Origin of the sequence: Rufibacter roseus, assembly GCF_001647285.1 — a bacterium.
In the GTDB taxonomy this organism is placed as follows: domain Bacteria; phylum Bacteroidota; class Bacteroidia; order Cytophagales; family Hymenobacteraceae; genus Nibribacter; species Nibribacter roseus.
Window position 1 is genome coordinate 57,672 of record NZ_LRML01000005.1, and the last position, 57,671, is coordinate 115,342.

51 protein-coding genes and 1 pseudogene (1 of these 52 only partly in view) are annotated in these 57,671 nt (G+C 45.7%); 24 read left to right on the forward strand and 28 right to left on the reverse strand.

All coding sequences use genetic code 11. The annotated features are described in order from the left end of the window. The first annotated feature begins 222 nt into the window (after nt 1–222). Nucleotides 223–822 (forward strand): RNA polymerase sigma factor, encoded by a 600-nt coding sequence (locus A8O23_RS08685; protein WP_066619700.1) that lies wholly within the window; start codon nt 223–225, stop codon nt 820–822. Beyond that, nucleotides 797–1,027, forward strand: coding sequence for a hypothetical protein (locus tag A8O23_RS08690; RefSeq protein ID WP_066619704.1), 231 nt, complete (start codon nt 797–799; stop codon nt 1,025–1,027). Before A8O23_RS08685 ends, A8O23_RS08690 begins: the two co-directional genes overlap by 26 nt. A 48-nt stretch (nt 1,028–1,075) precedes the next feature. Here A8O23_RS08690 and A8O23_RS08695 read toward each other — a convergent pair whose 3' ends face one another. Beyond that, nucleotides 1,076–1,630 (reverse strand): hypothetical protein, encoded by a 555-nt coding sequence (locus A8O23_RS08695; RefSeq protein WP_066619706.1) that lies wholly within the window; start codon nt 1,628–1,630, stop codon nt 1,076–1,078. Nucleotides 1,631–1,842: 212 nt separating this feature from the next. Between A8O23_RS08695 and nth the strand changes: the two genes are divergently transcribed. The 3 genes from nth (at nt 1,843) to A8O23_RS21875 (ending at nt 4,501) form a co-directional block, all read left to right on the forward strand. Then, nucleotides 1,843–2,517: an endonuclease III gene (nth, locus tag A8O23_RS08700; protein WP_066619710.1), complete on the forward strand. Its 675-nt coding sequence runs from the start codon at nt 1,843–1,845 to the stop codon at nt 2,515–2,517. Between the two features lie 124 nt (nt 2,518–2,641). After that, nucleotides 2,642–3,622: a formylglycine-generating enzyme family protein gene (locus A8O23_RS08705; protein ID WP_161486711.1), complete on the forward strand. Its 981-nt coding sequence runs from the start codon at nt 2,642–2,644 to the stop codon at nt 3,620–3,622. A gap of 105 nt (nt 3,623–3,727) precedes the next feature. Continuing rightward, on the forward strand, nt 3,728–4,501 hold the full coding sequence (locus A8O23_RS21875) for a LuxR C-terminal-related transcriptional regulator (RefSeq protein WP_066619718.1): 774 nt from the start codon (nt 3,728–3,730) through the stop codon (nt 4,499–4,501). Here A8O23_RS21875 and A8O23_RS08715 read toward each other — a convergent pair. The 3 genes from A8O23_RS08715 to gldB all read right to left on the reverse strand — a co-directional run bounded on the left by A8O23_RS08715 (nt 4,484) and on the right by gldB (nt 7,735). Then, a complete protein-coding gene (locus tag A8O23_RS08715) occupies nt 4,484–5,329 on the reverse strand; it encodes an alpha/beta fold hydrolase (RefSeq protein ID WP_066619720.1) in 846 nt (281 codons plus the stop codon). The two genes, A8O23_RS21875 and A8O23_RS08715, sit on opposite strands and share 18 nt — an antisense overlap. Before the next feature lie 77 nt (nt 5,330–5,406). Continuing rightward, complete coding sequence (locus tag A8O23_RS08720) at nt 5,407–6,609, reverse strand: glycosyltransferase family 4 protein (protein WP_066619722.1); 1,203 nt, start codon at nt 6,607–6,609, stop codon at nt 5,407–5,409. Between the two features lie 133 nt (nt 6,610–6,742). After that, complete coding sequence (gene gldB, locus A8O23_RS08725; RefSeq protein WP_082882983.1) at nt 6,743–7,735, reverse strand: gliding motility lipoprotein GldB; 993 nt, start codon at nt 7,733–7,735, stop codon at nt 6,743–6,745. A gap of 61 nt (nt 7,736–7,796) precedes the next feature. On the opposite strand from gldB, the gene A8O23_RS08730 reads away from it, so the two are divergent. Then, nucleotides 7,797–8,471 carry a porin family protein gene (locus A8O23_RS08730; RefSeq protein WP_066619726.1) on the forward strand — a complete coding sequence of 225 codons (675 nt, stop codon included), beginning with the start codon at nt 7,797–7,799 and terminating at the stop codon, nt 8,469–8,471. 187 nt (nt 8,472–8,658) lie between these two features. Here A8O23_RS08730 and A8O23_RS08735 read toward each other — a convergent pair. The 3 genes and pseudogenes from A8O23_RS08735 to A8O23_RS08745 all read right to left on the reverse strand — a co-directional run bounded on the left by A8O23_RS08735 (nt 8,659) and on the right by A8O23_RS08745 (nt 11,789). Then, a pseudogene (locus A8O23_RS08735) lies at nt 8,659–10,259 on the reverse strand (Rne/Rng family ribonuclease). 269 nt (nt 10,260–10,528) lie between these two features. Beyond that, nucleotides 10,529–11,422 carry a tetratricopeptide repeat protein gene (locus tag A8O23_RS08740; RefSeq protein WP_066619728.1) on the reverse strand — a complete coding sequence of 298 codons (894 nt, stop codon included), beginning with the start codon at nt 11,420–11,422 and terminating at the stop codon, nt 10,529–10,531. A 61-nt stretch (nt 11,423–11,483) separates the two neighbouring features. Then, the gene (locus tag A8O23_RS08745) at nt 11,484–11,789 is read right to left on the reverse strand and encodes an HU family DNA-binding protein (protein WP_066619729.1); all 306 of its coding nucleotides are present in this window, start codon (nt 11,787–11,789) and stop codon (nt 11,484–11,486) included. A 189-nt stretch (nt 11,790–11,978) separates the two neighbouring features. Between A8O23_RS08745 and mutY the strand changes: the two genes are divergently transcribed. From mutY to recG, 7 genes are all read left to right on the forward strand, one after another. Next, nucleotides 11,979–13,055, forward strand: a complete 1,077-nt coding sequence (gene mutY, locus A8O23_RS08750) for an A/G-specific adenine glycosylase (protein WP_066619731.1) — start codon at nt 11,979–11,981, stop codon at nt 13,053–13,055. A gap of 99 nt (nt 13,056–13,154) precedes the next feature. Continuing rightward, entirely contained in the window at nt 13,155–13,658 is a 504-nt protein-coding gene (locus tag A8O23_RS08755; RefSeq protein WP_066619734.1) for a single-stranded DNA-binding protein, read from the forward strand. 113 nt (nt 13,659–13,771) lie between these two features. Further along, nucleotides 13,772–15,133: a transporter associated domain-containing protein gene (locus A8O23_RS08760; protein WP_066619736.1), complete on the forward strand. Its 1,362-nt coding sequence runs from the start codon at nt 13,772–13,774 to the stop codon at nt 15,131–15,133. Then, a complete protein-coding gene (gldD, locus tag A8O23_RS08765) occupies nt 15,120–15,719 on the forward strand; it encodes a gliding motility lipoprotein GldD (protein ID WP_066619738.1) in 600 nt (199 codons plus the stop codon). Before A8O23_RS08760 ends, gldD begins: the two co-directional genes overlap by 14 nt. A gap of 174 nt (nt 15,720–15,893) precedes the next feature. After that, the gene (locus tag A8O23_RS08770) at nt 15,894–16,607 is read left to right on the forward strand and encodes a Bax inhibitor-1/YccA family protein (RefSeq protein WP_066619740.1); all 714 of its coding nucleotides are present in this window, start codon (nt 15,894–15,896) and stop codon (nt 16,605–16,607) included. An 803-nt stretch (nt 16,608–17,410) separates the two neighbouring features. Further along, nucleotides 17,411–17,740: a zinc ribbon domain-containing protein YjdM gene (locus A8O23_RS08775; RefSeq protein WP_239693371.1), complete on the forward strand. Its 330-nt coding sequence runs from the start codon at nt 17,411–17,413 to the stop codon at nt 17,738–17,740. A gap of 276 nt (nt 17,741–18,016) precedes the next feature. Continuing rightward, a complete protein-coding gene (gene recG / locus A8O23_RS08780; RefSeq protein ID WP_066619744.1) occupies nt 18,017–20,113 on the forward strand; it encodes an ATP-dependent DNA helicase RecG in 2,097 nt (698 codons plus the stop codon). 40 nt (nt 20,114–20,153) lie between these two features. Here the strand turns inward: recG and A8O23_RS08785 are convergent, their stop codons facing one another. Next, nucleotides 20,154–20,387 (reverse strand): hypothetical protein, encoded by a 234-nt coding sequence (locus A8O23_RS08785; protein WP_153042131.1) that lies wholly within the window; start codon nt 20,385–20,387, stop codon nt 20,154–20,156. A gap of 438 nt (nt 20,388–20,825) precedes the next feature. Here A8O23_RS08785 and A8O23_RS08790 point away from each other — a divergent pair, with 438 nt between their 5' ends. Next, nucleotides 20,826–22,274 (forward strand): hypothetical protein, encoded by a 1,449-nt coding sequence (locus A8O23_RS08790; RefSeq protein WP_066619750.1) that lies wholly within the window; start codon nt 20,826–20,828, stop codon nt 22,272–22,274. Nucleotides 22,275–22,475: 201 nt separating this feature from the next. Here the strand turns inward: A8O23_RS08790 and A8O23_RS08795 are convergent, their stop codons facing one another. The 6 genes from A8O23_RS08795 to A8O23_RS08820 form a co-directional block, all read right to left on the reverse strand. Then, nucleotides 22,476–24,272, reverse strand: coding sequence for an acyl-CoA dehydrogenase family protein (locus A8O23_RS08795; RefSeq protein ID WP_066619754.1), 1,797 nt, complete (start codon nt 24,270–24,272; stop codon nt 22,476–22,478). 149 nt (nt 24,273–24,421) lie between these two features. Next, complete coding sequence (locus A8O23_RS08800; RefSeq protein WP_082882966.1) at nt 24,422–24,688, reverse strand: four helix bundle protein; 267 nt, start codon at nt 24,686–24,688, stop codon at nt 24,422–24,424. A gap of 44 nt (nt 24,689–24,732) precedes the next feature. Continuing rightward, nucleotides 24,733–25,911: an acetyl-CoA C-acyltransferase gene (locus A8O23_RS08805; RefSeq protein ID WP_066619757.1), complete on the reverse strand. Its 1,179-nt coding sequence runs from the start codon at nt 25,909–25,911 to the stop codon at nt 24,733–24,735. A gap of 146 nt (nt 25,912–26,057) precedes the next feature. Next, nucleotides 26,058–28,460, reverse strand: coding sequence for a 3-hydroxyacyl-CoA dehydrogenase/enoyl-CoA hydratase family protein (locus A8O23_RS08810; RefSeq protein WP_066619760.1), 2,403 nt, complete (start codon nt 28,458–28,460; stop codon nt 26,058–26,060). Between the two features lie 114 nt (nt 28,461–28,574). Continuing rightward, nucleotides 28,575–29,033, reverse strand: coding sequence for a MarR family winged helix-turn-helix transcriptional regulator (locus tag A8O23_RS08815; protein ID WP_066619768.1), 459 nt, complete (start codon nt 29,031–29,033; stop codon nt 28,575–28,577). A 177-nt stretch (nt 29,034–29,210) separates the two neighbouring features. Next, a complete protein-coding gene (locus A8O23_RS08820; RefSeq protein WP_066619772.1) occupies nt 29,211–30,977 on the reverse strand; it encodes an AMP-dependent synthetase/ligase in 1,767 nt (588 codons plus the stop codon). Nucleotides 30,978–31,126: 149 nt separating this feature from the next. Here A8O23_RS08820 and A8O23_RS08825 point away from each other — a divergent pair, with 149 nt between their 5' ends. The 6 genes from A8O23_RS08825 to A8O23_RS08850 all read left to right on the forward strand — a co-directional run bounded on the left by A8O23_RS08825 (nt 31,127) and on the right by A8O23_RS08850 (nt 35,465). Beyond that, the gene (locus A8O23_RS08825; RefSeq protein ID WP_066619775.1) at nt 31,127–32,275 is read left to right on the forward strand and encodes a formimidoylglutamase; all 1,149 of its coding nucleotides are present in this window, start codon (nt 31,127–31,129) and stop codon (nt 32,273–32,275) included. Nucleotides 32,276–32,372: 97 nt separating this feature from the next. Continuing rightward, nucleotides 32,373–32,750, forward strand: coding sequence for a four helix bundle protein (locus A8O23_RS08830; protein WP_066619778.1), 378 nt, complete (start codon nt 32,373–32,375; stop codon nt 32,748–32,750). 49 nt (nt 32,751–32,799) lie between these two features. Continuing rightward, the gene (locus A8O23_RS08835) at nt 32,800–33,033 is read left to right on the forward strand and encodes a cytochrome b5 domain-containing protein (protein ID WP_066619779.1); all 234 of its coding nucleotides are present in this window, start codon (nt 32,800–32,802) and stop codon (nt 33,031–33,033) included. 62 nt (nt 33,034–33,095) lie between these two features. Next, entirely contained in the window at nt 33,096–33,947 is an 852-nt protein-coding gene (locus tag A8O23_RS08840; protein ID WP_066619782.1) for a BadF/BadG/BcrA/BcrD ATPase family protein, read from the forward strand. Next, the gene (murQ, locus tag A8O23_RS08845; RefSeq protein WP_066619788.1) at nt 33,944–34,750 is read left to right on the forward strand and encodes an N-acetylmuramic acid 6-phosphate etherase; all 807 of its coding nucleotides are present in this window, start codon (nt 33,944–33,946) and stop codon (nt 34,748–34,750) included. Before A8O23_RS08840 ends, murQ begins: the two co-directional genes overlap by 4 nt. A 145-nt stretch (nt 34,751–34,895) precedes the next feature. Beyond that, nucleotides 34,896–35,465, forward strand: coding sequence for a hypothetical protein (locus A8O23_RS08850; protein WP_066619791.1), 570 nt, complete (start codon nt 34,896–34,898; stop codon nt 35,463–35,465). Nucleotides 35,466–35,530: 65 nt separating this feature from the next. On the opposite strand, the gene A8O23_RS08855 is transcribed toward A8O23_RS08850, so the two are convergent. The 5 genes from A8O23_RS08855 to era form a co-directional block, all read right to left on the reverse strand. Further along, nucleotides 35,531–35,713, reverse strand: a complete 183-nt coding sequence (locus A8O23_RS08855) for a hypothetical protein (RefSeq protein ID WP_066619794.1) — start codon at nt 35,711–35,713, stop codon at nt 35,531–35,533. Nucleotides 35,714–35,775: 62 nt separating this feature from the next. Further along, complete coding sequence (locus A8O23_RS08860) at nt 35,776–35,970, reverse strand: hypothetical protein (protein WP_153042132.1); 195 nt, start codon at nt 35,968–35,970, stop codon at nt 35,776–35,778. A gap of 237 nt (nt 35,971–36,207) precedes the next feature. Next, on the reverse strand, nt 36,208–36,405 hold the full coding sequence (locus tag A8O23_RS21430) for a hypothetical protein (protein ID WP_153042133.1): 198 nt from the start codon (nt 36,403–36,405) through the stop codon (nt 36,208–36,210). 113 nt (nt 36,406–36,518) lie between these two features. Further along, nucleotides 36,519–37,832 carry a ribosome biogenesis GTPase Der gene (der, locus tag A8O23_RS08865; RefSeq protein WP_066619800.1) on the reverse strand — a complete coding sequence of 438 codons (1,314 nt, stop codon included), beginning with the start codon at nt 37,830–37,832 and terminating at the stop codon, nt 36,519–36,521. 184 nt (nt 37,833–38,016) lie between these two features. Continuing rightward, complete coding sequence (gene era, locus A8O23_RS08870; protein ID WP_066619803.1) at nt 38,017–38,907, reverse strand: GTPase Era; 891 nt, start codon at nt 38,905–38,907, stop codon at nt 38,017–38,019. A gap of 243 nt (nt 38,908–39,150) precedes the next feature. Between era and hemH the strand changes: the two genes are divergently transcribed. Beyond that, nucleotides 39,151–40,179, forward strand: a complete 1,029-nt coding sequence (gene hemH, locus A8O23_RS08875) for a ferrochelatase (RefSeq protein ID WP_066620409.1) — start codon at nt 39,151–39,153, stop codon at nt 40,177–40,179. Nucleotides 40,180–40,316: 137 nt separating this feature from the next. On the opposite strand, the gene A8O23_RS08880 is transcribed toward hemH, so the two are convergent. Further along, a complete protein-coding gene (locus A8O23_RS08880) occupies nt 40,317–40,898 on the reverse strand; it encodes an LOG family protein (RefSeq protein WP_066619805.1) in 582 nt (193 codons plus the stop codon). A gap of 406 nt (nt 40,899–41,304) precedes the next feature. Continuing rightward, entirely contained in the window at nt 41,305–42,783 is a 1,479-nt protein-coding gene (gene proS, locus A8O23_RS08885) for a proline--tRNA ligase (protein ID WP_066619808.1), read from the reverse strand. Nucleotides 42,784–42,986: 203 nt separating this feature from the next. Between proS and A8O23_RS08890 the strand changes: the two genes are divergently transcribed. Further along, nucleotides 42,987–44,093, forward strand: coding sequence for a hypothetical protein (locus tag A8O23_RS08890; RefSeq protein ID WP_066619811.1), 1,107 nt, complete (start codon nt 42,987–42,989; stop codon nt 44,091–44,093). 23 nt (nt 44,094–44,116) lie between these two features. Next, a complete protein-coding gene (locus tag A8O23_RS08895; protein ID WP_066619817.1) occupies nt 44,117–45,601 on the forward strand; it encodes an OmpP1/FadL family transporter in 1,485 nt (494 codons plus the stop codon). A gap of 128 nt (nt 45,602–45,729) precedes the next feature. On the opposite strand, the gene A8O23_RS08900 is transcribed toward A8O23_RS08895, so the two are convergent. From A8O23_RS08900 to A8O23_RS08925, 6 genes are all read right to left on the reverse strand, one after another. Next, complete coding sequence (locus A8O23_RS08900) at nt 45,730–46,473, reverse strand: tetratricopeptide repeat protein (RefSeq protein ID WP_082882967.1); 744 nt, start codon at nt 46,471–46,473, stop codon at nt 45,730–45,732. 46 nt (nt 46,474–46,519) lie between these two features. After that, nucleotides 46,520–50,377 carry a DUF7619 domain-containing protein gene (locus A8O23_RS08905; protein WP_066619824.1) on the reverse strand — a complete coding sequence of 1,286 codons (3,858 nt, stop codon included), beginning with the start codon at nt 50,375–50,377 and terminating at the stop codon, nt 46,520–46,522. Between the two features lie 155 nt (nt 50,378–50,532). Continuing rightward, nucleotides 50,533–51,936 (reverse strand): dihydrolipoyl dehydrogenase, encoded by a 1,404-nt coding sequence (gene lpdA / locus A8O23_RS08910; protein WP_066619827.1) that lies wholly within the window; start codon nt 51,934–51,936, stop codon nt 50,533–50,535. 28 nt (nt 51,937–51,964) lie between these two features. Beyond that, a complete protein-coding gene (locus tag A8O23_RS08915) occupies nt 51,965–52,330 on the reverse strand; it encodes a four helix bundle protein (RefSeq protein ID WP_066619830.1) in 366 nt (121 codons plus the stop codon). A gap of 38 nt (nt 52,331–52,368) precedes the next feature. Further along, entirely contained in the window at nt 52,369–53,964 is a 1,596-nt protein-coding gene (gene odhB / locus A8O23_RS08920; protein ID WP_066619832.1) for a 2-oxoglutarate dehydrogenase complex dihydrolipoyllysine-residue succinyltransferase, read from the reverse strand. Between the two features lie 85 nt (nt 53,965–54,049). Beyond that, nucleotides 54,050–56,812, reverse strand: coding sequence for a 2-oxoglutarate dehydrogenase E1 component (locus A8O23_RS08925; protein WP_066619835.1), 2,763 nt, complete (start codon nt 56,810–56,812; stop codon nt 54,050–54,052). A 290-nt stretch (nt 56,813–57,102) separates the two neighbouring features. Between A8O23_RS08925 and A8O23_RS08930 the strand changes: the two genes are divergently transcribed. Beyond that, the gene (locus tag A8O23_RS08930) at nt 57,103–57,414 is read left to right on the forward strand and encodes a MazG-like family protein (protein WP_066619837.1); all 312 of its coding nucleotides are present in this window, start codon (nt 57,103–57,105) and stop codon (nt 57,412–57,414) included. A gap of 77 nt (nt 57,415–57,491) precedes the next feature. Here the strand turns inward: A8O23_RS08930 and A8O23_RS08935 are convergent, their stop codons facing one another. Then, on the reverse strand, nt 57,492–57,671 hold the final stretch of the coding sequence (locus A8O23_RS08935; RefSeq protein ID WP_066619840.1) for a hypothetical protein. Its footprint extends 1,437 nt past the window's final position; the window shows 180 of its 1,617 coding nt (coding positions 1,438–1,617); the start codon falls outside the window, past its right edge; it ends in the stop codon at nt 57,492–57,494.

The following is a 57,671-nucleotide window of genomic DNA, read 5'->3' on the forward strand; positions in this document are numbered from 1 at the left end:
TTGGTTCAGTTTTTGAGGCAAAAGCATAAGTATAGTTTTACTCTTCATCAGTCTGCGGGGCAGGCGTTTGAAAAAAGCTAAAAAAATATTTATACATAAACCTTTGCCCATTGCATTTAGGCGCAAGGTTTTTTATATTTGATACACTTAAAAAACTTATCTATTCACGTTAACCTTACAATATGGCTTAAACCTCTACGTTACCTTAATTGTAGATTTTAGATGAACATAGTACAGCTCAGCGATTCGGCACTAGTAACGTCATATATCGCAGGTAACGAGAGTGCGTTTGAGGAATTGGTTAACCGTCATAAAAGCAAGGTTTTTACCACCATTCTGCTTATAGTAAAAGATACCTACACTGCTGAGGACCTCTTGCAGGAAACCTTTGTGAAGGCTATCCATACTATGAAAAGCGGCCGTTACAACGAAGAAGGAAAATTTTCATCCTGGATCTGCCGTATCGCCCATAACTTGGCTATTGACTATTTCCGGCGGGAGAAGCGGAGCCCAATGATTACCCTGGAAGACGGCAGCAACGTGTTTAACACGCTGAGTTTCTCTGAGGAGTCAGTGGAATCCATCAGGATCAAAGAGGAAACCCATGCCCGGCTGCGTGAGCTAATTCAGCTTTTGCCACCGGCTCAGAAAGAGGTGCTGATCATGCGCCACTACGCTGACATGAGTTTTCAGGAGATTGCAGAGGCTACCGGAGTTAGCATTAACACGGCATTGGGCAGAATGAGATACGCATTAATCAATTTGCGGAAAAAAATGTCCAATGATATAGCAGCCTATGACAAAAACCTTTACTCAGAATGACCTGGTACAATATCTTTACAACGAGCTGCCCAGACGGCAGCGCCTTCAACTGGAACAGGCCTTAATGGTAGACCAGGAGTTGGCGGAAAGCTGTACCGACTTACTCCTGGCCCAACTTAGCCTGGACAATGCCTTCCGGCAGCCCAGCGATAAGGTAACCAACGCTATCATTAGTTATTCCAAAACTGTAAGTTTGCATCCGTAACCGGATGCTAGCAAAAGCACCAGTTAATAGCTGGTGCTTTTTTTGTGCTTAGTCTATTCTGGTGATGGATTTGCCGTTGGGGAACAATAACTGGATGACACCATGCTCTCTATTATAATACATGGTGGCTGTATCGCTTAAATATGGAGTGCCTGGTTTAAAAGCCCTTATAGAATAAACATCTTTATAGGTTATTCCATTTATTACTTTTGAAGATAATCTTGGTGAGAAAACTGCAGACCCAGATACAGTATAGTTATTGAACTGAATATTAAGCCCCCCAGCACCTGGATAAGAAATTACTTCTGCACCAAGCGCAACAAATAAATACCCAGCTCCAGAAAAAGTAACTCTGTATTTTTCCTGAAACGTGTTTGTTGGGCCCATCATACCATTAAACTCGTAAAAATATCTTTCGTATTCAGTTTGCTTATATATGCCAACAACATTGTTGGTGTCTATAAACTTAATACTTTGCCCCTCATGATAACTCACAAAATCCAGTTCTCCTTCTGTAAATTTATTATAATCAGCCGGAGGGGTAATGCAAGAGCATAAACCTAAGAGAACGAAAGCAATAATAACTTTGCAAACCTTTAACATGCCAGCTGTCTGTTTACTTTTTAAATAATCTCCTCTGATTCTATTTACAAAAAATTACCAAGAACAGCTATTTTAAAAGCCTTGCGGTCAGAAACAACATAAACCACCTTTGCATGAGAGGTTGCCAAAATTAAAATAGCAGATTAACATGTAAGTAAACTCAGTTCAACACTTTTACATAAGTTTGCTTATCTATTTATTATAATTTACGCATGCGCAAACCTGAACGCTATCTTCATTTAATCTCATATTTTACCCAAAACTTCCCTGAGCCTGAAACAGAACTGGCTTACCGCAATCCTTATGAGTTGCTGATTGCCGTAGTACTCAGCGCCCAATGCACCGATAAGCGGGTGAACCTAGTAACTCCTGCGCTCTTTGAAGCTTATCCTTCGGCAGAGATCTTAGCAACAGCCACATCTGAAGATATCTTTCCATTCATCAAGAGCATCTCGTACCCCAACAACAAAGCCAAGCATTTGGCAGGACTGGGCAAAATGCTGGTGGAACGGTTTGGTGGTGAAGTACCCAGTACCATAGAAGAATTACAGCAGTTGCCAGGAGTAGGAAGAAAAACGGCTAACGTAATTGCATCGGTTATCTTTAACATGCCCGCCATGGCCGTAGACACCCACGTGTTTAGAGTGTCAAAACGTTTGGGCTTAGTAAGCGCCAAAGCCAAAACACCGCTGGAGGTAGAAAAGGAGCTGATGAAGAATACCCCTTTAGAACTAGTGCCAAAGGCGCACCACTGGCTTATTTTACATGGCCGCTACATCTGCACTGCCAGGGTTCCGCAGTGCGAGAAATGCCCCCTCACCCACTTCTGCCACTATTATGAAAAGAACTGGCCCAATAAGCCTGATGACCCGCAGAATAAATTGTAGTACGTTTTAGAGCTAGTTTTAAGAAAAGAGGCTGAAAATGGCAATCTAGAACATCCATTTTCTGTAGATCCAATTTCAATGTAAGCCAGTCAATTCAGAAAAGACAACTATGTATTCTATGCAAATGCTTAACATAAAAGGTAGCTTTACATATTGGCTTTTCTTTGCGGCATTTCTTACTGGTTGCTCTGTTCTGGGGCGAGGGGAGGCGCAAAAGAAAGGCAAAACCATTTACGAGAAATTCTCTCCGCCTGGCACCGTTTACCTACGCGATAGTTTTTATGTGGATGAAACGGAGGTAGCGAACATACACTACTTAGAATATCTCTATCATATCAACAAAGACTCTAGCGCTGAGTTTTACCTGTCACAGCTTCCCGATTCTACTACCTGGAAAGTTAGTCTACAGCCCAATGATGATTTCATGCGCCACTACTTCAGGTATCCAGGCTATCGGTATTTCCCTGTCATAGGGGTTTCTTTTGAGCAGGCAGTGAACTACTGCAAGTGGAGAAGTGACATGGTTAACAAGCTCTTACAGGACAAGACTAGCAAAATAGGTCGTGCCCTGAAAGGCTATGATGCGGTAGTGGAGTATAGGTTACCTACCAAAGAAGAGTGGGAATACGCAGCGGCTGGAGGATTAGACATCAACAATCATCCGTACGGTATAGTAAGACCTGCCCATGGAAAAGCAAATACGCTAAAAATTGGTCGAGGCTCATTATCTGAATGCCTTGATACGCTTGGCATAACGTACGGCAAGGATGATATTCTGCATAAGATGGAATTTACTGTGCTAGAAAACTATTACCTCAGCATTGATAAACCTGGCTTCCGTTGTCCCTCACTAGAAACTCTGCGTCAAACCGCTAATTACATTGGGCCCGAATATTATTATTCAAACCCTCCAAACAACTTCCTGCTGTTCAACATGATAGGCAATGTGGCAGAAATAACCGCCACGGAGGGAGTAGCCAAAGGTGGCTCATTTAAACAAAGCCTTTCAGAAATCTCCATTCCCAAAAACTTCCATTATAATGAGCCAGAAGAATGGCTAGGGTTTAGGTGCGTGGCAGTAATGCGTTTGAAAAAGAAGAAATGAAATTAATTATTAAACATCCTTCAACTCTAAAATTTTAAACAATTATATTTTCTGCTCTATACCTATAAATAAGTATATTGAGTTACCCCATGTGTAAAGAGCAATATGTCAAAAAGTAATTCAGGCACCGAAAAGAACAGAAGTTTGTCGCCTTCTCAGGTCTTCACTTATTTCCAGAACCAGGATTTTGAGCAGTTAATTGACCAATATCAAGCCAGTCTTAGTCCTGAGGAAATGTTCTTCTTCATACCCATCATTGGCGAAGAATTTTATTATATCACCGATTTGGCTAAGGCCGAGATTATCTTTTTAAAAGGAAAAGTACAGGAAATCACGGGCATTGAACCAAGCAAATTACAGCTGAAGGATTTGTATGACATCATCCACCCTGAAGACAAGGAACCAATGCTGGCAGCGGTAAAGCTGGCTTTTGAGTTTCTTTTCGAACATCCTGATCTGCCTAGCTTTGAAAACACCTTTTATTTAGACTGCCGGATTCTGCTGCCAGACAACACCGTGAAGCGGATTTTAAGAAGAACCACTGTTTTTAAAAGAGACGAGAAGGGCAACATCACCCACACGCTCGGCATCTGGACAAACATCAGCGCCCACAAAGAAGCAGGTCCATTGCGCGTGTCTGCGACAGGTCCTCTGAGCCATTTGTTCACCGAGAAATTTCATAACTGGCAGGCCTCCTCATTGGTGCTTACTAAACGAGAGTCTGAGATTCTGCAACTTGTTTCTGCGGGTAAGACAAGCCAGGAAATTGCCCAGCAACTAAACCTGAGCGTGCACACGGTAAACACGCACAGAAAAAATATGCTAGAGAAAACAAAACTTAAGAATACGGTAGAACTGGTACTAAGCCATAAGAACTGATTCTTTCAGGCAAGCAACTACAAACTGATCTAACAATTGGTTAAACTCTTCAGGCTGCTCCAGCATAGGGCTGTGCGAGGCCTTTTCCAGCACCTGCACTTCTCCTTTGTACAGGTTTTTGAACTGAATGCTTTTGATATAGTCTTGTGACACCAACGGATCAGCTTTGCCATGAAGCACCATTACCGGCAAGTCTAGCTCCTCCACCACTTTTACTTCATTCTCAAGCTTACCAGCGGCAATAGAAGCGGCCATCTCTTCTCTGAAGGCAGCGTGAGTATTGGTAATGCTGGAGACTACCGTCTCAAAATAAGCAGAATCTTTTGGCAGAAAAGTAGCAGCCAACGTTTTCGTCTGTTCAGCAGACAAATCTTTCGTAAAAGCAAGGGCAACGTCAGGGTTCGGCAGAAATCCTTTTGCCACATCAGCGTTTGAGGACAACGGAGGCGTACCGCAGATGATAATGCCGAGCGCCTGCGGCAGGAACTCTAAAGCCTCCAGCAGCACATGCCCGCCTAAACTATGCCCAAAGAATACTGCTTTCTTTACCCCTAAGGCCTCTACCGTTTTTACCAAGATCTTCACCAAACCTGGTATGCTGTACACTTCGTCCTGCGGTTTAGCTGCCGGTGAAGCTCCATGCCCCGGAAAATCAAAAGCAATTAATCTGTACTTGTCTGCTAAAACAGAATCAAATTGCTCAACAAATACTTCTTTACTCAAAGAATTCCCATGGATCAAAACCAAAGGCGTACCCTCTCCTTTTGTTTTAACAGAGATGGTTTGGTGACCAACGGTTACCGTGAAGTTTTGTAAAGAGGCAGACATGTAGTTAAGATAAATGTTCAGTAGCGTAATGTACTAAAATGACCTACAACTTACGCTCTATGCCTTAGTAAGAGTTGTTAAGTTTTGCTTTTGATAACATCCAAAAAAATTTGCTCCAGTTCTGCCACCATCTGTACGCGGTCAAACTGTTCTTGCGCCACCTTACTGGCATTTTCTCGCATATTAGCTAACTCCGGCTCATTCTTTAGTTTTTGAACCAAAGAAGAAGCTAAGGCTGCTGCGTCCCCGGCGGGAGAGTACCATCCGCAATTCCGCTCCTCTACCAACTGCTTGGTCCAACCTGCATTAGTCACTACAACCGGAGTGCCTACCGCCATGCTGTCAAAGAACTTACCCGGTGAATTCGCTTTTAGCACGGGCAAATCAATAAATGAAACAATAGAGACCGTAGCTATGGAGAATAACTTGAACACTTCATGGCGGGGCTGCGGGGGTAGCAAAACAATATTTGACTGATCGGCTGCTGCCTTTTGCAGCAATGGTTCATCAAATCCTTGTCCGGTGAAGACAAAGCAGAGGGAGGTTTGATCTTGTAGAGACCGAGCGGCCTCAATGAGCATAGGAATATCGTTGGCTCGGCCGTAGGTACCGGCGTAGAGTACCACCTGCTTACCTGCCAAGCCTAACTCTGCCAAGAGCGCATTCTTCTCATTTTCCTCCAAAGGTGCTACTGGTATCTCGGTTCCATTTACCAGAGTAGTGATGTTAGCAGGAGAAATCCCTTTCTCTACTATATACTTCTCCATGTCCGGCGAGAGCGGAATGATGTGAGATGCCTGCCTGTACAATGATTTTTCCAGCCGGTACAGCTGGCGCTGCAGAGGTTTAAATGGAACAGCACCCATTTGAACTGGGAAAGCTGGCCACAAGTCCTGCACCTCAAATACAAAGGGCACACGGTGGTATTTTGCCACTTTTGCCGCCGCCCAAGCAGCTGTCAACGGTGTGGAAACTCCCCAAATTAAATCTGGCTTTTTGATACGCCGCCCCAAATGTACCGCTTGTAAAGCAAACCTGCTGAAAGCCTGCACCCGCTGCAGAATGCCCATTTTATTATGGTAAGGCACATCAATGGAAACTAACTCTACACCCGGCGGCACCCAGTCAAAAAAGTTTGTCAGCCGTTTGCTCTCCCAGGCATTAGAAGTAATCAATGTTATCTGGTGCCGCTTCGCCAGCTCCGCCATAAATGTGTAATGCCGACAGGTGGCCGGACAATCAGGATTATGGTGGTACTGGTGAATGAGAGCAATGTGCATTAGCCTGAGTATTGCGTTTTGGTGCTATTTTTTGAAAAACAGGTCTAAAATAGAGATCAACTGAAATAAGAATGAGCCGGAATCAAGGTCTCTCAACAAGCTCTCATGCCTTGCTACCTGATACCTGGTACCATTATCTTTTCTGAGGCTTGTACTTAGACTGTTCCAGTATTTTGCGGGCGTCCTTATCTTTCATTAACTCTTGCAACGTTACCTCCGGATTGTTTTCCATGTACTTGCGCACAATCTGCCAACCTACCCAGGCGCCTATGCGCCCGGGAGCACGAGCACTTATTTCAGGAACGTTTGGCCGCTCACCAATATACTTCCTAATGGTGAACTGGCTGGTTTCGTACACCAGCCCCTTCTCTAAAAAATGCGCCCACACTTTGGCCTCATTGTACTGTACATCTGCCAGCTGTTGGTGAGAAAACCCAATTATCAAAGAATCTGGGGTGCAGGGCATCATTTTCTTCACGAAGTAGAAAGACTTTCCATAGTCAATCATATCATCGAGCATGGTTTTGTTCACAAACTCTGTTGCATTGTACTTATTAGACAGAAGCAACATAGTAGCCGGCACCAGAAGCTCTTTTTCGTAACGGTTTAAGATGTACTGAGGAGCCTGCGGCCTGTAACTGGCGTCTTTCCCTATAAAGAAATCAAGCCCCAGTACAATAAGGCTATCTCCCACATATAAATCTCGGCTGAGGCCAGATATAAACGTTTTTACCTGGGGCACCTGAAAATCTGGATAATAAAATTTCACGTGTTTAAGAGCGTTCTCTAACTCTTGGGTAACATCAGCCAAGTCACCGAATTTCTCATCAGACTCGCGCACCAATTTGAAAATGCTTGTATCAGTAGCCAAGCGCAGGAGGCTCTGCACCAGTATATCTTGTGAAGGATAGCCCTTCTGCTGCAAATATTTATCGGCAAATAAGGGGTTCTTCTGCAGGAACTCCCGCATTTCCTCTTCGCTCTTTATCTTAAAGAACTGCTGCTCCAAACGCTCTACCTGCAGATTTACCGGAATTTTCTCCACCTCCTCTGCTATTTCACATTTCTCTTGCTGGCAACTCACTAGAAGCAAAAAAGTAAAAAGCAGCAATAAATAGCTTCGCATAGTTTTCTTCATTTATCTTTAGGCAAATTTAATGTAACTAATATTAATACTCACTTTTACTATGAAGTTGATTCGTATTTCGGCTGTACTACTTGTAACGGCCATTTCTTTCTTAGGCGCACAAAAGGCCTCTGCACAAGTTGAAATTGGAGTAAAAGTTAGCCCATCTATCACGTACCAGCGCACTCTTGCCCCCAAAGGTATTGATTTGAAGAGCGATGGTGCCTCAGTAGGTATCGGTTTTGGCGTGATCGCTGATTATTTTTTCGGCACTAACTACGCTTTTCACAGCGGTGTCATTTTTAATGTAAAAGGAGGAAGCTTCACTTCTCAATACACTGATGCATTTGGTAATAATATCAAGTTTGAAAGTGAGAATAGCCTGCATTACATTGAAATTCCTTTGGCAATCAAACTCTACACGAATGAGGTAGCACCTGACATAAGAGTCTATTTCAATGCTGGCGGTACATTGAACACTTTGGTTGGAGCTCGATTAGACGGTGAAAAAGCTGATGAGGAAGGAGAGAAATACACTAAACAATTTAACCTTTTTGAAGTAGGGGCAATTGTTGGCGCTGGTGCCGAATGGCAGCTAGGAGAAAGCACCAAATTCTTTGGCGGATTAACCTACCAACATGGTCTAACTAATGTAAATGATTCTCTTGGTGGCGAAGACTCTAAAATTGAGTTAAAAAACAGCCTTTTCTCTCTTGACTTTGGTATCAAGTTCTAGGAATCTGTTTTAGACTTGTTGTTCTGAAAACAGGCCTAAAACGAAGAAATATGAAACAGCGTCTTGGTCAACATATTGACTAGGTCGCTGTTTTTGTTTTAAGCTTGTTTTATGAAAAGTAAGCCCAAAACAGAAATCCCTGGCTGAGTAGTCAACCAGGGATTTCTGTTTTATATCTGAAATAGAATTAGGCTTCCACTTCGCGGTCTTGCAGACCGTTTACTTCGGTGTAAGCTGATTGCAACTCAATTTCATCGCCATGCTCATCCATCACTTTAAAGTCAGTGAGGGCAAGCGAGGTATCTTTCATGATATTCACCCACTTCATGTGTTTCAGGAACCATCTCCGTTGCTTAGAGAGCAGCCCTTTGGTGTAATATGCATGCAAGAACGGATGCACGTACAGCGTTAAATTCTTTTGGTTCTGGCGGGTGAGCAGATCCTCTATGGTTCTGTCTATCTCATCCGTTACCAGAATACTGGCAGAAATTGTTCCGCTGCCTCCGCAGGTAGGGCAAACTTCGCCGGTCACAATGTTTTGCTCAGGCCGTACGCGCTGGCGGGTAATTTGGCAAAGCCCGAATTTGGAAATAGGCAGTACCGTAAACTTAGAACGGTCTTTCTTCATTTCCTCCTTCACCACCTCAAATACTTTCTGCCGGTTTTCGGCAGATTTCATGTCAATGAAGTCTACTACAATGATCCCACCCAGGTCCCGTAGGCGCAACTGTCTTGCCACCTCTTTTGCCGCGGTTAGGTTCACATTCAGAGCGGTGGCTTCCTGATCCGTCTCGGAGTTGGATTTGTTTCCGCTGTTTACATCTATCACGTGCAGGGCCTCGGTGTGTTCTATCACCAGATATCCACCGCCCGGTATGCTAACCGTCTTCCCAAACAGGGATTTCAGCTGCTTCTCGATGTTAAAGTGTTCAAAGGTCTTAACCTTGCCTGTATAATGCTTTAGAATATTAAGCTTATCTGGGGCAATGGTCTCTATGTAAGTTTTAGTTTCATCGTAAAGACGTTCGTCGTCTACTACAATGTTGTCAAAACTCTCATTGAGAATGTCTCTCAATATGGAGGATGAGCGGCCTAGCTCCCCAATTACCTTGTCGCGCTCCTTAGCGGTACGCAGCGTGGCAATTCCTTCTTCCCAAGTGGCCAGCATCGAGCGTAAATCCTTGTCCAGTTCCGCCACTTCGCGCCTTCGGCCACTGTGCGAATGATGACGCCAAAATTCTCTGGTTTAATAGAGGTAATGAGGCGTTTCAGTCGGGTACGTTCCTCTTTGCTCACAATCTTCTTTGACACGCTTACCGTGTTAGAAAAAGGCACGAGCACTAGGTAACGGCCTGCCAGGGAAATCTCGCAAGAGAGCCGGGGCCCTTTGGTTGATATAGGCTCTTTTACAATCTGCACCAAGACCTGCTGCCCTTTTTTAAGGACGTCAGCCATCTTGCCCAGTTTGTCAATCTCGGGTTCAAACTTAATCGGGCCAAGCTTGGCAGGGGCATTCTTTTGGGTCTGCACCATTTTCACGTATTTGTTCAGAGTTTTTATGTTCTCTCCCAAATCGTGGTAGTGCAGGAACGCGTCTTTGGTATAGCCAATGTCTATGAACGCGGCGTTCAGACCTGGCATTACTTTTTTAACGGTACCTAAAAAAATATCTCCAACGCTGTAGTTGGTATCATTTTTAACTAAATGATACTCAACCAATCGCTTGTCCTGAAGAAGGGCTATTCGTTCTCCATCTTGAGTAGAATTAATAATTAATTCGTTACTCAAAATATTAGATGTTAGATGAAAGAATATACCAATCGCCTATTATTACCTATGGGTATAAACGGGCGTAGAGCAAGCTTTGACTTGACCACCTGTATTACAAACGGCTAAGCAAAACCTGCTCTAACAGAAAAGGTTAAAACCTATTTCTTCTTATGTCTATTCTTACGCAGACGCTTCTTTCTCTTGTGAGTAGCAATCTTATGTCTTTTTCTTTTTTTACCGCAAGGCATAGTGTTGATGTTTTATAGTGAAAAAAATTTTAACTCTACTTACTGTGCACTGTTCAGCCGCTGCAGGTAACTGTCTACTGACGCCTCCACTTCCGGATTGTTGGTCAGTTCCTTTACCCGCATAAATGCTTTTTGTGCTTCTTGTTTCTGGCCTGTTTCGGCCAAGGCTACTCCTAAATAAAAAGTACCTTCCACGTGCTTTGGATTCACAGCCAACAGCTCCTGAAAACGCCCTACCGCCCGGTCATACTGGGTAGACTGGATAGAAAGAACCCCCATGTTATAGAGGGCTTTTTCATTTTTAGGGTCTGCCGCTATCACCTCACGCAAAAGCGTAACTCCCTGCATAGGGTTCTCGCCGGCAATATAGGTCATGGCCAGATTGATCTTGGCGTCTTGGTTAGCAGGATTATTTTTCAGCACCTGCTGATAAAGCCCCTGCGCCTTTTTGCCAAACTGCTCGGTACGCTCCTGCGTTGCCGCAAACGTGGCCGCCTCAAAATACTGATCAGCCGCCTTTTGCAGGCTTCTCTCACCCGGCCGTAGCTGCGCTAATTGTTCAAAGTAATATCCGGCACTGTCATGTCTGGCAATGCTGGCGTATTTCTGACCCAACTCCTCCGCAAGCTTTGCTTTGGCTTGGGCACCACCCTCTCGGGTAAACTTATCTCGCAGATCAGCAATTTCTTTTAACTGAGCCGGAGAGGCTGTTATGTGCACATCAGCTGAGTTTGCCGCTCCCTCTGTTTCATGCGCATGGTCTTCATGCCCCGGATGGTTTGGATCATGCTCCTGCTGACTTGGTTTAGCGTTTTCGCCGGTGGCAGTTAAAGCACCGTCTTTTTCTTTGTTGATAATCACCTTCGGTAACAGAGCCATCAAAACAGCCAGCACTACAGCAGAAAGAACTAACGCTACCCGACCTTTAGACATACTCTTTTACTTCAGAAATAATTAAAAAACAAATAGTTAAGACCGCAAAGATACTAAATCCTTAGGAATTAACCGGCTCTTTGATTTTCTTGCTGTTTTTGATTTTAGCTACGAAAGTCTTAGACGGTTTGAAAGAAGGAATAAAGTGCTCATCAATGATGATAGAGGTGTTTTTGGAGATGTTACGAGCAACTTTCTTGGCGCGCTTCTTATTTACAAAGCTTCCAAAGCCACGTACATAAATGTTATTACCATCGGCCATAGAGTCTTTCACTACTTTAAAGAACGCCTCAACGGTGGCAGCAACATCAGATTTTTCAATCCCTGTCTTATCTGCAATTTCTGATATAACTTCTGCTTTAGTCACTTGTTTTAACTGTTTAGGTAATTGAGTAAAGTTGAATATGTTTGCCGACCAAACAACCGTGCTGTCACGGCCACTCGAAATCGGGGCACAAAGGTAACTGTGCTTTTCGATAAGTAAAACTATTTATTTAAAAATCTATTGGTGTTTTGGCAGCGTAACAGCAGCTAACCAATATGTTAAAGCCTTTGCATGGCCACATCCAATCCTATCTTCTTTAGTTCTACTTTAAAAAACTGGTACCACCGCCACCGCCGGCCACTGCCTTGGCGCGAAACCCGTGACCCCTATGCCATCTGGCTTTCAGAGGTCATTCTGCAGCAGACCCGCGTTCGGCAAGGCCTGCCGTACTACCTAAGCTTTATGGAGCGGTTCCCTACAGTACACGATTTAGCTAACGCCCCTGAAGACGAAGTATTGCGCCTATGGCAAGGTTTAGGGTATTACTCCAGAGCTAGAAACCTGCACTTTACCGCCAAACAAGTAGTTTCTGAGTTTGGCGGTCGGTTTCCTGAAGGTTACCATGGCTTGCTGCAATTGAAGGGTGTGGGCTCTTATACCGCTGCCGCCATTGCGTCTTTTGCCTACAAAGAGCAGGTGGCGGTGTTAGATGGAAATGTATACCGGGTATTGGCCAGGGTGTTTGGCCGGCACGAGAACATTGCCGCCCCAGCCAGTAAAAAAGTGTTTGAGAAATTAGCCAATGAACTGATTCCGGTTGATGAGCCAGACACTTACAACCAAGCTATCATGGAGTTTGGCGCTATACAATGTACGCCCGTGGCGCCTGATTGCCTTTTTTGCCCGCTGCAGCAAGTTTGTTTTGCTTTTCAGAATGGGCTGGTACAGACTCTGCCGGTAAAAGAGAAAGCAAAGAGCAGCCGCGCCCGTTTCTTTCATTATTTTGTCTTTCAGCTTGAAGGTCAGCTGTACCTGAAAAAGCGGCCTGGTAACGATATCTGGCAGGGTCTCTATGACTTTTTTTGTTTAGAAACTGACACGGCACACCCCTCCACAGACTATCTACAGCAACAGCTTAACCAAAGCTTAGGCATTGATATTTCTGCACCAACCCCTACTGGCAAAATCTATAAACACATACTGAGCCACCAGAAAATTTCTGCTCAATTTTATCTTATTCCCCTTGATTCACGTTTAAGGGAAAAAGAATCTAACAATATAGGCCTACAACTATACTCTCTCTCTCAAATTGAGGAGTTGCCAAAGCCTATCTTAATAGATTCTTTTTTGAAAGAACTCTTTTTTTAATTATTTTTAGAGTAAGTTTAAACCCCTTTTCGGCAAAAGAACAGGACCAAAACATTACCTTTAAAGCTAACAAACTACTGTACCCCCTTATATCACACTATGGCAAGTATCAACAAAGTTATTTTGATTGGCAACCTTGGTAAAGACCCAGAAGTGCGTCATTTAGAAGGAGGCGTGGCTGTTGCCCGTTTCCCGCTAGCCACCTCTGAAACGTTCAAAGACAAAAACGGCGAACGGCAAGAGCGTACAGAGTGGCATAATATTGTTTTATGGCGTGGTTTGGCTGAAGTTTCAGAAAAGTACCTCAGAAAAGGCCAGTCAGTGTACATTGAAGGCAAGATCAGATCTAACAACTACACTGATAAAGACGGCATACAGCGGTACAGCACAGAGATTGTTGCCGACAACATGACTATGTTGGGCGGTCGCTCAGAAGGCGGTCAAGGCGGTGAAAATGGCGGTGGTAATTATAGCAACTCCGGTAACAACGGCGGCGGCGGTTACAGCAATACTTCTAGCGGAGGCAACAGCTCTAACGCTCCTAAAAGCGGCGCATCAAAACCAGCCACTTTTGAAGACGAACCAGACGATCTGCCTTTCTAAACCTAAGAATTTAGCCTGCTTATGGAACACTCCACCACAATTTGTTGTAGAGCGTCTGTAAGCAGGCGCAAGGGCATATTCCTTGCACCTTTTGTTCAACCAACCCTACTACATTGGAAAGTATACCTCCTTTAGGGGAGCCCTCCAGTTGGGGCTCACTGCTCCTTTTAAACCTTTTTAACCAAGCTCAGACAACCCTTGTCTGGTCAATTACTTTGCTGCTGCTCTTCTTTTTGGGCAGCTTGGCCGTGACTGCCGCAATGGCTTCTTTTCAGTGCTTTTGGAACAATGCCCAGCATCATAACGGCAAAACCAAATACTCTACCTCGTTACAACAACTTATAGACGCACCCGAGCGGGTATTGGTAGCTGGTGCTTTTCTGAGCACTACTCTGCAACTGCTGCTGGCTTACAGTGCCTACCATTTACTTAATGATCTGGTTAGTGTACCAGATCAATACCGGTGGCTCACGTCTTTGGCCCTTGTTCTCCTTTTAGCAGTGATGTTACTACTGGGGAGGTTAGCCATGATCAGCTGGGCCAAAAAACAAGAAACGGATCAGCAGCCTGCTTTACTTCCAGTTATCAAGTTAGCAACTACCTTGGGAGCACCATTTGCAGCTGCTTTTCTGCCCATGCAGCGCCTGATGGAGCGAACACGCCAAGCCTTTGGGGCTCCTTCGGTGTCAGAGGAGCTTTCTAACTCCCTAGACCAAAGCAACCCCAATGAGCCTATGTCGCCGCAGGAAAAAGGCCTGCTGAAAGCTATTGTCAATTTCAGCTCTATCACGGTGCGCCAGATTATGAGGTCACGTGCCGACGTGGTGGGCTTTCAACGGCGCATGCCTTTTCCGGCCCTTCTAAAGCAAATTCAACAGCACGGCTACTCACGCGTACCTGTTTACACAGAGGGTCTGGACAAGATAAATGGCGTGCTGTATGTAAAAGATCTATTGCCCTACTTAAATGCGCCTGCAGATTTTGTCTGGCAGAACCTGATCAGAACACCTTATTTCGTACCAGAAAGCAAGCAAATTGACGACTTGCTGCGCGAGTTCCAAGAGCGGAGGGTGCACATGGCCATTGTGGTGAATGAGTACGGTGACACAACCGGCCTCCTGACATTAGAAGACGTGCTAGAGGAAATTGTAGGCGAAATTCATGATGAGCTAGACGAAGAAGAAGACCACTATTATACTCAACTAGACGAACACACGTTCTTGTTTGAAGGCCGCACTTCTTTACATGATTTCTGCAAAATTATAGATCCGCCGGCCGAACTCCTGCAGGATATCCGAAATGAAGTAGAGTCAGTGGCAGGGCTTATGCTACGTCTTTTCTCCCGCATTCCGCACACAGGCGAAGAGATTCAGCTAGGGCCTTATCAATTTAAAATAGAGGCCGCCGACAGCAAAAAAATAAAGAAAGTACGCGTGCAAGAAATTGTACCGCAATCAACCGATGAAGAAGAGTAAACTGCATTTCTTAGCCGCCCTTTTCTGCGGCCTTACTTTTTTGGCCGGCTGTGCCGAAGAGTATACACCCAAACCTAAAGGCTATAATCGCATAGACCTGCCTGAGCATGAGTATCAAAAACTGCAGGCGCAGCACCCCTATATTTTTGAACATTCAAAGCATGCTAAAATTTTAAAAGACTCTAGCCGTATAGCTGAACCGCATTGGATTGACATTTACTACCCTAAGTTCAACGCCAATATTCAGATCACCTACAAGAGCTTCAACCAAGACCCTAAGAAGTTTAACGACTTGGTGGAAGACGCTCGTAGACTTACTTCGCGGCACCAAATCAAGGCTTACGCCATTGAAGAAAGCCAGATTAAAACGCCTACTGGTATCACCGCCAGTATTTTTGAGCTAGAGGGCGAAGTACCCAGCCAGTTTCAGTTTTACCTGACTGATAGCACGAACCACTTCTTCCGGGGCGCCCTCTATTTCAGAACGGCCACCGCCAATGACTCACTAGCTCCAGTGATTGAATATATTAAGAGAGACGCGGTGCATTTGCTGAACACCCTGCATTGGAATGAACAGGTGAAGTAGCTGGCGTTTTAAGCCTGCTTTTGGAAAATTAGGTCTAAAACAGACTTATAAATTATTTTTGAAACCGGATAGTTTCTATATGAAGCTATCCGGTTTTTTAGATATTTACCACAATAATCCCCTAGCTATCAAACTATTGCAAATTAAAATATAGTACTCACACCATATACAGAGATGATCACAGAAGAACTAAGCCTGCCGCTCACTGATGAGCAGATTGCCATAGAGCAAGCAAATTTCATCTCTAAAGTATATGCCTGGATGGCAGCTTCATTAGTTGTAACTGGCTTGGTAGCTATTTTCACCTTTAGCGTGCCCCAGCTTGCGGAGCTGATATACCATAACAACATTATTTACTACGGGCTTCTACTTTGTGAGCTTGCGGTCTTGGTTTACCTCTCATTTGTTATTGATGACATATCTGCTCAGGAAGCTACTGCTCTGCTTCTGATATTTGCAGCTTTTAACGGCTTAACATTATCAGTCATTTTCCTGATTTACACCAGCGGCTCCATTGCAACTACTTTTTTTGTTACAGCTGGCACCTTTGCCGTCATGAGCGCCTATGGGTACTATACCAAACGTGACTTAACTACTGTCGGGAATATTGCCTTTATGGGGCTATTAGGAGTTATCATAGCGTCTGCCGTTAATTTTTTCCTTCAGAATGAGACCCTGCATTGGATCATGACCTATGTTGGCGTCCTTATTTTTACAGCTTTGATTGCCTATGACACCCAAAAAATAAAAGAGACCAATATACTTGGAAACAGCGGCACCGCAGAAGACAGGAAAGAAGCTATTATGGGAGCCTTGGAGCTTTACTTAAACTTCATCAACTTATTCCTACGCCTCTTGGATATTTTCGGGAAGAGGAAAGATGATTAACCCTTTATTGACGTTAGAATAAGAACCATCTTTTCAAATTCTATTTATTAATCTGCTTCTAACTTTGTGTGTTTAGCTTCTATAGTTTGAAGCAAACTTCTTGAGCATGTTTTTGACCTGTTTTTCTGAAAACAAGGCAAAAACGGTTTTCTTTTACCTGCTTAAACACTAAAAAATGAGCCTCGGCACCGCCGAGGCTCTCTTAAGGGCCACTTAATGGCTTAACGCTCTACCAGCGTGGAAACTGCTTACCATTAACTCGTAATAGCGTAGCGTAGATTTTTCCTCCTTTCTTTAGTGAGTAGATATAATTATATACGGTACGCTATATATTTTGGCCGTGTCTTTTGGCAACGATTCTCTATTTGGTCTCTTTGTTATCTATTTCACTCTAAACCAATCTATTTATATACTAAATCAGGAGCAGAAATTCTAACCCACTTACCATATTAGCCCCGCTCCTATCTTTTCATTAATTTTACAAAGCTGATTTGCTCCTGTTTTTGAGGTATTTTTCTAAAGTTAGGCCTAAAACAAAGTGATTTCACGCATACCTGCCTTCTGACTATTCTATACTAAGATCAAATTTCTTTAAGGGCGGTAGGTTGCAGCGAGTAAAGTTGGCACTTAAATTTTTCTCCTTTCATTTGAATAACTTGAATATCCAATAAGGAATAACCAGCTCAAATTGAAAAGCTTAAAATGCCAGCAAAAGGCCACCTTATTATTCCTAACTCAATTAGTGCGCATGACACAAAACCTTTATTTTCAACTATAAAATTAAAACCACCATGCCTGAAGAAATGAAACCCTGCCCAAACTGTAGTTCACCATACGGTTACGCAACGGGTAACGAAATTTACGCTTGCCCTGAATGCGGGAATGAGTGGAACGTAGCTGAAATAAGTGAAGAGCCAGGGTTGAAGGTAATTGATGCCAACGGAAACATACTGCAGGATGGAGATTCTGTTGTTGTCATTAAAGATCTACCTGTAAAGGGCGCTCCTAAATCTATAAAAGCTGGCACCAAAGTAAAAAACATAAGGCTAACAGATGGCGACCACAACATTGACTGCAAAATTGATGGATTTGGCTCAATGGCACTAAAATCTGAGTTTGTGAGAAAAGCTTAAGAGATATTGCAGCAATACCATATCGCTTTCTTCCGTATCATATTTTCATGAATTTAAATAGTTGGCTCCTAACTATAGAAAAGATAAACAGATTAGCCTTACACTACCACAGCACCACCTGTAATGCAACACTGAGCCGTTCTACTTGTGCCAACAAACCACCTTCCTCTCTAGCCCCGCTCACCTCTTTTCCCTAACTTTACACAACTGCTTCGCTTCTGTTTTCGGGCTACTTTCTGAAAAACAGACCAAAAACGGAAGCAGACTTCTCCATACGTGTCATCAGGTTTTTTCCATACCAAAATAGAGTTCCTTAAGGGCATTGGGCCGCAGCGGGCTACTTTGCTGCAGACTGAGCTGGGTATCTTCACGTACGGCGACCTTATCCAGCACTACCCCTTCCGGTACATGGACCGCACACAGTTCCACCAAATTGCGGAGCTAACCGAAGACATGCAGTACGTGCAGATAAAAGGCCGTATTCTAGAGAAAAACTTATTGGGTGAAGGACGGAAACAACGCCTTTCTGCCATTATCAGAGATGCCTCTGGAGAAATGGAACTAGTGTGGTTCAAAGGAGTGAAGTTCATGACAAGCCAACTGAAGGTGAACCATGAGTACATTGCCTTCGGGAAACCTACGCTGTTCAATGGCCGGTTCAACATGGCGCACCCAGAATTAGAGGAAACCTCAGAGGTAAAGCAGGAGCAGACCTATCTGCAGCCTGTTTACCACACCTCTGAAAAACTCAAGAACCACCGGGTAGACAGCAAGACCATCAGCCGTATGATGCAGGAGCTCTTGAAACAGGCACCTACGCACCTACCCGAAACACTCACCCCTGAACTGGTAGACCAGTACCGCATGGTGTCAAAGCGTGAGGCCATGCTGCAGATTCACTTCCCCAGGAACTGGGACACCTTGCAGGCCGCACGGTTCAGGTTAAAGTTTGAAGAGCTGTTCTACACCCAGCTTAAACTGCTGCGCACCGCCACTAAGCGACGTGCTGAGCTGGCCGGGCAAATCTTCAGCAAAACACCAACACTCACCGAGTTTTACAAAAACCACCTGCCCTTTGACCTTACCAACGCACAGAAACGGGTGGTACGCGAGATTTACCAAGACGTGACTAGCGGCAAGCAGATGAATCGCCTGTTGCAGGGCGATGTTGGCAGCGGCAAAACCATTGTGGCTTTTGTGACCATGCTCTTGGCCACCGACAATGGTGCCCAAGCCTGTATTATGGCCCCCACTGAAATTCTAGCTGACCAGCACTACCAGGGCCTGAAGCAATACGCTGAAAAGCTAGGCATAGTACTGGGCAAGCTCACCGGCTCCACCAAAAAAGCCGACCGCAGAGTGCTGCACGAGCAACTGCGAAGCGGCGAAATGCACATGATTGTGGGCACTCACGCCTTGCTGGAAGACGAAGTACAGTTCCATAACCTGGGACTCTGTATCGTGGATGAGCAGCACCGTTTCGGGGTAGCTCAAAGATCAAAACTCTGGCAGAAGAACCCACGCATCATTCCACACGTGCTGGTCATGACGGCCACGCCTATCCCACGCACGCTGGCGATGACCCTGTATGGAGACTTAGAAGTTTCTGTGATTGATGAGTTGCCTGCAGGTAGAAAAGAAATAATAACCGTGCACCGCTATGACGCGCACCGACTGCGGGTATTTGGTTTCATTAGAGAACAGCTGAAGCTGGGGCGCCAGGCCTACATTGTGTACCCACTCATTGAGGAGTCTGAAGGGCTGGAGTATAAAGACCTGATGGATGGCTACGAAAGCGTAACCCGAGCTTTTCCAGAATACCGCGCAAGTATGGTACACGGCAAAATGAAGCCGCAAGACAAAGACTTTGAGATGCAGCGGTTCCTGAAACATGAAACCCACATCATGGTTGCCACTACCGTGATTGAGGTAGGGGTAAATGTACCAAACGCCAGCATAATGGTAATTGAAAATGCTGAAAGATTTGGACTAGCCCAGCTGCACCAGCTAAGAGGCCGTGTAGGTAGAGGTGCCGAACAAAGCTATTGTGTTTTGATGACAGGCTACAAGCTTAGCAAAGAAGGTAAAACACGTATTGAGACCATGGTGCGCACAAACAACGGCTTTGAGATTGCAGACATTGATTTGAAATTGCGTGGCCCGGGAGATTTGATGGGAACCCAGCAGAGCGGAGTGCTAGACTTATTGATAGCCGACTTGGCCAAAGACGCAAAGATTTTGAAAGAGAGCCGTGCGGCAGCCCTGCAGATCATAGAAAAAGACCCGGACTTAAGTCTTCCGGAGCATGCTAACCTATTGCGGCACATCCGGTCACTGAGTCACAACACCGTAAACTGGAGCCGGATCAGCTAGACTTAAGTCTGGGTCTTTCTTTAGAGGAGGGTAAACTAAATTAGTTTAAGCTGTACGTAAAGGTTTCTTCAGTGATTGTTCCTTCTTTCATTACGGGTTCTAAAACATGGTTGGTTTGTTGTGTAAACGGAAGGGGGGCAATTGATTTCAGTGAATAAACGTCTTGGTTTACGCTGTTTTGCTCCTTCACAATACTGTTGGCATCATCTTCTTTTAAGAATTTACCAACCACAATCAACCCAACAAGCACAAACATCTTAAAAATAAATCTCATAGGGGGAAACTTAAAAATTCAATCATTAACTATAGTGTAAAGTACGCGTTATAACTTCAATCGGATTTTAACAAAAAGTAAACCTTTTATTAAAACACTGTTAAGCGGCAACAAACTACTTTACCGCTACAGCCTTGTCCACTTGACAAGCCTAGGTACTTACGTCTACAGGCATCGTTTGGTTAAACTATGCGAACAAAATTCTTTAAATATTTTTAAGGTTCACGGCTAAATACTATTCAACACTGTTCCCCCTAAATTTACTGCCAGATTCCTTGCTGCGCATTTGCGGATGCAAAGATACTGAACAAAATATTAATTAGCTATAGATTAATATTTTACAAACACTTAAAAAGCTGAACCCACTACCAGACGCAGATAAAATATGGCAAAAGAGGGTTTTAAGGTATATTTGCAACAGTACAAAATATTAAATTTATGCAGATTGCCTTTTTACGCAGCGCCTATTTTTTGGTCTTAGGAGTACTTTTTCTGGCACAGACCGCACAGGCTCAAAAGATAAAGTCTGCGCCGTTCAAGCATATACAAGAAGAGTCCGGCAGCCTTTACTTTCAACCAGTCCCTCATAAAGCCTTCCGCATTAGTGATACAGACTTTTTGATCTTAAGCCAAAGGTCTGCACAGGAGTATGCGCTAGAACGGTATGGTTCAGATCTGAAAGTTAAATGGTCAGTGACCATCTCCTTGTTCAATCAAGAAACACTAGAGTCATTCTCGCAGAATGGGCAAACGGCTTTATTGATTACCCATCGTGCACTAGCTGAACAAGGTAGCCAGGCGCTGTACGGTAAACTAATTGACTTAGCCACTGGCAAAGAACTTCAACAGAAAAAATTGGTGGAAGCTCCAAGTCGGAGCCGTCGCTTAAGTGTGACTCTTTCTGATGATGGCTCTAAGTTGGCTACTTTACATTCTGTTACCCGCAACCAAGAACTACGCTCAATACAGGCTACTATTTATGATGGCTCGTTAATTAAATTAAAGGAACGCACCTATGACTTTGCCACGGCAGGCCAGCAGGTAGCCGCTCAAGTACAGATAGATAACCACGGAAATCAATTTGTAAGCATCTTGACCGAGAACTCCATGCGACTGAGCGTGCGCCGCTACAACAACCGTGATAATGACATTAAGGTGATGGAAGTGATGCTAGGCGGTGTGTTCAGTGGAGAAAAGATGTATGTAGTTGACACTAAATTTCAGCTACACCAAGATAGCAGCCTCTACGCTGCTGTGTTGGTAGCCGAAGAAAAGACAGGTGAATACCGTAGCCTTAAAATGGTACGCTTTGATTATAAAGCCAATGACATGCGCTTTGCTGAAGAATTCAAGTTCAGCCCAGACTTCACGCAACAGCTCCTGAAATCTACCGGCGCCAAACGACTTGAGGATATTTATCTTTCTAAAATATTAATAAGCAACGAGGGGCAAAGCTTGGTTATTACTGAGAAAAAATACACTGAAGGCGGCGAAAACAGCCCTTTTCATGCCCAAGAACTTCTGCTGTTCGCGTACAATGAATATCTGCAACCCACCTGGAACTCCATCATTTTAAAGAATCAGGTGGCTTCGGCTTCTGAAGGATTCGCCAGTATCTCCTACAGCAGTAGGCTCTTTAGCAATCGCCTGCAACTGTTAACTTTTGAAAAGATAGACGGTAAGACAGATCTCTACCACCGGTCTATCCATTTATTAACAGGCGGCTCAGAACCTCCTAAACCTATAGGCCTACACTTAGCCAGCGGAAAACAGAACGCCTACATAAAAGACTTCACCACCTGGCTAGATGAACGGACTATTATCACAGTTGCCCGTCCGGCAAAAGGAACCTCAGATCTGCGCCTGCACCGGATTATTCTTAAGTAGTGTTTTAGGGCTGATTTTAGGAAAAGAGGCTGAAAACTCTCTTTTTCTTTCCTAACTAATTGAAGCTGACCTCTGCAATAAACAGAAATCCCCGCTGAATGAGCGGGGATTTCTGTTTATTAGCTGTTTTGACCAAAACAAGCCGAAAACAAGATGGAGACTCAGAACAAAATCTTCAGTCTTGTGTCCTGTGTCTTAAATCTAGTAAACAAACTCGTTCTCCTTAATCATTTCGGCCGCAATACGACGGCGGGCTTCTTTGGTGTTGTATGGTTCTAGTTTAGTAAAACGCTTGAGGCCAATGAGCAACAGCTTCTGCTCGTCACCTGGTTCACTCATGGCCGCAATGGCTTCCTTACCAGCTTTATTAATGCGGTCAGCAGCATCATTGATCACCACACGTACAATGTCTAACTGACGACCATGCGCCTCTTCGCCGTTGCGGCTCACCAGCTTCTCCACACGCAGTAATGTAGACTCAGCTATGTAGGTCTGAATGGCCATATCCGCGATGTACATGAGCACTTCCTGCTCTTTATCCAAGGTCATCATGAACTTCTGCACGGCTGTACCGGCGGTTAGCAACACGGCTTTTTTAAATTTCTCAACGGCTTTCTTTTCAGCGGCAAAAAGGCTGGTATCTTCGTCCCCGAAATCAGGAATGGCCATTAGTTCATTCTGCACATTGGCGGCCGGGCCCATCAAGTCAAGCTCACCTTTCAGGGCTTTTTTGAGCACCATGTCTACAATGAGCATGCGGTTGATCTCGTTAGTTCCCTCAAATATGCGGTTGATGCGGGCATCGCGGTACGCACGATCCATAGGGTAATCAGCTGAGAAACCGTAGCCTCCGTAGATCTGCACACCTTCGTCTACCACGTAATCCAGCACCTCCGAGCCATCTACTTTAAGAATGGCGGCTTCCACGGCAAACTCACGGGCAGCTTCCAGTACAGCCTCATTGTAGCTTTTGCCAGCGGCTAACAGCTCCTGCTCTTTCAGGTGAATGTCATGCCCACAGCGGTACAGAGCAGATTCTACCGCAAAAATTCTGATAGCCTGCTCCGCCAACTTATGACGGATGGCCCCGAACTTTGAAATTGGAATCTTGAACTGAATACGCTCATTGGCATACTTTACAGAAAGATCTGCTACTTGCTTACAGGCTCCCAAACAGGCAGCTGCCAGCTTGATACGCCCGATATTTAAGATGTTGAAGGCAATTAAGTGTCCTTTCCCAATCTCGCCCAGCACGTTTTCTTTCGGTACTTTGCAGTCGGTCAGGAACACTTGGCGGGTAGAGGATCCTTTGATTCCCATCTTGTGCTCTTCCGGACCCAAGCTCAGACCTTCATAGCCTTTCTCTACAATGAAGCCTGTGAATTTATCTCCGTCTACCTGCGCAAAAACAATGAACACATCGGCGAAGCCAGCGTTCGTAATCCACATTTTTTGACCATTCAAAATGTAGTTTTCGCCAGCCACATCTAAAACGGCTTTAGTCTTGGCAGCCAAAGCATCTGACCCAGAACCCGGCTCTGTTAAGCAATAAGAAGCCGCCCACTCGCCAGACGCCAACTTAGGAATGTACTTGGCTTTCTGCTCTTCGGTACCGAAGTACAGGATGGGCAGTGTACCAATACCGGTATGCGCGGCAAACGCCACGGGGAATGAATGCCCTGAACCTACCGACTCTGTCACGAGCAAAGATGAGTTAAAATCCATGCTGAGTCCGCCGTACTCCTCCGGAATGGCTACGCCGAATAAGCCCAGCTCTCCGGCTTTTTTCATAAGCCCCTCCATCAAGCCTTCCTCATGGTTGTCCAGTCGCTCTACTAGCGGGTACACCTCGGTCTGCACAAACTGCTGGGCCGTCTCGGCCATCATGCGCTGCTCCTCAGAGAAATCCTCCGGAATGAAAATATTTGCGGCGTTGGTTTCTTTGATGATGAACTCACCGCCTTTGAGCGTTCTAGAAGTTGATTCTGTATTTGCCATTTTCTTACTATTTATCTTTTAGACATAAGACACAAGACGTAAGACTCAAGACTTTTCTTTTGTGTTCTTGAGAAATCTGTCTTTGAAACCATTAATCATGCGCTGTACCACGCCAACTTGCTGTAGCAATAGCTGCAACCTTGCCTCTTCTACAAAGCCAAAGCTTTGTAGAAGAGTAATTGCGTTTCTAACTCAAAAGCAGAGCCTCTCGCAATGTTCAAAAATTGAATAAACTCTTTGTCACTGCCTCTTCCAGCTCCTTCGGCTATGTTAGAGGGAACAGAAACGGCTGACCTATTAATTTGTGACGTAAGACCATATTTTTCATTTGCAGGAAACGAAGCCGAAAGCTCGAAAACCTTCTTAGCCAACGTCATTGCCTCTTGCCAAATCTTTAACTCTTTAAAGTTGTGCATGAGAGTCTTGAATCTTATGTCTTACGTCTTGTGTCTGTTGCGCCTCAGCGCAACAACTCATAAATCCCAGCCACACCCTGGCCTCCACCCACACAAGCCGTCACCATACCGTACTTTTTGTTTTGGCGACGGAGGTCATGGAAAAGCTGGACGCTTAGCTTGGCGCCGGAACATCCCAGCGGGTGACCTAAGGCAATAGCACCACCATTCGGGTTCAGCTTGTCTGGGTCAATGCCTAACTCACGCATAACAGCAATAGACTGTGAGGCGAAGGCTTCATTTAATTCGAAGACGTCAATGTCTTGCAGGTTCATACCAGCATTCTTGAGGGCGCGCGGAATGGCTTTCACTGGGCCCATGCCCATGATTCTTGGGTCAACTCCCTCGGTGGCGTAAGACACCAAGCGGGCGATAGGCTCAATGTTCAGTTCTTTCACCATGCGCTCGCTCATGACAGTCACAAAGGCCGCGCCGTCTGAGGTCTGGGAGGAATTACCGGCCGTTACCGTACCGTTAGCAGCGAACACTGGGCGTAGTTTCGCCAGTTTCTCCAGGGAGGTATCGGCGCGGGGGCCTTCATCCGTATCTACCACGTAGGAACGGGTTTTCTTTTTACCGTTCTCGTCCACGTACGTCTCCTCTACCGTGATAGGCACAATCTGATCTTTGAACCGGCCTTCCTCAATGGCTCTGATGGCTTTCTGGTGCGAGGCAAAGGCAAAGGCATCCTGGTCCTCGCGGCTGATCTTGTAGTCGTTGGCGACGGCTTCGGCAGTTAAGCCCATGCTCAGGTAGTACTCCGGGTGCTCTTTGGCTATTTTATAGTTCGGCACAGTTTTCCAGCCCACTACCGGAACCATGCTCATAGACTCAGTACCACCGGCAATGATACAGTCGGCCATACCTGCCTGAATTTTGAAAGAGGCGTTGGCGATGGTTTCTATGCCGGAGCCGCAGTAACGGTTCATGATTGCACCGGGCACATTGATCGGCAACGAAAGCAGGGAGATAATACGGCCCATCTGCAGGCCTTGCTCGGCTTCTGGCACCGCATTACCTACCAGCAGGTCATCTACGCGGGCAGGGTCTAGCTGTGGCACCGTGGACAGCAGATGTTTTATCACATCGGCAGCCAAATCATCTGGCCGGGTGAAACGGAATACCCCGCGGGGCGCTTTCCCCACGGCTGTTCTGAATCCGGCAACTATATAGGCAGTTTGCATTTTCTTTTCTGTTTGAGTTAATGTGCTAATTATTAATGTGCTGATGTGCTAATTAAGCAACTCTATTTTCGGCATACTTTTGAAAAAATAGGTCCAAAACAGATCCCCACATTAATCATTACTCACTATTCATTAATCATTAACAACTAGTTCCGCAGTGGTTTACCCGTGGTCAGGATGCTCTTGATGCGCTCCAGCGTTTTGCGCTCACCAGTCAGGCTCAGGAACGCTTCTCGCTCTAAGTCCAGCAGGTACTGCTCCGAGACTTCTGATGGCATTGACAAATCGCCACCGCACATCACGTAGGCCAATTTCTCTGAGATCTTGCGGTCGTGCTCGGAGATAAAACCGGCAGCGTGCATGGCGTGCGTACCCGTCAGGAACATGCCCAGACCACCACGACCTTGCACCTTGATGTTGGTTTTAGGTGTGGGTTTGGTATAACCGGCATCGGCTAACAAAACAGCTTCGGCTTTGGCCTCGGCAATGAGGCGGTTGTTGTTGAGGGTAATGCCATCACCGCCGCGAAGGAAGCCTAAATCAAAAGCTTCTGCCGCTGAGGTAGACACTTTGGCCATTCCAATGGTCATAAACGCGTTGCGCAGGGCGTTAAACTCAGTGTCGCCCTCTTCGTAGGCCGCCGAGGTACGCAGGGTCATTTCCTTTGTACCGCCGCCACCTGGTATCAAGCCAACTCCAAACTCTACCAACCCGATATAAGATTCTGCTGCGGCCTGTACTCTATCTGCGTGCAGGCAAAGCTCGCAGCCTCCGCCCAGGGTCAGACCATGTGGAGCAGCTACTACAGGAACAGCAGAGTAACGCATGCGCATCATGGTGTTCTGGAACTGCTTGATCATGAGGTTCAGCTCGTCATACTCCTGGTCAATGGCGTACATGAACACCAGCGCCAAGTTCGCTCCAGCAGAGAAATTAGTGGCTTCGTTACCGACTACTATTCCTCTGAAGTTTTGCTCCGCCAGGTCAATGCCCTTATTCAAGCCCTGTATGATTTCGCTGCCCATGGAGTTCATCTTGGTGTGGAACTCCACGTTCAGGATGCCATCGCCTAAATCTAGAATGGTGCAACCGGCGTTTTTCCAAACCACGTTGGTGCCGCGTAGCACATCCAGCAACACAAAATTCTCGGTGCCCGGAATCTGCTTGTACTCTTTGCTTTCTATATCATAGTACTGGCGCTGATTGTTCTGGCTGCGGTAGAAGCTCTCGTGCCCCGCTTCCAGCATCTCGTACACCCATCGGGCAGGCTTGTACCCAGCGGCTTCCATGGCACTCACAGTCTCACGCACGCCCACGGCATCCCAAGTCTCAAAGGGTCCCAGCTCCCATCCGAAGCCGGCGCGCATGGCATCATCAATGCGGTAGAGCTCGTCTGAGATTTCCGGAATTCGGTTAGTCACGTATTGGAACAAGCCAAAAGAAGTCTCTCTAAAGAAGTCACCGGCTTTGTCCTGCACCTGGCTGAACGCCTTGAGGCGCTTGCGGAGGTCTTCAATAGGTTTGAGCATTTCCATGCTCTGGAACTTGACCTTTTTCTTAGGCCCGTATTCCATAGTCTTCAGGTCCAGCGTCAGAATCTCGGTGGCACCCTGATCGTTCTTGGTTTTCTTGTAGAAGCCCTGCTTTGTTTTGTCACCCAGCCAGTTTTTCTCCAGCATCTGCTGAATGTAACCGGGTAGCTGGAACAGATCACGGGCCTCGTCTTTCTCGCCAGATTGGTATAGACCTTGGGCAACTTTGGCCAGCGTGTCAAGACCTACCACATCAGAGGTCCTAAACGTAGCTGATTTTGGTCTGCCTACTACTGGGCCAGTGAGGCGGTCTACCTCGTCTACATTCAGATCCAGCTTCTCCATGACGTGCAGCACCTGCATGATGCCATAAATACCCACACGGTTGGCAATAAAGGCCGGCGTGTCTTTGGCCAGAACCGTGGTTTTGCCTAGGAACAGATCACCGTAGTTTAGCAGAAACTGAGTGATTTCCGGGTCAGTGTGTGGCGTGGGGATAATCTCCAGCAACTTAAGGTAGCGCGGCGGGTTGAAGAAGTGCGTGCCGCAGAAATGCTTTTTGAAATCTTCGGAACGGCCCTCGGCCATTAAATGGATTGGAATACCCGAGGTATTGGAGGTAATGAGCGTGCCCGGCTTGCAGAACTGCTCCACCTTCTCAAAGATGGACTGCTTTATTTTCAGGTTCTCCACCACCACTTCAATGGTCCAGTCGCAGTCGGCAATGCCTTTGAGGTCATCATCGAAGTTACCGGTCTTGATGAGGCTGGCCTTGGTTTTCTCGTACAGGGGCGCCGGATTAGAAGTAATGGCTGTTTGGAGGGCGGTGTTCACAATGCGGTTGCGCACTTGCTTGCTTTCCATGGTGAGGCCTTTGGCTTCCTCCTCGGGCAGTAGCTCCCTCGGCACCATATCCAGCAGCAGCACCTGCACGCCAATGTTCGCGAAGTGGCAGGCAATGCGCGAGCCCATTACGCCCGAGCCAAGCACCGCCACTTTCTTGATTATTCTCTTCATAGTTACACGTTATTTTGTATCAAGATGTGCGTATCAAGTAGCACGATTAGTTCTTTTCACTTTCAATCTCTCTGTTTTAAGCCTCTTTTCTTAAAAACAGGTTTAAAGCAGCTTTTATTTTGCAGCCTTTCCGTCTTCAGGAAAAACTTCTTTTGACTCAATAAGGCTGTTGATTTGGCTGATTACCTGAAAGAAAACTTGCAGCTGGCTTTCCGGAATTACCTCGCGCACCTTGTAGTTAAATTGTTTGACTGTCTTACGACTCACCTCCCGTTTCTCCAGCCCCAGTTCCGTGAGCAGAATGCGGACGGAGCGTTTGTCCTGCGTATCGGCTTCTTTGTAAATCAAGCCTTTTTCTTCCATGCTTTTGAGGATGCGGGTGAGGCTACGGGCCTCTAAGCCCAGCAGCGGCGCAATTTTGGTAGCCGGTGTACCTTTCTCAGGGTCAATGTTCAGCAACACAAACCCAATAGAGGTGGTAATATCATTCTTCACCGCCTGAGTGTTGTACATGCGCGCAATAGCGTGCCAGCACACCTTTATATTATAATCTACCGTTTCTTCTGCTTTCATTTGCCTGAAGGTCTATACCCTATCTTACCAAATTTATAAAATTTTGTTATGCTTGCATACTAATTTCAAAGAAAATTTTCTACTCCTAATGCTGACTATGTTTTACCTTGATTTGAAGGAAATAGATTAAAAATACCATAAAAAAAGCCCCGCTAAAGGCGGGGCTTCTAACATAGGTTAGACAGTCCGGTACAAGCTATCTATCAGGGCTTTGTTGTTGGTGGTGATGATTTTGCGTTTGATGCTGAGCTTAGGCGTCATTTCACCGGTTTCTACACTCCAGAGCTTAGGCAGCAGCACAAATTTTTTAATCCGTTCGTACTGGGCAAGCTGATCGTTGGCTTTGTCTATCTCTTTCTGGAACTTGTCTAGCACCTCTGGTTTTTTGATCATCTCCTCGTTGGTGGTGTACGGTATGTCATGTATACGGCACCATTCCTGCAGCCCTTCAAAGGCCGGCACAATCAAGGCTCCAGGGAATTTCTCGCCTTCACCCACCACCATTACCTGTTCAATCACTAAAGATTCCTTTAGTTTGTTCTCAATGAGCTGTGGCGCAATGTACTTGCCGCCAGAGGTCTTGAACATTTCTTTTTTGCGGTCAGTGATCTTCAGGAACTTGCCCTCCACCAGCTCACCAATGTCACCGGTGTGGAACCAGCCGTCTTTGTCAATTACCTCAGCAGTGAGGTCAGGGCGTTTATAGTAGCCCACCATCACGCTTTCAGAGCGGGTAAGAATTTCACCGTCAGGGGCAATTTTGATTTCAACGTTGTTGATAGCCGGACCTACGGTACCAATCACGTTGTTCTCCGGCTCATAGCGGTTCACGGCAATTACCGGTGAGGTTTCAGTTAATCCATAGCCTTCCATGATCCTGATATTGGCTCCCCAGAATACCCGGGCAAGTCGAGGCTGCAGTGCGGCTCCGCCAGAAACAATCACCTTTACCTTGCCACCCAGCGCTTCCTGCCATTTAGAGAAGATAAGCTTACGCGCCAGTTTAAGCTGCAGGTCGTAGATAAAGCCCGGTGAGGTGCGGGTATCATATTTCTGGCCCAACCCCAATGCCCAGAAGAAAAGGCCTTTCTTTACACCAGTCAGCTCGCCGCCTTTGGCCACAATTTTATCATACACCTTCTCCAGTAAGCGCGGCACGGTCACAAAAATATCAGGGCTTACTTCCTTCAGGTTTTCGCCTACTTTCTCAATACTCTCGGCAAAATAAATAGACACTCCTACTGAGAAGTAAATACAAGACACCATGCGCTCATAAATATGGCAAAGCGGCAGGAAGCTCAAAGCGCGGTGTTCTTTGTTCACCGGCACGAAGGGCTTCACGTTGGTGAAATTGCTCACCAGATTATTATGTGAAAGCATCACTCCTTTGGGCGCACCGGTAGTACCAGATGTATAAATAATAGACAGCAAGTCCGAAGGCTGCACGCTTGCTTTGTATGACTCCAAAACAGACAAATCCTCACCTTCACCCATCTTCAATAGCTCTGTCCAATGCTTGGCGCCAGGGACATGGTCAAACGTATAGATCTCCTGCACACCCGGCACCTCGCTGGCGGCCTCTTTTACTTTGTTGTATAAATCTTCAGTTGATACAAGAATCAGCTTGGTTTCTGAGTCTTTTAAAATGTAACGGTAATCTTCTACCGTAATGGTAGGGTACATAGGTACACTCACCGCACCCGTCTGCTGTATACCGTAATCTGCGAACGTCCACTCGGGGCGGTTCATAGAAATTAAGGCTACTTTGTCGTCCTTTCTGATACCCGACTTAATCAAAGCCAAGCTAAGGGTGTTGACAGTATTCACCACATCTTGCGTACTGTATTTCACCCATTCCCCGTTTATCTTTGTAGCCAAACAATCTGGCTGAGGAAATTCTTGTAGTTGTTGGGTAAGCAGGTCAAAAACGCGGGTCACTTTCATAGTGTGGTTTGTCTGGTTTGTCGGGTTAAGATAAAGCAAATTCTGGATAAAAAAAACACAGTGCTTCTACCTTCTATTCGCATATTTTTAAAAAAGAATATCTCTACAGGTGTTTTATTAGCTAAATTTGATTTTTGCCCTTGTCTTACATGAATCTTTCCATCTTCTTTGAGCCCCTACCAGAAGCACTCTTCGGAGGCGATGACAACCCCAAGTCTGTGGGCGGATATATAGCTCCTTTTCTCCATTCCTTCCCCGACTGGCGCTCTGCAGAGGTGGTACTGATAGGCCTTCCAGAATATCGTGGCACAGCAGGCGCTTCAGAAATTTCCTTTCAAGGGCCCAACCTCATCAGGAAAGAACTCTACCAGCTTATGAAAGGCACCGGCCCCTGGCTCGTAATGGACTTAGGCAACTTACTGCCTGGCATTCATTTAGAAGACACGTATCTGCGCCTGAAAGAGGTAGTGGAGATGCTGGTAGACGAAGGTAAATTCCCTATTCTGCTGGGCGGCTCCCATGACCTCACTTACGGACAATTCTTAGGTTATGAGCATCTAAACAAAACAGTTAGCCTGGCTATAGTGGACAGTCAGCTAGACATGCAGGAAAACAAAGATGCCGCTCCAGACCAGAGCCACCTGCACCGCCTGCTGCTACACGAGCCCAATTATTTGTTTAGCTTCAGCCAATTAGGTTACCAAGCCTACCTCACCCCTACTACTACATTGGCCGCGCTTGAAAAGCTGCACTTTGAGCTGTTTCGCATTGGGCAGGTAAGGCAGCAGCTTAAGGAGATGGAGCCGGTAATAAGACAGGCCGACTTGCTTAGTTTTGATGTCTCTGCTATCAAACACCAAGATGCTCCTGGCCAGCAGCACGCTAACCCTTTTGGCCTTACCGGCGAGGAAGCCTGCCAGATTTGCTGGTACGCAGGCCAAAGCGACCAACTCAGCTCATTTGGTTTGTACGGCTATCGCCCTGAATTTGACCATAGAGCCCTTACGGCTACCACTCTGGCTACCATGGTTTGGTACACCATTGAAGGTTTTTACCAAAGACTGCGCAATTTGGATTTCCAGAGCAATAACTTTCTGCGGTTCTCAGTGGGCTTTCATGACAACCCCAACAAGATGATCTTTTATAAAAACCGACAAACTGACAAGTGGTGGATGCAAGTAGATGACTTGTCTGGTCAGCGCCCGCCCATGGTGGTACCTTGCAGCTATCAAGACTACCTTACCGCCGTAGACGGGGAAGTGCCCAACCGCTGGATTCTGACACAAGCGCGGATTTAATGAGTGAAGGAGTGAGTTTGTGAATGAGAAAGGAGTTCCTCCCAATGTTTGAATTTTTCTTTAAAAATCTTGTTTGAAAGAAAATTAAAATTACATCATGGAGCAGCTGAAGGAGCCAACAAAGGAGGAATTTATTACGCGGTTTAGACAACGGACAAAGATGCTCGCGTTACAGGTGATTCGCTTTAGCCAAGAATTACCTAGAACTGAGGAAGCAATCATTATGAAAAGGCAACTCCTCCGGTCAGCTACGTCGGTGGCAGCTAATTACAGAGCCGCTTGCCGCGCGCGATCGGCAGCTGAATTTCATTCAAAACTCAGTATTTGCGTAGAGGAGGCAGATGAAACCCTTTTTTGGCTTGAGTTGCTGACCGAGTCAGAAACTGTTACTTCGTCCTCTACTGCATCACTCATACAAGCAGCATCAGAAATTTTGCTCATTCTATCAAAAGCCAGAAAAAACACTATCAAATAATTTCTTTTTATTCACTCATTCACACACTCACTCATTCAATCATTAGCCCATGCTTCCAGAATACACCCGCTCTCAATTAGCTTTACGAAACGGGCAAGATCGTGACGAAATTTGGGTGGCGTACAAAGGTCTGATTTACGATGTGCAAAAGTCAAGGCTATGGCGGCGTGGAAACCATTATGAGCACTGGGCAGGGCAAGATTTAACAAAGGAATTAGCTGATGCACCACATACAGATTTTGTATTTGATAAGTTTTCTGTTGTAGGAATTCTAAAAAAATAACAATACTTTCAATACTTTTTAAGAAATTTGACGAACTTACGTTTCTCAAAAGAGATATATCTATGATTCTTATTGCTGATAGCGGCTCCACTAAAACAGCCTGGCGCCTGATTGACACTGAAGGAGTTGTAAGCCAAGCTCATACTATTGGGTTTAATCCTTACTATCAAGACACCCCCCAAATTGCCCAAACTCTGCGTGAGAGCTTGCTGCCTCAGTTAAAAGATGCTCAGCCTCAGGAGATTTATTTTTATGGGGCCGGATGCAGCGCTAAGAATAAGAAAGCCATTGTTGCCGCCGCTCTTTTAGAGTTGTACCCTAACAGCGAGGTATTTGTGCACCATGATCTGGAAGCTGCCGCCCATGCTCTTTGTGGTCATAATGAAGGCATAGCTTGCATTTTAGGAACCGGCTCAAATTCCTGCCACTATGACGGTGAGAAAATTATAGAGAACTTACCAAATCTAGGCTTCATACTTGGCGATGAGGGAAGTGGTGGCTATATGGGCAAGCGCATAGTACAAGCTTACCTGAACAATGAATTACCAGAAGACCTGCACCAGGCTTTCTTTGACCGTTACGGCGTAGACCGTGATGAGATCATAGATAACGTCTACAGCAAACCATATCCTAACAGGTACATGGCTGCTTTCTCTAAATTCTTATCTGAGCACCGCAAGCACCCTTTCATCTACCAGATGATCTTCAAGTGTTTCTCAGATTTCTTTGACAAAACAGTAAGCAAATACCCTGATTACCAGAACAAGGAAACCCACTTTGTTGGCTCTATCGCGTTCTATTTCTCTGACATTTTACGTACTGTAGCCCAAGAGTACGGCATCAATGTAGGTCAGATCTTAGAAAGCCCTATTGAAGGCCTTAGCCTTTATCATCAGCAAAAAATAACTGTATGAGTACCACCGAAACCGCTTCTTATTACAACAACCTGGAGCACATGAGTGTGCATGAGCTCCTGACCAATATAAATGAGCAAGATAAGACTGTTCCGCTTGCCGTAGAAAAAGCCATTCCGCAGTTAGAGAAGTTGGTGGAGGCTACGGTGGCCAAAATGAAAGAGGGCGGTCGTTTATTTTACATTGGCGCTGGCACCAGCGGCCGTTTAGGCGTGGTAGATGCTTCAGAATGCCCACCTACCTATGGCGTACCGTTTGATATGGTCATTGGCATTATGGCTGGCGGAGATTCTGCCATTAGAAAAGCGGTAGAGTTTGCCGAAGACGATGACCAGCAGGCTATCAAAGACCTGGAAGCATACAACGTGAACGAGAAAGACGTAGTGGTAGGCATTGCCGCCTCTGGCCGTACGCCCTACGTAATTGGGGGGCTACAAGCCTGCAACGAAAGAGGTATTACAACAGGCTGTATTGTCTGCAACGCAGATAGCAAAGTAGCAGCGGTGGCTCAATTTCCGGTGGAAGTAGTTACTGGCCCTGAATTTGTGACGGGCAGTACCCGCATGAAAGCCGGAACTGGCCAAAAGCTAGCGCTCAACATGCTCACTACCTCTACCATGATTCAATTAGGCAGAGTAAAAGGCAACAAGATGGTAGACATGCAGCTAACTAACCACAAATTAGTGGATCGTGGTGTTCGCATGATCATGGAGGAAATTGGTGTTTCTGAAGATAAAGCCAAAGAATTGCTCGACCTTCATGGCAGCGTAAGAGCCGCTATCACTTCTTACAACCAGCACTAAGACATCTGTTTTCAGCCTGTTTTTCATAAACTAAGCTTAAAACAACAAAAGATTCACCTTAACCAGTGAATCTTTTTTTTATGTCAATACGCCATCCTTCAAAGCTGTTTATCCGTTAGCTTTTTCTGCGGCCAACCTTTTTGCTATGCACACCATTGAACCTTTTTACAACTGGATTGAAGCTTATTCCGCCTCTGAAGACGAACGTTCTCCGCTGTACGGAGCAGAGAACAACGAGTCTCAATACACCCATACCATTTACGGCTATTACATACACCCCCAGTGGGATGATATAGACTCTGAAACGCTGTTCCTGAAGATACTGTACGCAGACTACAATGAAGGCTACGCGGTCATTGAACTGATTGGTGAGTGGAATGACACTATCAACAACGATATCATGACCTTAAAGCGCAACATTCTGGACTTGATGATTGGCGAGGGCATCAACCACTATATTCTCATAGGCGAGAACGTCTTCAACTTTCATGGCTCAGATGACGCCTATTATGAAGAGTGGTTTGATGACGTGGAAGACGGCTGGATCGCTGGCTTAGGCTTTCAGGACTTTGTGGTGCAGGAGATGCAACAGTATCACCTGGATTACTACATTAATTTCGGGGGCCATCTAGACAAGATTCCGTGGCGCACCCTAACCCCTCCCCAGCTTTTTCAAATTGTAAACAGTTTTATTCAGCGGCGGCTGGGGGCTTAATCTTAACTATGCTTACATTTTAGGCAAACAAAAAGGGGAGACGGTTAACCGTCTCCCCTTTTTGTTTAGGCGTCGTTATCATCAACGGCCTCTCGGGTTTCATCTTCCACTTCATCAGCGGCGTCTTCCACGTCATCTCCTACTTCCTCTACATTTTCTCCAGTGTTCTCCTCTCTGTTCGATTCACAAGAGGTGGCGAATGTCATCATGCCGGCCGCTAACGCGAAAACAAAAAATGTCTTTTTCATAGTTTTATTTTAGTACTAACAGGTGTTACAAATTCAAAGTAAGGTAAAAGCAAAGGTTGCTTTTATTCAGGATCGGCTTTGTCTACGCTATCTTTTACTGCTCGGGCTTGTCTTGCCAACGCAGTGTCGCCCGCCATTTCGGCATGCAGTTCTACTTTTTCAGCCTGATCCTCCATGTGGTTCTCGGTTTTAGAGTCGCAGAAAGTAAGCGTTGTAGCACTTGCTATTATTGCCACCCCACAAAATAACTTTTTCATAGTTCTATCTTGTTCAATGCAAAAAAACTCTATCTCAAAGCCTCGCAATTGGTTTCCACCAGTTCTTGCAAAGGCACATTTTAAGATATTAGCCTATTGTACGCAAGTATGGAAGAATAGATATATAGCCTCTTAAAGTATACCAGCTTTTCGTTCAAGCCAGACCAGATTGAATAAAAAAAAAGCGCGGACCGCTGTAACAACAGCAGCCCGCGCTTCATTAAAATAAAGTTATACCTATTGGTTATCTACTGAATCAGTAGCCAAGGTATCAACTGCGGCACCAACAGTGTCTAATGGTGATGCCGTGGTTTCTGCAATATCAGTAGCGTTGGTAGAAACATCTGTCTTAGGCGTTTCCTCAGCTTTCTTGGCATCACAGGCAAAGCACATCGTTAAACCAGCCACTGCTAATAATGACACAAAATTTCTCATGGTAATAAAGGGTATTAGGTAAGGGGAGTCAACCAGACTATCAGCTCCTGCTAAAAATCTTTCTCTCAAATTAATCTGAAGAGCTTAAAAGCAGAGCCACAAAAATTGGGCTATTACTTCTTTCTGAACACTAAGTTAATAGGCACACCTTCAAATCCAAAATGTTCGCGCATTCGGTTCTCTAAAAACCGAACATAAGAGTCTTTTATGTACTGCGGAAGATTACAGAAAAACGCGAATGTAGGCGTGTGCGTGGGTAATTGCGTGACATACTTTATTTTCACGAATTTACCTTTGATAGCGGGTGGCGGATACCGTTCAATCTCCTTCAGCATCACCTCGTTCAGTTTAGAGGTAGAGACTTTCATGGTCTTGTTCTCATATACCTGAATAGCTGTTTCAATTGCCTTGTGCACCCGCTGTTTGTTCAGCACCGATATGAAAACAATTGGCGGATAGGCAATAGGGGCAATACGCTCATAGATGGCATTCTCCATATCACGCATGGTGTTGGTTTCTTTCTCCACCAAGTCCCACTTGTTTACCAGTATCACCAAACCCTTCCGGTTCTTATCAGCTAAGCCAATGATGTTCATGTCTTGGGCCTCTATGCCACGGGTAGCGTCCAGCATTACAATCACCACATCACTTTCCTCCAGCGCTCTAATAGAACGAAGCACCGAATAGAACTCAATGTCTTCATGCACTTTGCTTTTCTTCCGGAGCCCGGCGGTGTCAACAATGATGAACTCCTGCCCAAACGCGTTGTAGTGCGAGTGAATGGAGTCACGGGTGGTGCCGGAAATGTCTGTTACTATGTTGCGCTCTTCGCCCAATAGCAGGTTCACAAAAGAAGATTTCCCAACGTTAGGTCTACCTACCACGGCAATGCGCGGTATGCCAGCCTCAGGGTTTTCAATGCCTTCCTCAGGGAAATGCTTTACTACCTCATCTAACAACTCACCGGTACCAGAACCGTTTTGGCTGGAGACAGGGAAAATTTCGCCTTCAAAGCCCAACGCATAAAACTCACCAGCCAGGTGGCCGCGGGCATGGGTATCTGCTTTGTTGGCAACAATGTAAATAGGTTTGTCAGAGCGGCGCAGCACATCGGCAAACTCTTGGTCTAAACCAGTAATGCCCATTTCTACGTCTACCATAAACAGAATCACATCTGCTTCTTTGATAGCCAATTCTACTTGTTTCCGGATTTCCTCTTCAAAGATATCATCAGAGCCGCGCACGTAGCCACCAGTGTCAATAACGGTGAAGTACTTGCCAATCCACTCGCCGTGTCCGTAGTGGCGGTCGCGGGTAACGCCGCTTTCGTTGTCCATGATAGCCTTGCGCTGGCCCACCAGACGGTTAAATAAAGTGGACTTGCCCACGTTTGGGCGTCCTACAATGGCGATGGTATTATTTGCCATACAAATTTGAATGTGCGTTTTGAGGCTCCTTTTCGGGAATCGCTCCCAAAACGCGGGTTAAACCTGCGGTATCACCTCCTTGGCGCCGCTAGGGTACTTTTTAGACACAAGATGTAAGACCTAAGATTCAAGACTTCTCTTAGTATGATTTTGTCTTGTGTCTTATGTCTTGAGTCTTGTGTCTCTATAAACTATTATATCCGAACCTATCCAGCAGGCGTTTGTCGGTGCGCCAGTTTTCGTTTACGCGCACGTAGAGGTCCAGAAACACTTTTTTCTGAAAGAACTCTTCCATGTCTAAGCGCGCTTGAGTGCCTACTTTTTTAAGGGCGGCTCCTTTGTCGCCGATGACAATGCCTTTCTGGCTTTTGCGCTCTACGCTGATCTCAGCGCGCATTCTAATGATGGTTTCGTCTTCCTTAAATTCCTCAATCACTACTTCGCAGCTGTAAGGAATTTCTTTTTTATAGTTCAGGAAGATTTTCTCGCGTATCATCTCGGCCGCAAAGAAACGCTCGGGCTTGTCGGTTAGTTCATCTTTGGGATAATAAGCTGGGTGCTCCGGCATCAGGTCCAGAATTTTCTGGAATACACCGGGTATGCCTTGGTTGTGCAGCGCCGAGATGGGCAGATATTCCTGCGCCGGAAGTTGCTCTTTCCAATAGTCAATTTTGGCCTCTACTTCTTCCTGGGTGGCCTGGTCAATTTTATTGATGAGCAGCAGAATGGGAGATTTGGCTTTGCGCAAGCGCTCCACCACTTCGCTCTCATCGTGCTTCTCGTAAATATCAGTGACAAAGAGAATGACATCGGCATCTTCCAGCGAGGCATGCACAAAACGCATCATAGACTCATGCAGCTCGTACTGGGGCTGTATAATGCCGGGCGTATCTGAGTAAACAACCTGAAAATCGTCGCCGTTCAGAATGCCCATGATGCGGTGGCGGGTGGTTTGGGCTTTGGAGGTAATAATGGAGAGTTTCTCGCCCACCATCACGTTCATCAGGGTGCTCTTGCCAACGTTTGGCTTCCCGATGATGCTTACAAACCCTGCTTTATGCGGCTTCTCTGCCATTTATTTTTCCTCTTTTGAAACAATTTGCAAAGGTAACGCTTTTTAATGAGTTATGGATCAGGAGCTCAAAAGACAGCTTTTGTTCTTACGGCGGAAGATAGGATCTGTTTCTGGCCTGTTTTCATGAAAACAGGCCAGAAACAGAAATAAACGAGAATCATTTTGTGCAGTGACTTTTATCATATCACCGCCCAATGACCAATGCCTTTCAATTCCGTATCTTTGCAATTCAATTACATGCTTATGACAAGTGGAGCCACTGGCAAAACCGGAGTATTATTAGTGAACCTGGGCACCCCAGATTCACCAAGCGTACCGCACGTACGCAAATATTTGAGAGAGTTTCTATTAGACAAGCGGGTGTTGGATATTCCTGCGCCTAACCGATACATGTTGGTGAACGGGATTATTGCCCCGTTCCGCGCCCCAAAGTCTGCCAAAGTATACAGGGAACTTTGGACTGAGCGCGGCTCTCCTCTGCTGTATCACGGTCTGGATTTGCAGAAACTGGTACAGGAAAAACTGGGCAAGAGTTACCACGTGGCCTTTGGTATGCGCTACCAGAGCCCCAGCATAGAAAGTGCCTTGCAAGAACTACAAGACAAGGTGGTTGACCGCATAATTGTGTTGCCTCTGTTTCCGCAGTATGCCTCGGCCAGTACGGGTTCAGTGCAAGAGAAGGTGATGGAACTGGTGAGCAAATGGGAAGTAATTCCGGACTTAAAGTTCATCAGCACGTTCTGCAACCACCCCGGCTTTATTGGCACCTTTGCCGAAATTGCCCGCCAGCACATGGCCAAGCGCGATTATGATCATGTTGTGTTCAGCTACCACGGCCTGCCAGAGCGACAAATTTTGAAGGCCAGCACCAAGGGCTATTGCCAATTGGGCGCTTGCTGCAATACATACCACAGCCGCAACCGTTACTGTTACCGTGCCCAATGCTTTGAGACATCACGTCAATTGGCCAAAGCGCTGAACATTCCGGAAGATAAATATACCGTTTCGTTTCAATCGCGCTTGGGCAAAGACCCTTGGCTGAAACCTTACACTGATTTTATTTTGAAAGATTTGGCCGCCGCCGGCGTGAAGAGTGTTCTAGCCTTTAGCCCCGCCTTTGTGGCCGACTGCCTTGAAACCACTATTGAGGTGGGTCAGGAATTCAAAGAGGAATTTGAAGCCGCCGGAGGAGAACATTGGCAACTGGTGGAAAGCTTGAACACGCACCCTATGTGGGTAGAAGCCGTGACGCAGATGGTGCAGGAAGCTTAACTATTAGACACAAGACGTAAGATTTAAGACACAAGCATTCATAAAAGAGAGAAGCCCCGGCTGTTGCCGGGGCTTCTCTCTTTTATGAATGCTGTTTTCGGCCTGTTTTTTTGAAAAAGATGCCGAAAACAAAAAAATTAAATCCGCCGGAAGTCTACCCAATCTTCTGAGACAGTAGCAGCTTTCTGGAGCAACTGTTCTAAGAGGTTTTCGCCTTGGTCGGCAACCAACACATTGGCACGCTGCCCTGGCTTCAGAAAACCTTCTGCTACTGCGTGGTCTAGCATTTGCAGGAACGGATTGAAGTAGCCGTTCACGTTGAAGAGCGCGAATGGCTTTTGGATAATACGTATCTGGTTCCACGTCACTATCTCGCAGAATTCATCAAACGTCCCGAAGCCGCCTGGCATGGCAATAAACGCATCAGACTCTGCGGCCATCAAGGCTTTGCGTTCGTGCATGGTTTGCACCACGTGCAGTTTGGTCAGTCCGGTATGCGCTACTTCCATGTCTACCAAGCTCTGCGGAATTACGCCTACCGCCTCGCCGCCACCGGCTAAAACCGCATCGGCAATCACGCCCATTAAACCCACTTTACCGCCGCCATACACCAGCCTAATGCCTTTTAGGGCAAACAATGTACCTAAGGTATGCGCAGCCTCACGGTAAACAGGATTATGGCCGCTCTGGGCGCCGCAGAAAATAGCAATACTTTTCATGTGGAACAGGTAAAGAAGTAGAAATACAAAGATACAAAAGCTCAGCAGGTTCAATTCTCCGTCTTCCTTCTGTTTTTGACCTGTTTTCAGAAAAACAAGTTAAAAACGCAGCGTCGTTACCCTGCAACGACACCACCTCTACACCTCCTACCGCAAGTTTAGCGCTAGCGTAACTTGTGGTTCATTTGGAGAAAGTTTTAAAACTTTCATGGCTTCCGATACGCAAGTTGAAAACTTGCGCCATGCTAGCTCCAAGTTGAAACCTTGAAGCAGGGACTTTCTGTTTTCAGTCTGTTTTTCAGAAAACAGACTGAAAACAGAAACGGGAGCCACAACCGCAGCTCCCGTCTTTTATTTAAAACGAAGGAGATTTTTTCACATCTCCTCAATTCCAAATCATTTAATTCTAATAAGCTCTGGCAAAGTACACTCTACGTTTAGATGGCTGACCGGTCACCATATCCACACCGTCTTCCTCTGGGGTATCTAAGGCAATACAACGGATGGTGGCTTTGGTTTCCTCCTTAATTCGCTCTTCAGTTTCTGGCGTGCCGTCCCAGTGGGCTAAGATAAAACCAGGCTTCTCGTCCAGAATACGCTTGAACTCGTCGTAAGAATCAACTTTGGTGGTGTTGGCTTCTCTAAAATTCAGCGCTTTCTGGAAGATATTTTCCTGTATCTCGTCCAGCAGCGCTGGCACCAGATTCACCAGGTCATCAAACTGCTGCGAAGATTTTTCTTTGGTGTCGCGGCGGGCTACTTCGGCGGTGCCGTTTTCTAGATCACGACCACCAATGGCGATACGAACTGGTACTCCTTTCAGCTCCCACTCGGCAAACTTGAAGCCGGGACGCTCAGTATCGCGGTTATCATATTTCACTGAAATACCTTTAGCTTCCAGCTGCTTCTTCAGAGCCAGTACTTTCTCGGAGATTTGCGCCAGTTGCTCTTCACCTTTGTAGATGGGTACAATCACCACCTGAATTGGGGCCAATTTTGGAGGAAGCACCAAGCCTTCATCATCAGAATGCGCCATGACCAGAGCACCCATCAAACGGGTACTCACGCCCCATGAAGTTCCCCATACATATTCCAACCCACCTTCTTTGGTGGCAAACTTCACGTCAAACGCCTCGGCAAAGTTCTGGCCCAGAAAGTGAGACGTACCAGCCTGCAATGCCTTACCATCTTGCATCAAGCCTTCAATGCAGTACGTGTCCAGAGCCCCGGCAAAACGTTCATTCGGGGTTTTCTTGCCACGCACCACCGGCAAGGCTAAAAAGTTCTCGGCAAAGTCAGCATATACGTGCAGCATCTGCTCTGTTTCGGCAATAGCCTCCTGGGCGGTGGCGTGGGCAGTGTGGCCTTCTTGCCATAAGAATTCCGCCGTGCGCAAAAACAGGCGGGTACGCATTTCCCAGCGCACTACGTTAGCCCACTGGTTTATGAGCAAGGGCAGGTCACGGTAGCTCTGAATCCAACCTTTGTAGGTGTTCCAGATAATGGCTTCTGAAGTAGGGCGCACAATCAATTCCTCTTCCAGACGGGCATTAGGGTCTACGCGAAGCTTACCTGGCTTGTCAGGATCATTTTGCAGGCGGTAATGGGTAACCACGGCGCATTCTTTGGCAAAGCCCTCGGCGTTCTGCTCTTCGGCCTCAAATAAACTTTTGGGCACAAATAGGGGAAAATATGCGTTAGAGTGTCCTGTAGCTTTAAACATATCATCTAATATGCGCTGCATCTTCTCCCAAATGGCATATCCGTATGGTTTGATGACCATACAGCCCCGAACGGCAGAGTTCTCTGCCAAACCGGCCTTTTTCACTAATTCATTGTACCACAGCGAATAATCCTCGCTCCGTTTTGGCAACCCTTTGCTCATTTTTTGTATCTTTGATAAAGAGGAATATATAAGAAACTCAATAGAAGCGGCACAGAATTTGCTTGTTAATAATTTAAACAGAACTATACCTTTTCGGCTCAAAAATACGTTAATATATCATAATAGAAACGTTGGCGAACCGGATACTCGTGTAACTGGCTGCGTGAACTGATTTGGCATCCCTAACCAACAACTCAACACACATGAATAATTATATAAAAAAACTGTACTTGTTGCCTCTGCTGGGCTTTTTAACGGCAGGCTGCAGTACATCTTCTTATTTACAGAGCAGTGAGGTAGATGACGTTTACTTTTCTTCTTCAGATAAAGTAACCTACTCAGAACCTGAATATGCTCCTGCGTCAGAAGAGGTACAATTGGCCGACGGCAGCTATTCTGAAAACATTGAAGGGCGCGTAAGTGACCCGGAAACGTACGCAGAGCGCCGCGAGCGCACTCCTTACCAATATTCTTATTACGACGCTCCTTTCGGAAACCCGTTTTACGCTTATCATGATCCTTTCTACTTCCCTGGGCGCTACTACTCAAGAGCGGCCATGATGAGTCCTTGGATAGACCCATGGTATGATCCTTTCTATGGCCCAAGCATGGCTATGATGTATGATCCATTCTGGCCACGCTATGGCACCGGAATGTCAGTATCAATTGGCATTGGCTGGGGACGCGCTTACAACCCTTGGGGCTACGGCTACGGCATGTATAACCCTTACCGTTATGGCGGCTATTATGGCGGAGGTTACTACGGAGGCTTCAACGACTTTTACAGAAGCCCAGTTGCAGCACGCAGAGTGCATTATGCACCTAGAAATGACAGAGGCTCTAATGTGAGCCATAACCCTAATATCTCAAGAGACGGACGCAACAGTGTAATTGCAAACGAAGGAAGAAGGTCAAGGTCTGGCAACACCAGCTCACCAGGGCAAGTAAACAGGCCAAGAAGCACCGCAGGTCAGGCTTATCCGGAGGGGACTTCTACTCAGCCAGCGCGTACCAGAAGAAGCACTATCTCTCCAGCTCCGGCCAGAAGCAGGGAAGTGATCCAGCCTAGCCGCTCAAGCGGAGGGTCTTCTACCCCGCCACCAACCAGACGCAGAAGAGATTCGCCAAGTGCCGCTTCTTCACGCTCTGAAACAAGACAGCCTACTCCGCCACGTTCATCTTATGAGCCTAGCCGCTCGTCTTATGAACCAAGCCGGTCTACTTACTCTCCACCCGCTTCTTCTGGCAGCAGCGGAAGAAGCTCTGGCTCTAGTTCAGGGTCAAGCTCCGGTCGTCGGGGCAGAAACTAAACCTACCACCTTCTCAATCTAACATGAAACGATATAGCTTTCTTTTGGCCTGCCTGGCGTTGCTAGGCAGTGCCGGGAAGGGCTTTGCCCAAAATGAGGTAGATGTCCTTCGGTATTCTAGAACCGATTTTGGCGGCACCGCCCGCACTATGGGTTTTGGCGGTGCTAACGTAGCCTTGGGCGGCGATGCTACTTCCATTCATTCAAACCCTGCCGGCTTAGGCTTGTTCCGCCGCTCAGAGATTACAGTCTCTGCAGGTATCAACTTCAATGAGATCAACAGTGAGGTGTATGGCACTTCTGCCATGAACAGCCGTAACAACCTTAATATTCCATCTTTTACAGCGGTTTTCTCTAATCGCAAAGCCGATGAAGACGAAGGTGACTGGCGCGGCGGCTCCTTTGGAGTTTCCTTTAACCGCATCAATAACTTCAACAGAAACCTCTTTTACCAAGGCACAGCTCCTGAAATGGGCATGCGCTTAGGTGAGTATGCTGCCCAACGGGCTAATGCCGTTGGCTTAACTTCAAACTCAATTCAAGAGCTAGCGTTTGAGACGTATCTGATTGATGAAGATGATTTAGGCTATTTCTCGCCTAATCTTAGCGTGACCAATCCTTTTCAGGAAACTATTCAATCAAGTGGGGCGCAGAACCAATGGGACTTCTCGTATGGCGCCAGCTATCGTGATAAGATCTTTGTGGGGGCGTCTTTGGGTTTAACCACTCTGAGGTATAAACACATCAGAAGATATTCAGAAACTAACCCTGCCTCTGATATTTCTGATCTTACCCTTAGAGACGAGTTGTTAACGGAAGGTTCAGGCATTAACTTAAAAGTAGGCGCTATTTTCAGGCCTTCTGATGCGTTACGCTTAGGCTTTAGTTTTCAAACACCTACTTGGCATACCCTCAACGACCGGTACAGCACTAGCTTAGCCGTTAATTTCACACAAGAGCCTGATGCCGGGGCTTCGCTGAATCAATATTGGGATACTGACCTAGGGGAGTATGAATATAGCTTGACCACCCCATTAAGAGCAAATGGCGGCGCGGCTGTTTTCTTTGGCAAAAACGGATTTATCACTGCTGATGTAGAATATGTTGACTACAGCAATGGAAAATTAAATGCCAATGATTATGCTTTCCCAAATGAAAACATGACTACTCGCAATACCTACCAAAGCGCTTTGAATTATCGTTTAGGTGGTGAGGCCCGTTTAGATGTTTTCAGACTTAGAGCCGGTTATGCCCTCTACGGTGATCCGTTCAGAGATAGTGAAATTAATCAGGCAAAAACCTTTTTAACCGGAGGTATTGGTTTACGCCAAGAAAATTATTTCATTGATGCAGCCATAGTATTCAGCAAGTACAATAGTGTGTACTCACCATATTCCAATGCTGAAATTAATGACCCTAACTCAGAGTACTATAACCTTACTACTCCAGTAGTCACCAGCAAGAACGAAAACACTAACTTCTTAGTCACTTTCGGCTGGAACTTCTAAATTATGTTTTGGTCTGTTTTTCTGAAAACAGACTAAAAACAGAAAAAGAAAGGCCGCCTCTGCTTCAGGGGCGGCCTTTCTTTTTTGTAAGATATAAAGAAGAAACTAATCCATTCTGCAAATTCTCTCTACTTACAGTGCTTCTTAAGAAGCTCATTCGCGCTTTCATCACCTAAGCTTAAAGCTTTCTGCCAATCAGCGCATGCATTAGGCACCATTTTTAGCTTATTATAGGTATTGCCTCGGCTTATATATCCAGCCGCATACTCTGTCAGCCCCTCAAAATATTCGTTGCCATTCAACACCACGTTGTAATCTTGCAGGGCACCTGTATGATCACCAGCAGCAGATCTTGCCAATCCACGGCGATAAAATGCTATTACATCTTCTGGAGTATTATCAATCACCACTGAAAAATCCTGAATGGCACCTGAGTAATCTTTCATGGCAAATTTGACTTCTCCACTCAAAAAATTACCGGCTACATGATCAGGATTTAACCGCAACAGCGTGGCCGCATCACCTTGTGCCGCTTGGTAATTTTTTAGATCATAGTTTAACTGTGCCCTTTCAAAATAAGCATTTTCGTTAGCCGGGTCTAATTCAATGGCTTTACTGAAATCTTGCTGTGCTCCTTGAAAATTCTCTTGCTCCAGTTTATTTCTGCCGCTTTCTATGAAAGAATCTGCTGTGCTTGCCTTCTTAGCGTCGTTCAAGTCAAATGTATCTGCTGCGGTATGTGAGGCAGAATCTTGAATTCCTTCTCCAGTATTACGCGCTACAGGCTTCTCCTCAACGTGAGGTCTCTTTGGAAGGCAGCTAGCTCCCATAAGGGCACATGTAAGAAAGAGTAGCGAAATTTTATGCTTCATAAATAAGCTAGCTTACAGATTTAAAAATTACTAACAGCAGCCAAGGCTACTGTTTTACAAATTTTGTTTTCAGCACCTCTTTCCCTATCTGCAGCTCCAACAGGTATACCCCAGGGGCAAGTGCCGATACTTGTAAAGAATTCTCTGATACAGTTAAGCCCTTGGGCATAGCAGCCTTTAGTATTGTCCTACCCACCATGTCTCTAATGATAAAGTTTACTTCACCAGTAGTATGCGAGACAAATTTTATAGTAAGAGCCTCCTGCACCGGGTTGGGGCTTATAGTCAGTAAAGATTGATCTACACGTACCTCATGTTCTATTTCGTCACTTCTGGACTCACAGCCGTTTGTATAGGTTTTTAGCCAATATCTTCCTGTATTCTGAGCAACTAGTTTTTGGCCTGTCTCCCCTGCTAAAGGGGCTCCGTTAAAATACCACTGATACGCATGGGCGGTCGGGGCAAATAGGGTATCTGCATTTACGGTGACAGCTACCTTACTTGGGTGGACTTTCACCGTTACAGCACTGGCTGGGCTCTCACACCCGTTTACTGTTTGTGAAGCGAAAAAAGTTGTGGTGGAGCTTACAATGGGCGTAAAGGAATTTCCAACTGCTAACTCCTGCTTCTTTTCTGCATCTTCATACCATTTAATGTTATTTCCGGTAGCTACCAGCGGCAACAGTGCTGCTCCTTCACATTGTAACCCCGGCTCTGCCACCTCTGGCGCTGGTGGTATTTGGTAACGGTTAATTTTCACCTGACTGGCTGATGTCTTTTTGCACAGAGTAATAACCCACTCCAGCACCGTTTCACCGTAACCAATGTTTCTAATCTCTGTAGTGGGGTTCTCCGGACTGACAATGGTAGCCTGCCCGCTTATCAACCGCCAGCGCCCAATGCCTTTTTCAGGAGCGTTGGCCTGTAGAGTTGCTATATTGGTTTCACACAGGCTTATGTCTGCCCCAGCCACAGCCGTTGCTGGAGTTTCTATACCGCAGTCATATACCACCACTGGCATAGGAGGAGCCAGAACGGTATCTCCTATAATGTTAAATACTTCATTTGTGATGATAGGGCTGTTGTAGTCAAAATAAATATCTGCCTTGTTAGTGATTACCGTTCCTTTAGGATTATCTAAATTCTGAGCGATGGAGAATTTCACAAACCCGTGGCTGCCCGGTTCATTCGTTTTATGATCAGGTAGATTGATGTTCCTGAACGTGAACGTGATCACAGGCTTCCCTTTGCCTGACACCGTATATGTAAAAGGATGCGAGGCCGAGCCAACTCTCAAGGAAGCGATATCTAAATTATCATTGATGGTGTCTTTGATGATAACATTATACGCCACATCGGTACCCGTATTCTGAAAACGCACCAAATATTCAAGATCCTGATTTTCTTTAATGTAGTGCCGCTGTGATATTCCCTGCGGACTTACCTGCTTGTCGTTGGGGTCATAGCTATCGGTAATGGGCAGGCAAGAGATGTCTGTCTCTGTATCGGCCTCATCCATATAAAAAGCATCTATGGGCAGCGGCAAGGCCATAGAGGGAAAATCAGGCGGAATGGATTTTGGCTGTAAACTCACCACTGGCTGGCTATTACCCGGGTGATGCGGCACCTGATCTGCCTCCAATCTTAACGTAGTGATTTGGGCTGGCACCTCCAGAGAAGTTGATGCTCCCGCTTCTAACTTTACCTTACCTCTCTTCACCAACGCTGCATTGGCATAAAGCCTATAAGTAGTACTGTCTGTCATGTCAGCGGCTCCTTCATTAGAGATGGTGAACGCAGCCACTTTTTCTTCCTCTATAAAATTGGCAGACAAAGTAACACTAGATTCGTCCCAACCTTGATTAGGAATTTCACAAGTGCTTTTTGGTGTAATGAAAGCCTGAATACACTGGCTTAACCCCCTAATGCCCTCATTTCCGCAGATGGTGGAATCTGCAATGGTAAAACTTAAACGGGCACCTGCCTTTAGGGTGCCTATATCAAATAGCAGGTCAGAACCTTGCCGGGCGGCCCAAGGTAGAGAACTGCTGATAGGTACTACATACTCTGGATAAATGACTTTAATTCTAACGTTGTGGGCATCGGCTGTGCCGTCATTTGCATACGTGACAACCGTGTTGCTGCGGAAGCAGCGGCGGCGGCGGTCAGTGGCAATATCTATAGAAACAACAGCACATTCCTTTAAGCTATAGCCAAAGTTCAAATTTGGAACTTCCAATTGACCACTATTTATATCAATATTAATACTTGGAAGGCAGCTTTGAGTAATTTGTGATTTTGAAGCAAGATCAACTAGAGGCGTGAGGCTGTAGTTTCCTGGCTCAAGCCTTACAGCAAACTCCCCACTTTCATTTGTCTTGGCATAATATGATCCGGGATCAATTTTAATTATTTTATTAGCAAGACCATTTTCTAAACTATCATTTAAACAATTAAAATTAATATCAAGAAATAACTTCCCGCTTATTTTTGTAGTTTCATTACCCGTATAGGATAAAGAATCCAGTACAGTACCTATAAAAATATCTCCCTTTCCTTTACTGTATTTAAATTTACCACTGTTATAGATCTCATCATAAAAAGTAAATCCCAATATGACTCCATTCTTATTTGGTGAATTACTCAAAACCGCATGCCTTTCTGCACCTACTCCTCCAAATATCTTAATTTCTTGTGCCTCTCCTTTACTATTGAGACTCAAAAGAAACACGCCCCCCTCTTGATTTTCGCTTAAATTTATTTCCTTACCTTTAAACCTATACAACCTATCAAATATGCCAGCTATATAAATATTTTCACCATCATGCAAAAATGATTCGGAAGTAGAATAACTTCCTTGATATGAAGTTACCCACTGAGGCGATCCTGAGGGATCAAATTTAACTAATACTTCTCCAAAGGTGTCTTTAACCTCAATATCCCCTATCATCCACGGACTGCTGTTTGTGTAATAACCTTGGGCTGACATGTAAACATTATCCTTCTCATCCAGAAAAACGTTCTTTATTATTCCATTTGATCTGAGTTGATAACTTTTTGCAAAAAAAGCTTTTCCATCAGTATCACTTTTAACTATAAATCTATCATAAACAGAACCATTGTAATCAGCCGCTGTTTTATTTTCAAGTATTAAACCCGAAAAATTCACAGTGTTCTTAAACCCTCCTATCGTAATAACATTACCTTTAGAATCAATAAAGATGTTGGTATATACTATGTCATTTTTAGATGAGGTTTGTACCCAAAGCAACTCTCCTACAGAGTTATACTTTGCAAAAAATTCAGTTCTGCCAACGACCTCTGTTTCATTAAACACGAAGTTTTCAATTTTTACTCCATCAAATTCCCCCACTACATACACATTCCCCTGCTTATCAACCACAATATTTCTACCTAATACATATTCAGAAGGCTTGTTAGGGTCTTTATAATTTTTACTCCATACTATATTCCCGTTTTTATCTAATTTATCTAAAATAAACCCATGGCTACTTGGCACATACCCTGTGACATATAAAAAGCCTTCATCATCAATTGTCATATCTATGAACCCTCTTTCGTACCCTCTGGAAAAAGTAGGAGTTTCATAAATCCATAGGACTTCGTTTTTACGATTGAATTTAGCAATGAAACCACCGACAATCTTTTGCTTCAAATCTCCAAATTCAACTTCCTCACCTGTATATTCAGGGAAACTTACATAGTTTGGGGAGCCTATTGAACCCATAACAAATCTGTTCCCTTCTTTATCATGCAAAATCTCCGTTATATAGTCATCATATTTCCCGCCAAAGGCTTGTATATTTTCAGCATACTGAGCCTTTATTGGACTTGAAAACAGCAGAACTAAGGATATTATAATTTTAAGTACAAAATATTTCATATAATCATATCTTAGAAGATGAAAGGTAAGAATTCCTGTCTCAAAATTTTTCTTGCTGTCCTCTAGCGTATCAATTTCTTTTGGCCTTTTAATTTAAAAAGAAAGAAGGCTATCCCATAACTGGGATAGCCTTCTTTCTTTTTAGTAAAAATCTGTTAAATGTGAATCGCTCTGTTCTCCGTTGCAGCCAAACAAGCTTCTTTCATAGCCTCGGTATACGTTGGGTGGGCATGGCTCATGCGAGCCACGTCCTCGGCGGAAGCGCGGAACTCCATGGCTACCACAGCCTCGGCTATCATGTCAGCGGCGCGTGGCCCGATCATGTGCACACCCAGAATCTCATCCGTTTGAGCATCGGCTAAAACTTTCACAAAACCGTCGGTGTCCATAGATGCTTTGGCGCGGCCAGATGCTTTGAACGGGAATGAGCCGCTCTTGTATTTTACACCACGCTCTTTTAGTTGCTCCTCCGTAAAGCCTACACCCGCCACTTCTGGCCAGGTGTACACCACCCCCGGAATCAGGTTGTAGTTGATGTGTGGTTTCTGGCCTACAATTTGCTCTGCTACCAATACACCCTCTTCTTCAGCTTTATGTGCTAGCATGGCACCGCGTACCACGTCACCAATGGCGTAGATACCCGGCACGTTAGTTTCCAGATGATCATTCACGGCAATCATACCGCGCTCACCCATCTGCACACCTGCGTTCTCCAGGCCTAAACCCTCAGTATACGGCTTACGACCCACCGATACGAGGCAGTAATCTCCTTCAAACGTAATGGTCTCTCCTTTCGGGTTTTCAGCAGTTACTTTTACGGTATCGCCTTCTACTTGTGCACCCGTTACTTTATGACCCAAGAAGAACTCGAAGCCTAGGGTCTTCTTCAGCACACGCTGCAGCTCTTTGCCTAAGGCACGGTCCATAGTGGCGATAATGGCATCGGCGTATTCCACTACTGATACTTTTGCCCCTAAGCGGGCATAAACTGACCCTAACTCCAAGCCAATGACTCCTCCACCAATGACGATCAGGTGCTTTGGTACTTCTTTTAAGCTTAAAGCCTCGGTAGAAGTGATAATGCGATTTTTGTCTACTGGCAGGAACGGAAGGTTCACTGGCTTAGAACCAGTAGCGATGATGGTTTTATCAGTTTCTATCTGCTGCTCCTGACCATCTTGCCCAGTCACTTTAATTGTGTTTTTGTTCACGAAAGAGCCCAGACCGTTGTACACGTCAATCTTGTGCTTCTTCATGAGGTAGGCAATACCATCGTTATTTGACTTGATCACGCCGCTTTTGCGGGAGATCATCTGCTCCAGGTTCACCTTCAGATTATCCAGCTCAATGCCGTGCGTTTTGAAGGTATGCGCTGCGTTATGAAAGTGCTCCGAAGAATCTAATAGTGCTTTGGATGGAATGCAGCCTACGTTCAAGCAGGTACCTCCCAGCACAGAATACTTCTCAATAATGGCAGTTTTCAAACCTACCTGGGCACAGCGGATAGCCGCTACGTAGCCCCCAGGGCCGGAACCGATTACTGTTACGTCGTATTTCATATTTCAATTAGAAATTAAAAATTAGAAATTATGAATTTGATTTCATGGTGATGAGAATTTTGCTGATGATTTTCCTTATCTCTAAGCAATCCTCATGAATGGAATCAAATGCATTTTCAGGAATATACTGGCTATCTTTTAGCAAGCGCAGCCAATATGAAGTTTCCCTAGCCTCTTTCGCGGCAATGTTAAGTTTATGAACGAAATCAGCTTTAGAACTTGCAGCAATTGCTTCTTCAACATTTGCACCAATGGAAGTACCGCTCCTAAGAAGTTGCTTCGCTAGTACAAATTCTTTCTGCTCCTGAGTCAGGAACTTGTAGAGCTTAATAACCCTCAACGCAAAAGCATAGCTTTTATCAATGATGACATTTTCTCTTTTCCCCTCCTCCACAATTTCTAATTTCTAATTTCTAATTCATAATTAAGTCGCTAGACTCCAAGCAACAATCTCATTGGATCTTCCAACAATTCCTTAACTCTTACCAAGAAGCTAACAGACTCACGGCCGTCAATAATGCGGTGGTCGTAAGACAGGGCTAGGTACATCATTGGTCTGATTACCACCTCGTTACCCACGGCAACCGGACGGTTCACAATGTTGTGCATACCCAAAATAGCTGATTGTGGCGCATTGATGATTGGCGTAGACATCATAGAACCGAACACGCCACCGTTGGTGATGGTGAAGGTACCACCGGTCATTTCGTCAATACCCAGTTTATTCTCACGGGCACGCTTAGCCAAACGAATTACCTCTTTCTCGATACCATCTAAGCTAAGGCCTTCGGCGTTGCGGATAACCGGAACTACCAGACCTTTAGGAGCCGAAACGGCAATGGAAATATCGCAGAAGTCGTTGTACACAATCTCACCGCCGTCAATCTGGGCGTTCACCGCTGGCCACTCTTGAAGAGCCATGGTACATGCTTTGATGAAGAACGACATAAAGCCCAAGCCTACCTCGTGCTTCTCTTTGAACTTCTCTTTGTACTTGGCTCTGATATCCATAATCGGCTTCATGTCTACCTCGTTGAAAGTAGTCAGCATGGCCGTTTCGTTTTTCACCGTTACAAGACGGCGAGCAACTGTTTTACGCAGGCTGCTCATCTTCTCGCGGCGGCTATTGCGTGAACCTGCAGCGGCCTGAGGCTGGGCAGCAGATTCTTTAGCAGCTGGCGCAGAAGCTGCGGCTGGTTGAGCTGCCGGACGAGCTTGTGCATTCTGAGCATCTTCTTTCGTAATACGTCCGTCGCGGCCAGTACCAGAAACATCAGATGCGGAAATACCTTTCTCTGATAATATTTTACCGGCCGCCGGCGATGGAGTTCCGCTGGCGTAGGTAGAGGCTCCGCCCGCTGGGGCAGAAGCAGCCTGAGCTGGTTGTGCAGCAGGAGCGCTTGCTTTAGGAGCCGATGCACCTGAAGTAGCCCCTACTTCAATGCGGCAAATGGTAGCACCTATTTCTACGGTTTCACCTTCCTTAGCCACGATGCGCAGTACACCGGCCGCTTCAGCAGGAAGCTCAAAAGTAGCTTTGTCTGACTCAAGCTCGCAAAGAACTTCATCCATAGAAACCTGATCACCGTCTGACTTCAGCCACTTGGCAATAGTCACTTCAGTAATAGACTCCCCTACTGTTGGAATATTAATATCTAAGGTCTCGCCAGAACCGCCACCGTTAGGAGTATTTTCAGCAGCTACAGTACTCTGTGGGTCAGTTACTGATTTAGATTCAGTAATGCCTTCTTTACTGGCAGACGTTGCTGGCTCTGGCGCCGATGTACCTTGACCGGAACCATCAATCACGCAGATAACTTCACCAATGGCAATGGTGTCACCTTCTTGAGCCTTTATTCTTAAAACACCGGCAGCTTCGGCAGGCAGTTCAAAAGTGGCTTTGTCAGATTCAAGCTCACAGATGATTTCATCCATGGCAACTTGGTCGCCCTCGTTTTTTAGCCATTTGGCTATGGTTACTTCCGTGATGGATTCGCCGACAACCGGCACTTTTACTTCTAAGCTCATAATTTTCTTTTCGCTTAAGATGGCTATTGAAGTCTGTTTTAGGCCTGCTTTTCAAAAAGCAAGCCTAAAACAGACGATTTCTCATTTAGATGCTAAAGGCTTTTTCTATCAGGTAGCGCTGCTCTTTCTGGTGGATTTTGTTGTAACCAGTGGCTGGCGAAGAACTCGGCTTACGAGATACCACATCCTCCACGTCTTTGCGCATTACGCTCAGAATGTAGGTCCAAGCTCCCATATTGAACGGCTCTTCCTGCACCCAGTACACTTTAGCGTTTTTGTACTTACCTAATTCGCGCTCCAACTGCACCTTCGGGAACGGATGCAACTGCTCCAGACGGATAATGGCTACATCTTTGCGGTTAGTTTTCTGCTGCTCTTCCAGTAGGTCATAGTATACTTTACCAGTACACAGCAACACTTTCTTCACACTCTTCGCCTCGGCGTAAGTATCACCTAGCACTTCTTGGAAAGAGCCTTGCGTAAAGTCTTCAATTGGCGACATCACGTTGGAGTGACGTAGCATAGACTTAGGCGACATGTGGATGCATGGCTTACGGTACGGCGTAGCCAACTGGCGGCGCAGCATGTGGAAGAAGTTAGCAGGCGTGGTACACTGGGTCACGTACATGTTGTATTCAGCGGCCAACTGCAGGAAGCGCTCTGGGCGGGCATTAGAGTGCTCCGGACCTTGGCCTTCGTAGCCGTGCGGCAATAGCATTACCACTCCGTTCATCCGCTGCCATTTAGATTCGGTAGAAGAGATGAACTGGTCAATCATGACCTGGGCACCGTTGGCGAAGTCACCAAACTGGGCTTCCCAGATTACCAGTGCGTTAGGGTTGGCCATGGCATACCCGAATTCAAAGCCCAACACGCCATATTCAGACAACAGCGAGTTGTAAATCTGCAGTTTCTGTTGGTCTTCCTGAATGTGGTTCAGGTTGGTGTAAGAGGCGCTGGTGTTGGCATCGCGCAATACGGCGTGGCGGTGCGAGAATGTTCCGCGGCGCACATCTTGCCCGCTCATGCGAACAATCTTGCCATCTAAAAGCACTGAGCCATAGGCCAGCAACTCAGCCGAAGCCCAGTTAAGCGAGCGGCTCTCAAAGAACATATCCTGACGTTCTTTGATCAGCTTTTCAATCTGCTTTAATGGCTTGAAATTCTCTGGCAAGGTGGTCAACGCCTTACCAACTTTCTCCACAGCCTCGGCAGAAATACCTGTCACCGGCGATTGGTCAAAGTCTTCAGGAGTAGAACGACGTAACTGCTGCCATTCTTTTTCAAGGTTTTGGTAGTTGTAAGGCAGTGGCTCTTGCTTTACCATATCCAGACGCTCTTGCAGCATCTGGCGGAATTCTTTGTCCATTTCCTCGGCCACCTTGGCATCTAACTCACCGCGGGTTACTAACGATTTGTTGTAAATCTCGCGTGGGTTAGGGTGCTTAGAGATAATGTTGTACAACTGCGGCTGCGTGAACTTAGGCTCATCTGCTTCGTTGTGGCCATGGCGGCGGTAGCACACCATGTCAATAAAGATATCGTTGTGGAATTTCTGACGGTATTCAGTAGCCAAACGCACCGCAAACACCACTGCCTCAGGGTCATCACCGTTTACGTGCAACACCGGCGCGTCAATGATTTTGGCTAGATCAGTGCTGTAGATAGATGAACGGGCGTCTTCAAAGTCAGTGGTGAAACCTACCTGGTTGTTAATCACGAAGTGAATGGTACCGCCGGTGCTGTAGCCTTCTAGCTTCGCCATTTGGGTTACCTCATAGCCAATTCCCTGTCCGGCAACGGCCGCATCACCGTGAATCAGGATAGGAAGGATTTTATTTGTGTCGCGCTCGTACATAGAGTCAAGCTTGGCGCGTACAAAGCCTTCCACCACTGGGTTTACCGCCTCTAAGTGCGACGGGTTTGGCGCAAGCTTCAGGTTAACACAACTTCCGCTGGAGGTGTATACTTCACTAGAGAAGCCCATGTGGTATTTTACGTCACCGTCGCCCATGGTCAAATCCGGCACGGCAGTTCCCTCAAACTCAGAGAAAACCTGCTCATAGGTTTTGCCCATGATGTTCACCAACACGTTTAAGCGACCGCGGTGGGCCATACCTATCACCACTTCCTCTACGCCCAGCTCGGCACCTTTTTCAATAATGGCATCAAGAGCCGGAATAGTGGTTTCACCACCCTCTAGAGAAAACCGCTTCTGCCCTAAGAACTTAGTGTGCAGAAAGTTCTCAAACACAACTGCCTCATTCAGTTTAGACAGGATGCGTTTTTTATATTCTATAGAAGGGTTAAAGTTTACTGATTCTTGCTCAGCCTTCTGCTTGAACCACTCCAGCACCTCTGGGTCCCGAATGTACATGTACTCAAACCCGATGGTTCTTTCGTACACTTTCTTCAGGGTAGCCAGAATATCACGTAAGGTAGCTGTACCTAAACCTAACTCAGAACCACTTTGGAATTTGGTATCTAAATCAGCCTCAGAGAGACCAAAGTCAGACAAGTCTAACAAGGCTCTGCGGTCTTTACGCGGGCGCACCGGGTTTGTGTTAGAGCGCAAATGGCCACGTGAGCGGTAAGAGTAAATCAAGTTACGCACCTGAATCTCTTTGTCTACCTCACCTGCGGTGGCTCCGGTAGTTACGCCGCCTGCAGCCGGTTTAGAAGCTACAGCTCCCTCACCATTTTCACCGGGGTAGGTTCCTGAGAATTCAAATCCTTCAAAAAATTTCTGCCAACCAAACTCCACCGACTGTGGATCTTGCTGGTACTGCTTGTACAGTTCGTCTATATAGGCGCCATGGGCGTTGGCTATATATGAGTATTTATCCATAAATTTTGAAAGTACTTTCTAAATCTTGGCAAGTTATAAAATAATAATAAGGGCAATAAACTCTAAATTCGCATAAGCAAATATATAAAATCAAAATTTTCAGCCTTTATTGGTTATACAATAAACAGTAGCTGATTTTTGAATATTGTCATTTGTACGGAATAAAAACTGATTAGGGCGAAATTATTGATAATTAGGCAAGGGGCAAACCAATACCTCAAGTAATTGCATTATTTGCTTTACACCTATGCTTTTCTGCCTATTTTGTTCACTTTCTTTATCTTTACCCTATGGATTTGACTAAACTTACCGCCGCCAATAAAATAAGAAACGCCAACGCCACGGCGTATAACCAGTGCCAAGACTGGACCCTTGCAGACTGGAGCAACGCCATAGCCGGAGAGACTGGCGAAATGTGCAACCTCATCAAGAAAATTAGACGCGGAGAAAACATTGACGTGCAAGATGTCGGCCGTGAGTTAGCTGACATAGTAATTTATGCTGATTTACTAGCTGATAAATTGGGCATGAGCCTCTCAGATTGCATTCAGCAAAAGTTTAATGAAGTATCTGATAGAATTGGAAGCGACATAAAGCTGTAGGCGAACTAATAAGCGAAAGGGCTGCACTCTGTTTTAGCCCTATTTTCTAAAAAAGAGGCTTAAAACACCTGAGCTCTTTAATCCCGCTGCCTTACCCTTATAAATGTGGGCACCTCTGCTGCGTTTTCTTTTAAAGAGATTTCGGTTTCAGGCCCGGGCTTTATTTCCACGCCGTTTACATGTCCCTTCACTACCGTTTTATTCCGCCAGCCGTCTACCTCAGATTCGTCGGTTACTTTGTTTTGACCATCGCCGGC

Excerpts from the sequence above, each read along its gene's own strand:
- A8O23_RS08720 (WP_066619722.1), bottom strand. The coding sequence starts at position 6,609 with ATGCACATTGCTCTCATTCACCAGTACCACCATAATCCTGATTGTCCG.
- odhB (WP_066619832.1), bottom strand. The coding sequence starts at position 53,964 with ATGAGCTTAGAAGTAAAAGTGCCGGTTGTCGGCGAATCCATCACGGAA.
- A8O23_RS21875 (WP_066619718.1), top strand. The coding sequence starts at position 3,728 with ATGTCAAAAAGTAATTCAGGCACCGAAAAGAACAGAAGTTTGTCGCCT.
- A8O23_RS08705 (WP_161486711.1), top strand. The coding sequence starts at position 2,642 with ATGCTTAACATAAAAGGTAGCTTTACATATTGGCTTTTCTTTGCGGCA.
- hemH (WP_066620409.1), top strand. The coding sequence starts at position 39,151 with ATGACAAGTGGAGCCACTGGCAAAACCGGAGTATTATTAGTGAACCTG.
- nth (WP_066619710.1), top strand. The coding sequence starts at position 1,843 with ATGCGCAAACCTGAACGCTATCTTCATTTAATCTCATATTTTACCCAA.
- A8O23_RS08775 (WP_239693371.1), top strand. The coding sequence starts at position 17,411 with ATGAAACCCTGCCCAAACTGTAGTTCACCATACGGTTACGCAACGGGT.
- A8O23_RS08800 (WP_082882966.1), bottom strand. The coding sequence starts at position 24,688 with ATGCACAACTTTAAAGAGTTAAAGATTTGGCAAGAGGCAATGACGTTG.
- A8O23_RS08855 (WP_066619794.1), bottom strand. The coding sequence starts at position 35,713 with ATGAAAAAGACATTTTTTGTTTTCGCGTTAGCGGCCGGCATGATGACA.
- A8O23_RS08815 (WP_066619768.1), bottom strand. The coding sequence starts at position 29,033 with ATGAAAGCAGAAGAAACGGTAGATTATAATATAAAGGTGTGCTGGCAC.
- A8O23_RS08695 (WP_066619706.1), bottom strand. The coding sequence starts at position 1,630 with ATGTTAAAGGTTTGCAAAGTTATTATTGCTTTCGTTCTCTTAGGTTTA.
- A8O23_RS08925 (WP_066619835.1), bottom strand. The coding sequence starts at position 56,812 with ATGGATAAATACTCATATATAGCCAACGCCCATGGCGCCTATATAGAC.
- gldD (WP_066619738.1), top strand. The coding sequence starts at position 15,120 with ATGAAGAAGAGTAAACTGCATTTCTTAGCCGCCCTTTTCTGCGGCCTT.
- A8O23_RS08840 (WP_066619782.1), top strand. The coding sequence starts at position 33,096 with ATGATTCTTATTGCTGATAGCGGCTCCACTAAAACAGCCTGGCGCCTG.
- lpdA (WP_066619827.1), bottom strand. The coding sequence starts at position 51,936 with ATGAAATACGACGTAACAGTAATCGGTTCCGGCCCTGGGGGCTACGTA.
- mutY (WP_066619731.1), top strand. The coding sequence starts at position 11,979 with ATGGCCACATCCAATCCTATCTTCTTTAGTTCTACTTTAAAAAACTGG.
- A8O23_RS08890 (WP_066619811.1), top strand. The coding sequence starts at position 42,987 with ATGAATAATTATATAAAAAAACTGTACTTGTTGCCTCTGCTGGGCTTT.
- A8O23_RS08755 (WP_066619734.1), top strand. The coding sequence starts at position 13,155 with ATGGCAAGTATCAACAAAGTTATTTTGATTGGCAACCTTGGTAAAGAC.
- A8O23_RS08850 (WP_066619791.1), top strand. The coding sequence starts at position 34,896 with ATGCACACCATTGAACCTTTTTACAACTGGATTGAAGCTTATTCCGCC.
- A8O23_RS08880 (WP_066619805.1), bottom strand. The coding sequence starts at position 40,898 with ATGAAAAGTATTGCTATTTTCTGCGGCGCCCAGAGCGGCCATAATCCT.
- A8O23_RS21430 (WP_153042133.1), bottom strand. The coding sequence starts at position 36,405 with ATGAGAAATTTTGTGTCATTATTAGCAGTGGCTGGTTTAACGATGTGC.
- A8O23_RS08805 (WP_066619757.1), bottom strand. The coding sequence starts at position 25,911 with ATGCAAACTGCCTATATAGTTGCCGGATTCAGAACAGCCGTGGGGAAA.
- A8O23_RS08825 (WP_066619775.1), top strand. The coding sequence starts at position 31,127 with ATGAATCTTTCCATCTTCTTTGAGCCCCTACCAGAAGCACTCTTCGGA.
- A8O23_RS08730 (WP_066619726.1), top strand. The coding sequence starts at position 7,797 with ATGAAGTTGATTCGTATTTCGGCTGTACTACTTGTAACGGCCATTTCT.
- A8O23_RS08860 (WP_153042132.1), bottom strand. The coding sequence starts at position 35,970 with ATGAAAAAGTTATTTTGTGGGGTGGCAATAATAGCAAGTGCTACAACG.
- A8O23_RS08790 (WP_066619750.1), top strand. The coding sequence starts at position 20,826 with ATGCAGATTGCCTTTTTACGCAGCGCCTATTTTTTGGTCTTAGGAGTA.
- A8O23_RS08690 (WP_066619704.1), top strand. The coding sequence starts at position 797 with ATGACAAAAACCTTTACTCAGAATGACCTGGTACAATATCTTTACAAC.
- A8O23_RS08715 (WP_066619720.1), bottom strand. The coding sequence starts at position 5,329 with ATGTCTGCCTCTTTACAAAACTTCACGGTAACCGTTGGTCACCAAACC.
- A8O23_RS08770 (WP_066619740.1), top strand. The coding sequence starts at position 15,894 with ATGATCACAGAAGAACTAAGCCTGCCGCTCACTGATGAGCAGATTGCC.
- A8O23_RS08905 (WP_066619824.1), bottom strand. The coding sequence starts at position 50,377 with ATGAAATATTTTGTACTTAAAATTATAATATCCTTAGTTCTGCTGTTT.
- gldB (WP_082882983.1), bottom strand. The coding sequence starts at position 7,735 with ATGCGAAGCTATTTATTGCTGCTTTTTACTTTTTTGCTTCTAGTGAGT.
- der (WP_066619800.1), bottom strand. The coding sequence starts at position 37,832 with ATGGCAAATAATACCATCGCCATTGTAGGACGCCCAAACGTGGGCAAG.
- A8O23_RS08785 (WP_153042131.1), bottom strand. The coding sequence starts at position 20,387 with ATGAGATTTATTTTTAAGATGTTTGTGCTTGTTGGGTTGATTGTGGTT.
- A8O23_RS08895 (WP_066619817.1), top strand. The coding sequence starts at position 44,117 with ATGAAACGATATAGCTTTCTTTTGGCCTGCCTGGCGTTGCTAGGCAGT.
- A8O23_RS08685 (WP_066619700.1), top strand. The coding sequence starts at position 223 with ATGAACATAGTACAGCTCAGCGATTCGGCACTAGTAACGTCATATATC.
- A8O23_RS08795 (WP_066619754.1), bottom strand. The coding sequence starts at position 24,272 with ATGGCAAATACAGAATCAACTTCTAGAACGCTCAAAGGCGGTGAGTTC.
- proS (WP_066619808.1), bottom strand. The coding sequence starts at position 42,783 with ATGAGCAAAGGGTTGCCAAAACGGAGCGAGGATTATTCGCTGTGGTAC.
- A8O23_RS08830 (WP_066619778.1), top strand. The coding sequence starts at position 32,373 with ATGGAGCAGCTGAAGGAGCCAACAAAGGAGGAATTTATTACGCGGTTT.
- A8O23_RS08835 (WP_066619779.1), top strand. The coding sequence starts at position 32,800 with ATGCTTCCAGAATACACCCGCTCTCAATTAGCTTTACGAAACGGGCAA.
- A8O23_RS08820 (WP_066619772.1), bottom strand. The coding sequence starts at position 30,977 with ATGAAAGTGACCCGCGTTTTTGACCTGCTTACCCAACAACTACAAGAA.
- murQ (WP_066619788.1), top strand. The coding sequence starts at position 33,944 with ATGAGTACCACCGAAACCGCTTCTTATTACAACAACCTGGAGCACATG.
- A8O23_RS08900 (WP_082882967.1), bottom strand. The coding sequence starts at position 46,473 with ATGAAGCATAAAATTTCGCTACTCTTTCTTACATGTGCCCTTATGGGA.
- A8O23_RS08740 (WP_066619728.1), bottom strand. The coding sequence starts at position 11,422 with ATGTCTAAAGGTCGGGTAGCGTTAGTTCTTTCTGCTGTAGTGCTGGCT.
- era (WP_066619803.1), bottom strand. The coding sequence starts at position 38,907 with ATGGCAGAGAAGCCGCATAAAGCAGGGTTTGTAAGCATCATCGGGAAG.
- A8O23_RS08930 (WP_066619837.1), top strand. The coding sequence starts at position 57,103 with ATGGATTTGACTAAACTTACCGCCGCCAATAAAATAAGAAACGCCAAC.
- A8O23_RS08810 (WP_066619760.1), bottom strand. The coding sequence starts at position 28,460 with ATGAAGAGAATAATCAAGAAAGTGGCGGTGCTTGGCTCGGGCGTAATG.